The organism is Paenibacillus sp. MMO-58 (assembly GCF_037146255.1).
In the GTDB taxonomy this organism is placed as follows: Bacteria; Bacillota; Bacilli; order Paenibacillales; family Paenibacillaceae; genus Pristimantibacillus.
The window spans coordinates 57672-114107 of record NZ_JBBCVY010000013.1; the positions used below are offsets into that span (position 1 = coordinate 57672).

60 protein-coding genes, 1 tRNA gene and 1 pseudogene (2 of these 62 running past the window's edge) are annotated in these 56436 nt (G+C 49.7%); 8 read left to right on the forward strand and 54 right to left on the reverse strand.

The features are described 5' to 3' along the window. Positions 1-275 carry the end of a catalase gene (locus WFJ73_RS28010; RefSeq protein ID WP_336776223.1) on the forward strand. It extends 1732 nt beyond the left edge of the window, so only the last 275 of its 2007 coding nucleotides appear in the window; its start codon lies off the left edge, out of view; its stop codon occupies positions 273-275. A gap of 239 nt (positions 276-514) precedes the next feature. Here the strand turns inward: WFJ73_RS28010 and WFJ73_RS28015 are convergent, their stop codons facing one another. Then, positions 515-1909 (reverse strand): MATE family efflux transporter, encoded by a 1395-nt coding sequence (locus WFJ73_RS28015; RefSeq protein ID WP_336776224.1) that lies wholly within the window; start codon positions 1907-1909, stop codon positions 515-517. 191 nt (positions 1910-2100) lie between these two features. Here WFJ73_RS28015 and WFJ73_RS28020 point away from each other — a divergent pair, with 191 nt between their 5' ends. Next, the gene (locus WFJ73_RS28020; RefSeq protein WP_336776225.1) at positions 2101-2526 is read left to right on the forward strand and encodes an exosporium protein C; all 426 of its coding nucleotides are present in this window, start codon (positions 2101-2103) and stop codon (positions 2524-2526) included. A gap of 304 nt (positions 2527-2830) precedes the next feature. On the opposite strand, the gene WFJ73_RS28025 is transcribed toward WFJ73_RS28020, so the two are convergent. The 18 genes and pseudogenes from WFJ73_RS28025 to WFJ73_RS28105 all read right to left on the reverse strand — a co-directional run bounded on the left by WFJ73_RS28025 (position 2831) and on the right by WFJ73_RS28105 (position 18479). After that, a complete protein-coding gene (locus WFJ73_RS28025) occupies positions 2831-3607 on the reverse strand; it encodes an endonuclease/exonuclease/phosphatase family protein (RefSeq protein WP_336776226.1) in 777 nt (258 codons plus the stop codon). A 115-nt stretch (positions 3608-3722) separates the two neighbouring features. Then, the gene (locus tag WFJ73_RS28030) at positions 3723-5243 is read right to left on the reverse strand and encodes an ABC transporter substrate-binding protein (protein ID WP_336776227.1); all 1521 of its coding nucleotides are present in this window, start codon (positions 5241-5243) and stop codon (positions 3723-3725) included. Between the two features lie 7 nt (positions 5244-5250). Continuing rightward, a complete protein-coding gene (locus tag WFJ73_RS28035; protein ID WP_336776228.1) occupies positions 5251-6012 on the reverse strand; it encodes a response regulator transcription factor in 762 nt (253 codons plus the stop codon). Continuing rightward, positions 5987-7747 (reverse strand): sensor histidine kinase, encoded by a 1761-nt coding sequence (locus tag WFJ73_RS28040; RefSeq protein WP_336776229.1) that lies wholly within the window; start codon positions 7745-7747, stop codon positions 5987-5989. Before WFJ73_RS28040 ends, WFJ73_RS28035 begins: the two co-directional genes overlap by 26 nt. A gap of 149 nt (positions 7748-7896) precedes the next feature. Next, on the reverse strand, positions 7897-9420 hold the full coding sequence (locus tag WFJ73_RS28045) for an ABC transporter substrate-binding protein (protein WP_336776230.1): 1524 nt from the start codon (positions 9418-9420) through the stop codon (positions 7897-7899). Between the two features lie 89 nt (positions 9421-9509). Beyond that, positions 9510-10439 (reverse strand): carbohydrate ABC transporter permease, encoded by a 930-nt coding sequence (locus WFJ73_RS28050; protein WP_336776231.1) that lies wholly within the window; start codon positions 10437-10439, stop codon positions 9510-9512. A 14-nt stretch (positions 10440-10453) separates the two neighbouring features. Continuing rightward, a complete protein-coding gene (locus WFJ73_RS28055) occupies positions 10454-11398 on the reverse strand; it encodes an ABC transporter permease (protein ID WP_336776232.1) in 945 nt (314 codons plus the stop codon). 256 nt (positions 11399-11654) lie between these two features. Beyond that, positions 11655-11806, reverse strand: a pseudogene (locus tag WFJ73_RS33490) (hemin ABC transporter ATP-binding protein); the annotation flags it as partial. Next, complete coding sequence (locus WFJ73_RS28060; RefSeq protein ID WP_336776233.1) at positions 11757-12548, reverse strand: alpha/beta hydrolase; 792 nt, start codon at positions 12546-12548, stop codon at positions 11757-11759. The pseudogene WFJ73_RS33490 and the gene WFJ73_RS28060, both read right to left, overlap by 50 nt. A gap of 215 nt (positions 12549-12763) precedes the next feature. Continuing rightward, positions 12764-13093: a heme oxygenase gene (locus tag WFJ73_RS28065; protein ID WP_336776234.1), complete on the reverse strand. Its 330-nt coding sequence runs from the start codon at positions 13091-13093 to the stop codon at positions 12764-12766. Positions 13094-13125: 32 nt separating this feature from the next. Then, positions 13126-13575: a hypothetical protein gene (locus tag WFJ73_RS28070; RefSeq protein WP_336776235.1), complete on the reverse strand. Its 450-nt coding sequence runs from the start codon at positions 13573-13575 to the stop codon at positions 13126-13128. Next, positions 13568-14275: an ABC transporter ATP-binding protein gene (locus WFJ73_RS28075; protein ID WP_336776236.1), complete on the reverse strand. Its 708-nt coding sequence runs from the start codon at positions 14273-14275 to the stop codon at positions 13568-13570. Before WFJ73_RS28075 ends, WFJ73_RS28070 begins: the two co-directional genes overlap by 8 nt. Beyond that, on the reverse strand, positions 14275-15396 hold the full coding sequence (locus WFJ73_RS28080) for an ABC transporter permease (protein WP_336776237.1): 1122 nt from the start codon (positions 15394-15396) through the stop codon (positions 14275-14277). The genes WFJ73_RS28075 and WFJ73_RS28080 overlap by 1 nt, the downstream gene beginning before the upstream one ends. 127 nt (positions 15397-15523) lie before the next feature. Next, the gene (locus WFJ73_RS28085) at positions 15524-16090 is read right to left on the reverse strand and encodes a TetR/AcrR family transcriptional regulator (protein WP_336776238.1); all 567 of its coding nucleotides are present in this window, start codon (positions 16088-16090) and stop codon (positions 15524-15526) included. Positions 16091-16301: 211 nt separating this feature from the next. Next, positions 16302-16832, reverse strand: a complete 531-nt coding sequence (locus tag WFJ73_RS28090) for a GNAT family N-acetyltransferase (protein ID WP_336776239.1) — start codon at positions 16830-16832, stop codon at positions 16302-16304. A gap of 73 nt (positions 16833-16905) precedes the next feature. Continuing rightward, positions 16906-17385, reverse strand: a complete 480-nt coding sequence (gene rlmH, locus WFJ73_RS28095; RefSeq protein ID WP_336776240.1) for a 23S rRNA (pseudouridine(1915)-N(3))-methyltransferase RlmH — start codon at positions 17383-17385, stop codon at positions 16906-16908. A 134-nt stretch (positions 17386-17519) separates the two neighbouring features. Then, positions 17520-18221, reverse strand: coding sequence for an ankyrin repeat domain-containing protein (locus WFJ73_RS28100; protein WP_336776241.1), 702 nt, complete (start codon positions 18219-18221; stop codon positions 17520-17522). 87 nt (positions 18222-18308) lie between these two features. Further along, complete coding sequence (locus WFJ73_RS28105) at positions 18309-18479, reverse strand: CxxH/CxxC protein (protein ID WP_015847785.1); 171 nt, start codon at positions 18477-18479, stop codon at positions 18309-18311. A gap of 158 nt (positions 18480-18637) precedes the next feature. Between WFJ73_RS28105 and WFJ73_RS28110 the strand changes: the two genes are divergently transcribed. Continuing rightward, the gene (locus WFJ73_RS28110; protein ID WP_336776242.1) at positions 18638-18967 is read left to right on the forward strand and encodes a YnfA family protein; all 330 of its coding nucleotides are present in this window, start codon (positions 18638-18640) and stop codon (positions 18965-18967) included. Positions 18968-19018: 51 nt separating this feature from the next. Here the strand turns inward: WFJ73_RS28110 and WFJ73_RS28115 are convergent, their stop codons facing one another. Together WFJ73_RS28115 and WFJ73_RS28120 are read right to left on the reverse strand one after the other, a co-directional pair. Next, entirely contained in the window at positions 19019-19930 is a 912-nt protein-coding gene (locus tag WFJ73_RS28115) for a DUF4097 family beta strand repeat-containing protein (protein WP_336776243.1), read from the reverse strand. A gap of 175 nt (positions 19931-20105) precedes the next feature. Next, positions 20106-21464 (reverse strand): S1C family serine protease, encoded by a 1359-nt coding sequence (locus tag WFJ73_RS28120; protein ID WP_336776244.1) that lies wholly within the window; start codon positions 21462-21464, stop codon positions 20106-20108. Between the two features lie 154 nt (positions 21465-21618). Here WFJ73_RS28120 and WFJ73_RS28125 point away from each other — a divergent pair, with 154 nt between their 5' ends. Next, a complete protein-coding gene (locus WFJ73_RS28125) occupies positions 21619-21840 on the forward strand; it encodes a hypothetical protein (RefSeq protein ID WP_116394526.1) in 222 nt (73 codons plus the stop codon). Here WFJ73_RS28125 and WFJ73_RS28130 read toward each other — a convergent pair. The 14 genes from WFJ73_RS28130 to WFJ73_RS28195 form a co-directional block, all read right to left on the reverse strand. Continuing rightward, a complete protein-coding gene (locus WFJ73_RS28130) occupies positions 21809-22615 on the reverse strand; it encodes an MBL fold metallo-hydrolase (protein ID WP_336776245.1) in 807 nt (268 codons plus the stop codon). The two genes, WFJ73_RS28125 and WFJ73_RS28130, sit on opposite strands and share 32 nt — an antisense overlap. A gap of 82 nt (positions 22616-22697) precedes the next feature. Beyond that, positions 22698-23453, reverse strand: a complete 756-nt coding sequence (gene yycI / locus WFJ73_RS28135; protein WP_336776246.1) for a two-component system regulatory protein YycI — start codon at positions 23451-23453, stop codon at positions 22698-22700. Positions 23454-23484: 31 nt separating this feature from the next. Then, positions 23485-24975 (reverse strand): YycH family regulatory protein, encoded by a 1491-nt coding sequence (locus tag WFJ73_RS28140; RefSeq protein ID WP_336776247.1) that lies wholly within the window; start codon positions 24973-24975, stop codon positions 23485-23487. Beyond that, entirely contained in the window at positions 24972-26819 is a 1848-nt protein-coding gene (gene walK, locus WFJ73_RS28145) for a cell wall metabolism sensor histidine kinase WalK (RefSeq protein ID WP_336776248.1), read from the reverse strand. Before walK ends, WFJ73_RS28140 begins: the two co-directional genes overlap by 4 nt. Continuing rightward, complete coding sequence (gene yycF / locus WFJ73_RS28150) at positions 26816-27577, reverse strand: response regulator YycF (RefSeq protein WP_336776249.1); 762 nt, start codon at positions 27575-27577, stop codon at positions 26816-26818. The genes walK and yycF overlap by 4 nt, the downstream gene beginning before the upstream one ends. Before the next feature lie 212 nt (positions 27578-27789). Next, the gene (locus WFJ73_RS28155) at positions 27790-29190 is read right to left on the reverse strand and encodes a peptidoglycan DD-metalloendopeptidase family protein (protein WP_336776250.1); all 1401 of its coding nucleotides are present in this window, start codon (positions 29188-29190) and stop codon (positions 27790-27792) included. A gap of 296 nt (positions 29191-29486) precedes the next feature. Next, entirely contained in the window at positions 29487-30161 is a 675-nt protein-coding gene (locus WFJ73_RS28160; protein WP_336776251.1) for a hypothetical protein, read from the reverse strand. A gap of 136 nt (positions 30162-30297) precedes the next feature. After that, complete coding sequence (locus WFJ73_RS28165) at positions 30298-31584, reverse strand: adenylosuccinate synthase (RefSeq protein ID WP_336776252.1); 1287 nt, start codon at positions 31582-31584, stop codon at positions 30298-30300. Positions 31585-31782: 198 nt separating this feature from the next. Continuing rightward, complete coding sequence (gene dnaB / locus WFJ73_RS28170) at positions 31783-33156, reverse strand: replicative DNA helicase (protein WP_116394517.1); 1374 nt, start codon at positions 33154-33156, stop codon at positions 31783-31785. A gap of 189 nt (positions 33157-33345) precedes the next feature. After that, positions 33346-33792 carry a 50S ribosomal protein L9 gene (rplI, locus tag WFJ73_RS28175; protein ID WP_116394516.1) on the reverse strand — a complete coding sequence of 149 codons (447 nt, stop codon included), beginning with the start codon at positions 33790-33792 and terminating at the stop codon, positions 33346-33348. Further along, the gene (locus WFJ73_RS28180) at positions 33789-35750 is read right to left on the reverse strand and encodes a DHH family phosphoesterase (protein ID WP_336776253.1); all 1962 of its coding nucleotides are present in this window, start codon (positions 35748-35750) and stop codon (positions 33789-33791) included. The genes rplI and WFJ73_RS28180 overlap by 4 nt, the downstream gene beginning before the upstream one ends. 20 nt (positions 35751-35770) lie before the next feature. After that, positions 35771-36664 carry a DUF2232 domain-containing protein gene (locus WFJ73_RS28185; protein ID WP_336776254.1) on the reverse strand — a complete coding sequence of 298 codons (894 nt, stop codon included), beginning with the start codon at positions 36662-36664 and terminating at the stop codon, positions 35771-35773. A 146-nt stretch (positions 36665-36810) separates the two neighbouring features. Next, positions 36811-38664 (reverse strand): amidohydrolase family protein, encoded by a 1854-nt coding sequence (locus tag WFJ73_RS28190; protein WP_336776255.1) that lies wholly within the window; start codon positions 38662-38664, stop codon positions 36811-36813. Positions 38665-38791: 127 nt separating this feature from the next. Continuing rightward, positions 38792-39220: a CBS domain-containing protein gene (locus tag WFJ73_RS28195; RefSeq protein WP_116394512.1), complete on the reverse strand. Its 429-nt coding sequence runs from the start codon at positions 39218-39220 to the stop codon at positions 38792-38794. A 122-nt stretch (positions 39221-39342) separates the two neighbouring features. On the opposite strand from WFJ73_RS28195, the gene WFJ73_RS28200 reads away from it, so the two are divergent. Beyond that, positions 39343-39696 (forward strand): DUF4870 domain-containing protein, encoded by a 354-nt coding sequence (locus WFJ73_RS28200; protein ID WP_116394511.1) that lies wholly within the window; start codon positions 39343-39345, stop codon positions 39694-39696. Positions 39697-39776: 80 nt separating this feature from the next. Here WFJ73_RS28200 and WFJ73_RS28205 read toward each other — a convergent pair whose 3' ends face one another. Further along, complete coding sequence (locus tag WFJ73_RS28205; RefSeq protein ID WP_336776256.1) at positions 39777-40544, reverse strand: DUF1836 domain-containing protein; 768 nt, start codon at positions 40542-40544, stop codon at positions 39777-39779. 286 nt (positions 40545-40830) lie between these two features. Between WFJ73_RS28205 and WFJ73_RS28210 the strand changes: the two genes are divergently transcribed. Then, entirely contained in the window at positions 40831-42138 is a 1308-nt protein-coding gene (locus tag WFJ73_RS28210; RefSeq protein ID WP_336776257.1) for a hemolysin family protein, read from the forward strand. A gap of 53 nt (positions 42139-42191) precedes the next feature. Here the strand turns inward: WFJ73_RS28210 and WFJ73_RS28215 are convergent, their stop codons facing one another. The 6 genes from WFJ73_RS28215 to rpsF all read right to left on the reverse strand — a co-directional run bounded on the left by WFJ73_RS28215 (position 42192) and on the right by rpsF (position 46517). Next, complete coding sequence (locus WFJ73_RS28215; RefSeq protein ID WP_336776258.1) at positions 42192-43337, reverse strand: cation:proton antiporter; 1146 nt, start codon at positions 43335-43337, stop codon at positions 42192-42194. Between the two features lie 164 nt (positions 43338-43501). Beyond that, the gene (locus WFJ73_RS28220) at positions 43502-44680 is read right to left on the reverse strand and encodes an NAD(P)/FAD-dependent oxidoreductase (protein WP_336776259.1); all 1179 of its coding nucleotides are present in this window, start codon (positions 44678-44680) and stop codon (positions 43502-43504) included. 23 nt (positions 44681-44703) lie between these two features. Continuing rightward, positions 44704-45126, reverse strand: coding sequence for a DUF1641 domain-containing protein (locus tag WFJ73_RS28225; RefSeq protein WP_116394506.1), 423 nt, complete (start codon positions 45124-45126; stop codon positions 44704-44706). A gap of 236 nt (positions 45127-45362) precedes the next feature. Continuing rightward, complete coding sequence (gene rpsR, locus WFJ73_RS28230; protein WP_015847810.1) at positions 45363-45647, reverse strand: 30S ribosomal protein S18; 285 nt, start codon at positions 45645-45647, stop codon at positions 45363-45365. Positions 45648-45665: 18 nt separating this feature from the next. Beyond that, positions 45666-46196, reverse strand: a complete 531-nt coding sequence (gene ssb, locus WFJ73_RS28235; RefSeq protein ID WP_015847811.1) for a single-stranded DNA-binding protein — start codon at positions 46194-46196, stop codon at positions 45666-45668. Positions 46197-46232: 36 nt separating this feature from the next. Beyond that, complete coding sequence (gene rpsF / locus WFJ73_RS28240) at positions 46233-46517, reverse strand: 30S ribosomal protein S6 (protein ID WP_091189332.1); 285 nt, start codon at positions 46515-46517, stop codon at positions 46233-46235. A 184-nt stretch (positions 46518-46701) separates the two neighbouring features. Here rpsF and WFJ73_RS28245 point away from each other — a divergent pair, with 184 nt between their 5' ends. Then, positions 46702-46887, forward strand: coding sequence for a YjzC family protein (locus WFJ73_RS28245; protein WP_201003127.1), 186 nt, complete (start codon positions 46702-46704; stop codon positions 46885-46887). Between the two features lie 346 nt (positions 46888-47233). Here WFJ73_RS28245 and WFJ73_RS28250 read toward each other — a convergent pair whose 3' ends face one another. From WFJ73_RS28250 to WFJ73_RS28270, 5 genes are all read right to left on the reverse strand, one after another. Next, positions 47234-48547, reverse strand: coding sequence for an NAD(P)/FAD-dependent oxidoreductase (locus WFJ73_RS28250; RefSeq protein ID WP_336776260.1), 1314 nt, complete (start codon positions 48545-48547; stop codon positions 47234-47236). 100 nt (positions 48548-48647) lie between these two features. Then, positions 48648-48738: transfer RNA gene (locus WFJ73_RS28255), tRNA-Ser, on the reverse strand. 67 nt (positions 48739-48805) lie between these two features. After that, on the reverse strand, positions 48806-49024 hold the full coding sequence (locus tag WFJ73_RS28260; protein WP_116394502.1) for a DUF951 domain-containing protein: 219 nt from the start codon (positions 49022-49024) through the stop codon (positions 48806-48808). Next, positions 49014-49889 carry a mechanosensitive ion channel family protein gene (locus tag WFJ73_RS28265; protein WP_336776261.1) on the reverse strand — a complete coding sequence of 292 codons (876 nt, stop codon included), beginning with the start codon at positions 49887-49889 and terminating at the stop codon, positions 49014-49016. Before WFJ73_RS28265 ends, WFJ73_RS28260 begins: the two co-directional genes overlap by 11 nt. A 27-nt stretch (positions 49890-49916) precedes the next feature. After that, positions 49917-50156 carry a DUF3343 domain-containing protein gene (locus WFJ73_RS28270; RefSeq protein ID WP_116394501.1) on the reverse strand — a complete coding sequence of 80 codons (240 nt, stop codon included), beginning with the start codon at positions 50154-50156 and terminating at the stop codon, positions 49917-49919. 113 nt (positions 50157-50269) lie between these two features. On the opposite strand from WFJ73_RS28270, the gene yyaC reads away from it, so the two are divergent. Next, on the forward strand, positions 50270-50887 hold the full coding sequence (gene yyaC / locus WFJ73_RS28275; protein WP_336776262.1) for a spore protease YyaC: 618 nt from the start codon (positions 50270-50272) through the stop codon (positions 50885-50887). Here the strand turns inward: yyaC and WFJ73_RS28280 are convergent, their stop codons facing one another. The 7 genes from WFJ73_RS28280 to mnmG form a co-directional block, all read right to left on the reverse strand. Further along, a complete protein-coding gene (locus tag WFJ73_RS28280) occupies positions 50888-51370 on the reverse strand; it encodes a DUF4446 family protein (RefSeq protein ID WP_116394499.1) in 483 nt (160 codons plus the stop codon). A gap of 28 nt (positions 51371-51398) precedes the next feature. Beyond that, complete coding sequence (locus WFJ73_RS28285; protein WP_336776263.1) at positions 51399-52556, reverse strand: aminotransferase class V-fold PLP-dependent enzyme; 1158 nt, start codon at positions 52554-52556, stop codon at positions 51399-51401. Positions 52557-52693: 137 nt separating this feature from the next. Next, positions 52694-53551: a ParB/RepB/Spo0J family partition protein gene (locus WFJ73_RS28290; protein ID WP_015847821.1), complete on the reverse strand. Its 858-nt coding sequence runs from the start codon at positions 53549-53551 to the stop codon at positions 52694-52696. Then, complete coding sequence (locus WFJ73_RS28295) at positions 53532-54305, reverse strand: ParA family protein (protein WP_336776264.1); 774 nt, start codon at positions 54303-54305, stop codon at positions 53532-53534. The genes WFJ73_RS28290 and WFJ73_RS28295 overlap by 20 nt, the downstream gene beginning before the upstream one ends. 140 nt (positions 54306-54445) lie before the next feature. Further along, positions 54446-55264 (reverse strand): nucleoid occlusion protein, encoded by an 819-nt coding sequence (gene noc / locus WFJ73_RS28300; RefSeq protein ID WP_015847823.1) that lies wholly within the window; start codon positions 55262-55264, stop codon positions 54446-54448. Between the two features lie 318 nt (positions 55265-55582). Next, the gene (rsmG, locus tag WFJ73_RS28305) at positions 55583-56308 is read right to left on the reverse strand and encodes a 16S rRNA (guanine(527)-N(7))-methyltransferase RsmG (protein WP_336776276.1); all 726 of its coding nucleotides are present in this window, start codon (positions 56306-56308) and stop codon (positions 55583-55585) included. After that, positions 56308-56436, reverse strand: partial view of a tRNA uridine-5-carboxymethylaminomethyl(34) synthesis enzyme MnmG gene (mnmG, locus tag WFJ73_RS28310; protein WP_336776265.1) — the 3' portion only. Its footprint extends 1761 nt past the window's final position; only the last 129 of its 1890 coding nucleotides appear in the window; the start codon falls outside the window, past its right edge — the gene reads right to left on this strand; the stop codon is at positions 56308-56310. Before mnmG ends, rsmG begins: the two co-directional genes overlap by 1 nt.

The following is a 56436-nucleotide window of genomic DNA, read 5'->3' on the forward strand; positions in this document are numbered from 1 at the left end:
AAGTAACGGCTACATATGAGACGACGGACCCCACTCTCTTCGATGCCGTATTATTGGTAAGCAGCGAGTCTTCGATTCCGGCACCCGCCTTGGCATTCATCGAAACGGCATATAAGCACTATAAACCGTTGGCGCTGGCTCTCAGCGATCATAAAGCGTTAGCGTCGGCAAGGGTGAGATTAGACGAGGCCGGTGTGTACGATTTAACTCATTCCACGATTGAAGCTTTTATTAACGGAATCGCACAGGGCCGTTTCTGGAAAAGACAGCTCTAAGTCCAATCTAATAAGAAAATCGGTTTGTGGAATACTCTTTATGGATCATACAGGAGGTGAACGTAAAGTGAGCACAAAGGCAAAGCCCGATAATAACACCCCAAAGAGCAGCCCTTCACGGTCTAACGACCCGAACGATCAAGGAAAACCTAAGATGCAAAATAACTCGAAGTAAACGCATTACAAAACCCGGTCTAAAAGACCGGGTTTTACTGTATGACAATATGCAATTTTCCAGCTTAAATCTGTGCTTCCACGCCATGATCCGAAACGACGGACGACGGCTTTACCAATGCTTTCTTCTCCCATACTCTGCTTCTCCAGCGAAGCAGCATCATAACCCCGCGCAGCCATTCGTCCACCGTGAAGGCAATCCATATGCCAAGCAAGCCAATCCCGAAATGTACGCCGAGCAGATAAGCAAGCGGTACCGATACGCCCCACATGGAGATGACGCCCGCTAAAACGGGGAATCGCGCATCCCCGGCGGCACGCAGCGAATTGATGATGACCATATTAAAGGTGCGGCCGGGTTCAAGTATGATGGAAAGCAAAAAGATGCTCGCCCCGGCAGCAATGATTTCAGGGTCCTTTGTAAATAAACCAATCAACTCATGCCGGAATATCGCAGCCATGCCAACGACAGCAAAGGTCAACAAGAAGCTGACTCTTACGCTTTTCATCAGTCTGCGGTAGGCTTCCTTCATTTCTCCCGCACCGACCATTTGTCCGACGATGATCTCCGTACCCATCCCAATCGCCAGAGCCAGCGCCATAAAATAGTTCGATACGTTCATGACATACACATGCGTGTTTAACGCGGTGATGCCAATCATATTGACGAAGCCGATAATCATCAAGTATTGCGATTGATAAGAAAGATGCTCCCCCGCCGCGGGCAAGCCGATGCTCAGGATTTGTTTTGCGTAAGAAGCTTTCCAGCGCACGTAATCCTTCCGTTGAATCGGTACGGCAATTCTGCGGTACAACAGGATAAAAAGAACGACGATGCCAAGCAGACGGCTTACGACCGTTGAAATAGCCGCTCCCGTAACTCCCCATTCCGGGAAGCCCAGGTTGCCGAAGATAAGCAGATAATTCCCTCCCATATGGAGGAGGTTGACGCCTAGCGTTACAAACATAACGCTCTTCGTATTTCCTGTTGAACGAATAACCGACGAAACCGCGTAGGAAAGCGCCTCGACCCAGATAAATCCGCCGATAATCTTTAAATAGTGGTTCGCGATTCCGATTTGTTCGGGGTTTAAGTGTAACAGCCGCAGAAGCGACTCCCCAAAACATACAATAACGATGCTAACGAGGATTCCGAAGATCAGATTCATCGAGATCGCCATTGCCGAAATACGGCTCGCCTCTTTCGCCCGCCGGGCGCCGATGTACTGGGATACCGCAACGCTGGTGCCGATACCGACAAAACCGAACATCATAATGCAAAAATAAATGATTTCGTTGGCTAAGCCTACTGCGCCCGTTGCCTTGTCGGAAATGCGGCTTAACATAAACACGTCAACCGTGCCCAGCAGCATCCGAAGTACGGAGTCTACGAAGATAGGCCAGGTTACGGCATAAAGACTAAGCTTTTTCCAAGATGGAGTATGGTCTGATAAAGTCACGTTTACGAGCTCCCACTATGTTTATTCTCTGTCGCCTTCCCTAGTGTAGCGCTCGCAACTTCATACGTCTATGGGGGACAACGTGTTAAAATATCGGCGAAAACAACAATCTATTAATTTTTTATATTTTGCACAAACATTCTCTCTGAATCTTTCATAGATTGAAGCATTAAATAAGAGGAGTTGATATTATGGTACGAATTCTTGATAAAGCAGCCGTCCAGCCGCTTCGTCGCTTTAACCTCGCCAAGTCGTTTACTATTCTGAGTTCCCCGCAAAAATCTGGCATCGCAACGATTCCCATTCGGATTCCAAGAAATTCTCAACCGAACCGGGTAGATTTGGTAGCATCCGTTGGTGTTAGAGGTGTCACAGGCATTGGGCAAATTCTCTTTAGAGTCTTCCGCGGTAATAAAGAAATCTTCAACACGCTGCAGGGTATCGAATCTACGGGTTCAGAGCAAAATTATATCGTCACTTTCCAAGCTGAAGATAGAAATGTCAAAGCAGGTACTCATGCGTATACAGTCACAGCAGAAAACCGCACTGCAAATACAAGAGTAGATGTGGTAGGACCAATATCATTTAGTGGGCTAGCTGTTAAAACCAGAAACTAACATGCCTCTTAGCATCGGCGTCACACGCGAATAGGCCGGATGGGGAGCCCATGCCGGACCGATGCCCTAACCCGAAGACACTCGCAAGAACAGGCAGCGCGGCATCTTCACCCAGAACGAACCGTCCCTCACCCTGCCTCTCGGGGTAATCGGCGGAAAATGATAAAGGAGCTGACGCTGTCAGCTCCTTTGCTTCAATTTAGATCTTATGTGATTATTATCATTTCCTGACCTGTTTGCCCACTGGAATACTCTGAGCGAAACTTACTTGCATCGTAAAAGTATTCCGATCTGCAGATCTTTTCTAAAATCGGACTGCCGCCACAACCGGATAATGATCGGATGGATATCTTCCGTTTACTTGGGAGCGGTCGACCTCCACTGACAAGAATTCAATATCGGCGGTAGCAAAAATATAGTCGATCGGCTCTCCGGAGTCTCCTCCGTTAAAGCTATGGAATGTCAGGCCGGGATTTTCCGCAATTCGGGAGTACGCGTCCGTTAAACCGTTTTTTTTGCCGTCAATCTCAAGCTCGCCGCGCAAGAAACGAATTGGGAACTCACCCGGATACGAGTTGAAATCTCCTGTAAGCAAAGCCGGGAGTCCATTCAAAGCGCGTTGTTTAGCCATGTACGCCCCAATGACTTGAATCCCGCGGTCTTTCGCTTCTTGGCTATGATGATCCAGATGGGTGTTGTAAAGATAGAAGGATTTACCGGAGCTCCGATGAAGGAAACGCGCCCATGTACAAATTCTCGGAAAGGAGCTGTTCCAACTAACCGATGCCTCCGACTCGGGTGTCTCCGACAGCCAAAACTGCCCGTGCTCTTCAATGGCTAACTCTTCACGGTTATAAAAAATGGCATTGTGCTCATTCTCGTGCTCTCCGAACCGGCTTCGGCCGATCCAAGCGTATTCATTTAAATGAGTCTCCAAATCTTTGATCATCGAATGATAGCCTTCCTGAGTACCGATAAGCAAAGGGTGATGCTTCTGAATAACGGCAATTGCCCGGTCCATTCGCTCCGGCCAATAATCGGGGCCGTCTTGCATTTCCGGATAGCGTAAATTGAAAGTCATAACAGAGATTTCCAACATATCGATGCAGTCCTCTTTTCTATTATTTTCAATCGTACACGGAGCACAAGCACCTTTATTTTACATTGTTTCCGTTAATGCAGGAAGGGCATGCGGATCACGAATGGGCGGCACGCCAGGCGTCAAGCTGCTTTTGCACCTCGGACCTTACCTCGTCGATGCCCGCCTGCCGAAGCTCCTCGTTAAACTTCGGCAGCACCGAAGCGACATCCACGCTGCCCGTCATCAGGCTGGGAAAGTATTTCTCCCAGACCATCTGGATGTTCTGCATCTGGATGGGCATCCGTGACAAATCCGGAGTAAAGCCCAGCGTACTCGATACAACCGCTTCCTTGTTGCTGGCGCGGAATTGATTCCATTTGTCCAAGGGATCCGGATATTCTCCGCCCATGGTCTTCAAGATGAACCAATTGCCTTGGGTGTACTGCACGCCTCCATAGCTTGGCTGCGCGTCCGGGATTGGATTGCCGTTCTTGTCCTTGGGCGGAATGGGCACCACTTGGCCGTTGCGATCCAAGATGTAGTGTACGCCCTCGATTCCGAAATTGAACAGATTGCGCACCTCGGGGTCCGTGTTCAACAGATTGAGAAACTTTACGGCCTCGACGGGATGCTTCGTTTCCGCGCTGACCGCCATGATTCCCCCTCGAATGGATTCCGTCGTGATCAATGCCGGGGTTACAGGGTAAGCCACCAGCTTGTAACCGCGATCCTTGCTCCAGCTATTTTCCGCCAGCGGTCCTCCCCCCGCAGCTTTCCAGAAGACCAGCGCGCCCCGCTTCAGTCCTTCGGTTTCCCGCATGGCCGCATCCTCATTGATATAACCCTCCACATAGTAGCGCCGAAGCAGGTCCAGTACTTTCCGGGCTTCGTCGGTTTCGAAAATATTCACGACCGGAGAATCGGGATCCAGGACATTCCTCATGAGCGGAAGCGTCTTTTCCGATACGTATTCGTAGCCGTCCAAGGCGAAGAAGTTTTGAGATTCCTTATCGAGCTCCATCGGTATATAAGCCGGTTCCTTCTCCTTGATCATCCTTAACAGCGGTTCGAGGGAAGCCAGCGTTGTGTACTTCGAGATATCGATACGGTACTTCTTCACTAGCGCATCCGGGTACATCCACTGGTCGCGCACGGCTAATTCTTTATTGGTCGGCACGCCGTAGATACCGCCGTCATCCATCCGTACGCCTTGCCAGAAAATAGGGTCGATTGCATCATACATATCCTTTCCGACTTTCGACAGATAGTCGTTCAGCCTCAGCCAAGCGCCCCGCTGCGCGTAATTGGCGTACTCCGGCGCAAAAGCGATGTCAAAGGGTGTTCCTGCCGACACGAGGGTATTCAGACGCTCCTCGTACTCTTGCCAACCCACTTTGATATACGTAATGGTAACGCCGATTTTCTTGGCTAAGATCTCATTGATCTTGTCGTTGACCATCTTAAGGTCCTTGTCCGGATCGCCGATCGTGTAATAGATCAAATTGACCGTATTGCCCGCTACTTCGGCATTCTCTTCGTTGCCGGATGCAGAGAAGCAGCCGGATATAGGCAGCGTCAACATGATGACGAGCACGAAGGATGCAAGGAGACGACTCCATTTCCGTTGTTCCCGCATGGCATCGTTATTCCTTTCTCCGCAAATCCGAAGGCGATTTGCCGAAATAAGCATGGAAATGAGAATAGAAATAGTTCAGGTTGGGATATCCGACAGAAAGCGCGATGCTGATAATTTTCTCGTCCGTGCACTGTATGCGCTCCTTGGCGCGAAGCATTCGGTAAGCCATTAAATATTCCGAGAACTTCTTTTTCGTCTCTTTGAGGAAAAGCTGCCCGAGGTACGTTCCGTTCATGCGAAAACGTTCCGCAACCGACTTCAAGCTGAGGTTCTGGGCATACTCCGCCTTGACGATGAGCAGAATGCGATTAGTCAGCTTGGACAAGCTGTCATAACGTACGCCGAGTACCGGGTCTATATCCAGGTCGCTGCGATCCGTATCGGCCAGCTTACCGTTCAGATCTTCGACGATAATCTTCTCGACCAGCTGCTGCAGCTTCGAACGATCGACGGGTTTGAGCAGGTAGTCCTTGGCCCCGCAGCGAATCGCCTCCAGCGCATACTGGAACTCGCCATAGCCGCTCATAATGATATATTTGGAGGGAAGGCGCAGCTCGTTGAGCTTGTGGATGGCGTCATAACCGCGCTGCTTGCCGATGCATACATCGAAAATCGCCAAATCCGGCAAAATTTCCACGGCCTTCGAAATCGCGCCCTCATACGTTTCGCTCGTCTCGATGCGGCCAAAGCCGTATTTCTCCCAATCCAGCGTTCGCTTCATTCCTTCCAAAATCTGCGGCTCGTCATCCACGATCAGCAGCTTGTACATCGTTAGTCGCCTCCTTGGATAGGATTACGGTTATTTTAACGCCGGCTTCCTCGTTATTGTCGATCGTCATGGTGAAGCCTTTCCCATAGAAAAAGCGCAGCCGGGTATAAACGTTACGCAGACCAATGCTGTCCACCGAGGCGTCGTCGCCTCTGGAGAGCTTTTGCCTAATTTGGGCCAAGTGCTCCCCGGAAATCCGGTTCCCGTTGTCCACGATCTCCAGCACGAAGCGTGCCTCTTCTTCCCAGCCGTTTACAATAAGCAGGTTGAACTCGTTCTCAGGATGAAAGCCATGAATAAAAAAGTTTTCCGCCAACGGCTGCATCCAGAATTTTACCGTGGGCAAAGAAACTAATGCGGGCTCCACATTAAATTGATAATAGAATCGGTCCGGATACTTGAACTCCATAATTTTTAAGTATTTTTGAAGCAAGTTCAGCTCGCTGCCAAGCGAAATAATATTTTCGTTTTTTACGATATCGCGGTACAGGGCACCCAAGGTGGCAATGGCGTCGGATGTATGGTCGGCGCTGTTCACCAGGGCAGAAGAACGTATCACCTCAAGCGTATTGTACAAAAAGTGAGGATTAATCTGATGCTGAAGCGCTTTCATTTCAGTCTCCTGCTGCTTGAGTTTTAGCAGATAATTGGTACGGATATGCCGGTCGAGCTGACGGATCATATCGTCCAATTCCCGGGCGATCATGCCGTATTCGTTCCTTCGGTAGCGGGCCGGGTTAACCGGCGTAAAATCCGCCGTTTTCACGCGTCCGATGGACACGATAATCCGCCGCAGGAAGTTTGCGTCCTCGCGCAGATTGTACACGATGAGCAGCAGAACGCAGATCATCGCGGTGAGTACGATAAGAAACACGATAAGCAGTACGCTTGCCTTTTGACGAATCAGCGAGCCCAAATCCACGGCGCTGACGAACCGATAATCGAACTCGTTGGAATGGAACGACACAAAATAGGCACGGTCCAGGAATCCCGTCGATAAAAACCCATGCGTGCGGCCATCCGCCACGATCCGGTGGATCAGCTCCTCCGAGCTGCGGCCGTTACCGGCGATCAGGTACACGTCTCCGGAATCGCTGACTGCCGCGGCCTCATCCAAATGGTAATTTTGCACCGTTTTAAAAATCCGCTCACTGCTGACCAGAAATCGGAATTCACCCAACTGGCGGGAGATTTGGTTCGGATCCGACAGCTTTTTGTGATAGACGAATCCTTTTTGGATGGTCTCGCGGAACGTTTCATCGGAGCTCGGCAGACGGAATAGATAACTCGTATTGCCGTTATTGTCGAAGCTCACCACGTTGCCCTCTCGTTCCGTATGCAGGCTGATTTGCGTGATGTCTCCCTTTCCCCCGTTGCTTAAGAAAGACTTCATATCGTCGGGAAAGGAAACGAGCGGCCGGTTATATTGGCTGCCCTGCAGTCTGCTCGTCAAGTAGCCTTCCGCGTTATTTCCCAAAAAACTGCGAATGTCGGACACCAGCCCGCTGTTGGAGTACACTCGCTGCATAAACGCTTCGATGCGGTCGGCATCGTACTGGAGGCTGTTTTCCACCCGAGAGAACGCTCCGGTGGCCTCGTTCCTGGAATTCCCCACCCATTGGTCCAGCAGTACCGCGCAGGTGAGCACGCCGAGCGCCAGGCCGATGAACACCACAAATACCGCATATGCAATGAACTTGCCGCGATAGATCTTGATTTGCATAAATGAACGCATGCGGCGTCTCCTTTGCAATAGGCTTTTGCCCTACCCCACTGCTCAAACATATAACGTTGTTATCGATAAAAGCAATCCTAAATTTCGTGCCAGAAAACCCGAACGGCGATCTCCGTTCGGGTTTTCTGGATGTTGATGAGATAAAAGACTTATTTGAAATACGTATCGACTTGCTCTTGGGCGGCCTTCATAATCGTATCCATGCCAGCAGCCTTTAGTTCAGATACAATCTTCGGCACCATCTTCTCCGGATCGGAAGCGCCTGTCAGCAGCTCATACCGGTATTTGTCCCATACGGCTTTCGTATTGGCCACTTCGGTGCTCAGCTTGCTGATGTCCAGCGCAAACCCCAAGTTCGTGGAGGAAGTCGCTTGATCGTTCAGCTTGCGAACTTGCTCCCACTGATCTACCGGAGCGCCTTTCGTTACGGCCAGATCGAAGAACGTCCCTTGCGTATAAGCGGCAAGCGGCCATGTATCGGACTTGCGCTCAATCACTTTCTCGCCATCCACGTTGTCGTAATCGACGCCCAGCTCGCCGAAGGCCAACATATTGCGCAGCTTCGGATCCGTATTGACCAGCTGCAGATATTTCAAAGCTTCTTTTTTATATTTCGAGTTGGCCGAAATCGCGTTCAGGGAGCCTTGGATCGTACTTGTCGTATAAATCGGTCCAAAGATCTGGAACATGTCGTATTTCTCGACACCCTCCGTAATCTGCCAGCTCGCTTCCGCACCCGGGAATGCCTGCGCCGCGAAGAACGGACGGGCTTTGTCCGCTTCCGTTTTCGTCGGTGCGTCCGGATTGATGATGCCGTCTTGGTACCATTGGTGCAGCTGCTTGAGTCCCTCCATGATGTCCGGCTGCTCCAGCACGGAGACGACCTTGCGGGAAGCATCGTCGACCTTCACGCCAATCGGCGGCAGACCAAGCGTCATATCGTCATAGCCGTTGAAGAATCCGTTAAATCCATCGCCTTGGGTGAGCGACAGCGGATAGAAGCTTTTGCCCTCGCCTGCCTTCATATCGTGGAACGGTTTGTCGAGGTCTTTCAACGTCTTGATGCCAGCCGTGTCGATGCCGTATTTCTGCACGTACTTATCGTCGAACACCCAATATTGGGTTAAAGACGAGTCTTTATACGTCGGCACGGAGTAGATTTTTCCTCCGATCTTCGTTCCATCCCATACCTTCTGAGGAATCAGCTTGTAGAGATCGGGCGATTCGCTTTGCACCAGGTCGGTCAGGTCGGCGAACGCGCCCATCGTCACTTGCTGGCTATACTTGGAGTTATTCGTAAACATGATGTCGAATGGTTCGCCTGTATTCACGATGGTATTGATCTTCGTATCCCAGTCGCCCCAGCTTGCTACCTTAATGTCGATCTTCACGCCGATCTTCTCGGCCGTGTAATCGTTCATCGCGGCAATCGCTTTATCGAAGTTGGCTGGAGTCTGTCCGCCAATCGTCCACCATACCAGCGTAGGCACATCGCCTGAATCAGCGGGCTTGCTCGTTTCCGTCTGCGCGCTTGCCGTCGCGTTGGTGTTCGAAGGCTTACTGGTGCTTGAATCGGAATTGGAATTGGAGTTCGAGTTGCCGCAGCCTGCAAGAGCGGTTGTCAAAAGTGCCACGGCACTTATTGCAAGCCATTTTTTCTTCGTCCTTTTCATGTACATTTCCTCCCTTTGATATAGCCCTCTTCATTCCCACCGTTGCGCGGTGGATATCATAAACCGGACGAATCCGAGTTTATTTCGAGTTAACCTTTCACGGCGCCTACCGTCAGACCGGAAATAAAATATTTCTGGAAGAACGGGTAAGCAACGGCCACGGGAACCACGATGACAATGGCAACGGCCATGCGTGCGGATTCCTTGGGCATGGTTGCGACAAGCTCCGCATAACTGATGCCCATGCTGGAAGCATTTTTCGCCAGGGCGTCCACGTTGGTCATCAAGCTGTTCAAGAGCGCCTGCAGCGAGTACAAGTTCTGGTTATCGATGTACAGCATGGATTGGAACCAATCGTTCCAATAGGCGAAGCAGAGGAACAATCCAATGGTCGCCAGGACCGGCAGCGAGATTGGCAGCACGATCGAGAAGTAAATGCGCAATTGGCTCGAGCCGTCGATCTCGGCGGATTCAATTAGCGCGTCCGGAATCGTGCTTCGGAAGAAAGTCTTGCAAATGATGACGTTGAAGGAGGAGACGGCCAGCGGCAAAATGAGTGCCCACACCGTATCTTTGAGGCCCAGCATATTCGAATTGATATAATAGCTGGACACCAAGCCTCCGTTGAACACCATCGGAATGAATACGATCCAAGTCAAAAGCCCTTTCAGCTTGTAATTCGGCCGGGAAAGGACGTAGCCCATCGACGTTGTAAGCATCACGCCAATCACGGTACCGAGGGCGGTAACAAGCACGGAAATGCCGAGCGCCTTCGTGATCATCGTCCCTTGCTGCGCGATATAGCGATAAGCATCTCCGGAGAAAGCCGTCGGGAAAAGATGATAGCCGCTGCTGCGAATGGAATCCTCGCTGGTCAGCGATATGGACAACACCACAAGGACGGGTATAAGGCAAAGCAGCGCCAATACGATAAAAATCAGATGGAAAACCACGTTCGTGCCGGTTCGGATCCGGTTGAACTTGTCCAGACCCGTGTCGAATTTCGCTCTTGATGACATTCCCGCTTCCCCCTTTACATCATTGCGCTCTCTCGGTCTACGAGTCGAACAACCCAGTTGGCAATCAGAATGGTCACGCAGCCCATCACGGATTGCAAGAATGCAGAAGCCGATGCCATGCCGAGCGTTGCGGACTTGAGCTGCTTATACACAAGAACGTCAATCGTGGTCGCTACATTAAACAACGAGTTGGAATCTCGCGGCACTTGGAAGAACAAGCCGAAGTCGGTGTAGAAGATGCGGCCTACGGCCAAGATGAACATCATCACAATAACCAGCTTCATAAGCGGGAGCGTAAGGTAGCGCGCTTGCTGCCACTTGGATGCTCCGTCAATGACGGCAGCCTCGTAATACGTACTGTCGATCCCGGCAATAGTCGCCAAGTAGACCACCATACCGTAGCCAAGACCTTTCCATACGTTCATGAATACCAGGAAGTACGGCCAATACTTCGGCTCCATATACCAGTTCACCGGATCGTTGCCGAGGACGGACAGGAATTGATTGGCGATCCCTTTATCGAAGCTTAGAAACGCCCATACAATGGCGGAAACCACGACCCAAGAGAGGAAATACGGCAAGAACATCAACGTTTGATAGATTTTCCCGGCCTTGCCGCTATGCAGTTGACCGATCATCAGTGCCAACGTTACGGGTACCGCAATGCTCAGCACGATGAAAATCAGATTGTAGCCCAGCGTATTGCGAATCACGACCCAGGCGTCATTCGACTTGAACAGGAACTCGAAGTTTTTGAAGCCGGTCCAATCGCTATTGATGACGTTGCTCAAAAAACCGCCGTGGATCTTGAAATCTTTAAAGGCAATAATAAGGCCGAACATTGGCAAGAAACAAAACAAGATATACCAGATGGTTGTTGGTAAGGCCAGAAACGTCAGTTCCGTATCCTGTGTGCGCCAGCGTGTCCGCAAGCGTTTTCGCCCGCTCTTCATGTCCATGTTCGCCACTCCTTACGTTTGTTTGCATTCAGCATGTACACGCTTTAGCTCAAGCCCTTGGTAAGCGCATTCATTAAACCGTGCTGATCCATCTATTTGATGTCATTTTATAGAAAACCGCCTGCTTAGTTCCAGACTAAAAACATGAGACCTCAGTCAACAAACGTTAGATTTTATTTAAAATAAAACAAGGACACTCGTTAGAGTGCCCTTGGTAAAACCCGCTGTTATCAGCTTTATTGACCGATCACGTAGAGGCTGCTTTCCGACGCCATTTCTCTTCATTTGCAATTATACTGATCACCTCATGGGGACGCTTGGTATCCAGGCTAGTCGTGGGTCATCCGCCAAGATGACGTTAGGATTGTTCATGAAAGCCCACGCGATAGCGGTACGCTGCTTCTCGCCCTTTGTTTACTGTGGCCACTTCCCAATTAAGCAACAATTGAATCGTTTCGTCCAACTGCTCTTTAGCCGAAATGTTAGCTGCTTTATCGCCTTTTTGAAAACCGTAGCTCCCGAACTGAGAGTGATTTCCTCCCTGAATCGTATGATATTCCGTTGTATTGGGTAGATAGCTCTTTGCTTTAGAATAAGTATCAGGTTTGACTTCTCCGTCATTCGAACCAATGAGTGAGATAACAGGCAAATTCGCTGAAACCAAGCTTCCTTTAGAATCGGGATATGAAGCAAGAAAGAATACACCGGACAACTCTGATGCATGGGCTGCAGCGAAGCGAGAGGCCATAACTCCCCCAAGGGAATGACCACCAATAACGAACGTTTCATCGTTATGCTTCTTAGCTAGGATGGATGCTGCGCGATTACTTCCGAGAAATGCAAGGTTCAGAGGCATTTTAACAATGTATGTCCGATGACCAGCATGAGCGAAGGCATGTGCATATGTCGCGTAACTTTCAGGCTTTACTAATGCCCCAGGATAGTAAATCATACTTGGCTGCACAGGATTTTTCGGTTCAAATAGAATCCATTGATTTTCTTCACTAACGGTAACATCTTTATCGCTTTTCAGTGCTTCCAATGCTGCTTCTGAAGGCTTATAAGGCCGTATATACCAATAAATCAAAACGATTAGTAAGAATAAAACTACGATTAGCCATTTCCACCAATGACGACGAAAAGATTTCAAACTTTATCTCTCCTAACCAAATATTGCGTTGCCCAACATCTTGCGCATAATTCAATCCAATAAGGGTCTATCGACATTCTTCCCTTTATCGGCAAAAACTTTCCAAAAGACCTATCGCCCTAAACGATCAAGAGTAAGTTAAAAAGGCCATCCCTCTCAGGATGGCCTTCCTTACGAAAGCTTAGGTTGATCGATCATCAAACCGTGATTATTTGTTACTGCATTTCTTTCAACGATGCAACCTCATACGTAATCAGTTCGCTTCCGATAATCGGAGATTGCTTGGACGAAGTTTCCGCCCCAGACTCCGGACGTTTATGTGCGGCTCTAAAGCTATCGCTGGCTTTCCACGCCGTGAAATGCTCCATCGACTCCCAATACATATTTACACTTAGCTCATCGTAATCAGATAAGTTCTGGGTTAGTAGAACCTCTACTTTGACAAGCCCCTTCGTCGAATCTAAGGCGTCTGATGCTGTGAAGTTCGGCGCCATTGCAGTGCCCATTCCTTTTACCACTTTAATTCTGTTTGTTATGACAATCATCTTTTTAACATCTCCTTCTGTAATATATGCTTCTAGTTAAACTTAAACGCAGCCATGAATACGACGGAAAGAATAAATAGTAAGCTGACCAGAAGTCCCGATGAAAATTTCGATATACTGGATTCTGCATGCTTGTCATTGCCCTGATTTATCCGTTTTATCACTTTCTTGCCCCAGATGCCGGAAAGGATAATGGATACAAGTATAGTCATAGCACCTGCATCCTGCATGTATTCAAGCCAGAATGGTCTAGCCGAATCTTTCCCCAGTTTAACAATCATGACAATGCCGCTAACCAACACAAGAAACGAGCTTGGATACATGATCCGATTAAAAGTACGGATGGCCTTCTGAGCCAAGCTTTTTATATCGCGATTCGCTATCTGTTGTCTCATGGTCAACAGCATGATGGCAATAGTTAATACGGATCCAAGCCAGATCGAAATTGCTGTCAGATGAAGAAAAAGAAAGAACTCATACATGCGTTGCCTCTAATCTTATCGTCCCCGCTAGCAACAATCTGCCATCTTCCATCCGGTACACTTTATTGCAATATTCGAGCATCCGTTCGTCATGCGTCACCATAATGGCTGCTTTCCGACGCGACTTTACCTCGTTCGCAATCAGACTAACCACCTCATGGGCACGCTTGGTATCCAGACTAGCCGTAGGTTCATCCGCCAAGATGACGTTGGGATTGTTTATTAGAGCTCGCGCAATAGCCGTACGCTGCTTCTCGCCGCCTGACAGTTCCTCCGGGAAGCTCTTGAGCTTCGAGCCCAAACCCAATTCTTTAAGCAACTGAACGGCTGTTGCCCGATCCTCCGCTCTAACCCTTCCCGACATCTTCTTGACTAAGAGCAATTGGTCAAGCACGTTCAAATAGGGAACCAGATTGGACGACTGCATAATAAAACCGATTTCCCTTAATCTCACGTTTGAAAGTTGTTTATCCGAAAGCTTGGACAGAAGATGCCCATTCAAGCTTACTTCCCCCTCTGAGGCTTTCAGAAGTGCACCTGCGATTGATAGAAACGTGCTTTTGCCCGACCCGGAAGGTCCTACGACAGCAACAAGCTCCCCTGGCTCCACCGAAATAGATACTCCTTCAAGCGCGGATATCCGGTTGCTTCCCTCGGCATAATACTTCGTAACGTTGCTAATTTGCAGTCCTTCTTTCATTATTCTGCCCTCCCAAGCGCCTTAAGCGGATCAATTTGGGTTATTTTTCGCACCGAGACCAGTGAACTGAGCATTGCTATGACGAGAAGAATGACAGAGTACTCGATAACGAGGTTCGTCTCTAACTTGAAAGGCATTCCCTTCGGCATTATTGCAGCTGTTGCATATGTGAGCACAACCCCGATAACGATACTCGCCAACGTTAGAATAACAACCTGCGAGACAATGGCTTTGCTGAGAAAACCGTTTCTTGCGCCGATGGCTTTCATAATCCCGAATTGATTGGTCTTCTGCATGGTAATGACATAGAAGAAGACGCCAAGCACAAATGCGGATATGGCCAGCAAAAAGCCCAGCATCATCATAATGGAGCCGTTCTCTTCCTTATACCCCGGCATGCCGTGAATCGCCGCACCGCGCGTCACGGTATCGATATCGGAAAGCTTGCTGTTGATAATAGAAGGATCTATATCCTTGCCCTGCAGCATGATTGCGTTAACCGGGCCCGCTATCCCTTTATCCGACCCCGGCGCGGCGAACGTAATCTTCCGCCATTCGGGCATGGGAACAAACACGGCTGAGAGATGGTTATAGGTCTGGTTCTCAACAAATCCGATAATCGTCAATGCCTGCGTGGATCCATCTAGTTGAAAGGTATCCCCGAGCTTAAAACCTTCATCCTTCATCGTTTTGTTCACGATAACTCCTGTTGGATTCGCCTCAGACAGCCCTTCGCCTTCGATTACAGCCGGCTCTAGGAAGCTCCCGGGGAGAATTCCCAATATCGCGATATCGACTTTGTCTTCGTTCTTTTTGCTATTGTCTTTCAAAGCGGTAGCCATCGTGCTTCCCATTGGGGATGCGGCCGTTACATTAGGCAGCTTCTCCGCTTGCGCCGCCAATTCGTCAGATAACAGCGATTTGCCCATGCTTGACTGCGATCCTTGTTCAAAAACGACATAGTCTGCCTTCATGTTCTGAAATGCTGATGCCGCAAGCGTCGATAGCCCATTACCAAGTCCCGATAGGATGAACACTAACCAAGCAACCAAAACAAAGATAATGACGATCATCGAAAATTTCATCTTGCTATGCATTAATTCCTTTATAGCTAAAAACATGCTTTCCCGCTCCTCGCCTTTAATTTATGACACATGTGTCAATTTTGATGTAAGCCTTGCGTTGCTGCTGCCTTCATCTATTAAACATTATAAGCGACACATGTGTCAAATTAAATATAGGAGCATGCTACCTCTGTGCTCCTCCTATCCACATTTGAAACAATAGCTTGCTCCATTGGGGAGTAGGTACGTTTATCATATTAGGGGTGTTAATGAGGTTGAAAAATCCACCGATCAGTACAGGGAGTGGAATGTCTTCTCTGAGATTTTGCTCTTGCTGCGCTCTTTGGAAAATACGCATTAGCTGAACTTTTAGCGTTTCATGCGCCTTTTCGACAACATCTAGATCATGACTTGCCGCAATAGAATTTGATGTATTGATCTTGTGAGCATCGCCTAACAATTGATGAAGCTTGGACTCTTCTACATAAATGTCGAGCAGCTCCTGAAGAGCTGCCATGGAGTTCGTCTCATCGATAGCTGACGCCTTCTCGATGATGCTCATAATGACGCGCTTCATACAGGCTGCCACAATTTCTTCCTTGTTGGCATAATACTGATAAATGGTGCTCCTGGCACCGGGCAAATGCTGCGAAAGCAATTTAAGATGAAACCCGTCATACCCATGCTCAAGCACCAGCTTTTTTGTAAGATCCAGTAGTTCCGACTCCGTATAGGATTGCTTTCTGCCCACGGTTGATCTCCTTTCCGCATTTTCAAGGCAAAAATTCAATTAATTGCATTTTAATAGCCATAATAATTTTTCCCTACTTATGATATGGCTCCCCGTATCACTGTAACGGCGAAATCTAAGTATTTCGTTCAAATGTGATCAAAAACAAATTAATGGCTTATTTAAAGCAATCAATTTCACTTTGGTATCCGTTTGGGTTCCGGAGTAAACACTACATTTTCTTATAATCTTTTTTAATAATTGCCATGATAATTTCATCAGAATAAGTTCCGTCATAATATAAAGATTCACGTAAAACGCCTTCTTTTATAAAACCTACTTTTTCATATGCTCTTATTCCCCGAAGATTATGACTAAATACTTCTAATTCTAATCGATTTAATTTTAGTTCTTCAAAAACAAATCGTAATACAATTTTTATAGCTTCAGTTCCATAACCTTTTCCTGTTAATTTAATTGAATTCATTGTGATTCTAAATCCTGCTTTTTTATTTTCTTCATCAATATCAGAAATAGATAATTCACCAATCATTTGGTCACCATCTTTTAAACAAATAGCAAAATCGTAGCGAGAAGGGTCATTATTAATATTATTTATATGAGTTTGAATTTGTTCTAAAGTAAAGTTAGGTTTTGTACCTGTCATATAACGTATTTCTTCATCCATTGTATTAGCTAACATGATCGGTGCATCTAATTCTTCAAGTTTTCGCAAATAAATTCTTTCGCTTTCTAAATTCACATGAAAGCCTCCTCGGGTAGCAGCTATTTCAAGTTCCAATCCTCGCAAGAATTCACAGATAAAATATTCGCCGTCACTTATGGTACGGTTCCCCGCGGTTAATCTTCACCGCGCGGTAGATCTGCTCGATCAGCACCAGCCGCATCAGCTGGTGCGGCAGCGTCATGCGCCCGAAGCTGAGCTTCTGCTGGGCGCGCTGCAGCACCGCGGGAGCGAGCCCCGTGCTCCCGCCAATGACAAAAGCCACGTGGCTCCGCCCATACGTGGCCAGCTTATCGAGCTGGTCCGCGAGATCCTCGCTGGACCAGAGCTCGCCGCCAATCGCGAGCGCGACAACATGGGCGTCCGGCTTCAGCTGCGCCAGAAGCCGTTCCCCCTCCCGCTCGCGTACTTGCGCTTCCTCCGCCGGACTCATCGTCTCCGGCGCCTTCTCGTCGGGCACTTCCGTGAGCGTCAGCCTCACGTACGGCCCGAGCCGCTTGGCATATTCCGCGATGCCCTGCACCAAATATTTTTCCTTAAGCTTGCCAACCGAAGCAATCTGTATATGCATGAATGTTCATCCCTTATGTATATTGGTATACCTATTCCCTCTAGCATACCGTAAAAAAATGCTCAAATTCCCACGCTGCGATTCCAATGGTCTCCATTCAAGCCGCACTTACGTTCCACGTGGAACTCTTTGCACTACTTCGCTCCGGCATTAACCAGCAGCTGCTCGATTTCTTTAAACCCTCTCTTGCGGGCATGCTGCAGCGGCGTAACGTCGTCGTTATCGGATAGATTGACATCCGCCCCATGCTCGATCAGCAGCTTTACCGTTTCTACCTGCCGCTCATTACCGTTATTTAGAATAATAGCTTCGAGCAATGCCGTCCAACCCAGATTATTGACATGATTCACATTCGTATCCGTTCGCTCAAGCAACTCCCGAACAACCTCAACATAACCATGCTCCGAGGCCGGGATAATGGCAATGCCTCCGTAACGGTTCGTTATCTTCGTATCCGCTCCGGCATCAATCGTAAGCCGCAGAATGTCCAAATACCCTTCTGCCCCGGCATACAAGAATGGCGAGTTCAGCATGCCGTCCCGTAAATTCACATCCGCTCCCGCTTCAGTCAGCACCTCTGCCACCGCAAAATCCTTATTGTAGGTTGCAATCATGAGAGGAGTACGTCCCTTGGCATCCTGAACGTCCAGGTTTGCGCCGTTTTGAATCAGTTGGCGGACTTTATCCGCATGTCCATCCTTCGAGGCTTGAAGCAGCTGTTCATCCATCGTTCCCATTACGCTTACACTCTCCTCTTCTTGAATATGACGGCCGCCTCCGCCTCCGCTATCGCATCCTTGAAGCAACAGGAGGCATGCAAGCATCCATTTCTTCATAGGGCATCCCCCTGTACAGGCCAACCCTGCCTTATGAAAAAAGCGCCCCGCACCCATGCGGCAAGCGCCTCAAAGTCATTCCTCTTTCTACACCACCAAAAACTCGGCCGCTGCTTCCCCGCAAAGATCGCAGCTGCGGGGCGGATCCCAATCCGCAAATTCCGTTTCCTTCAAATCGACGATATCCGGCGCATCCTCGTACTCGTCCACAAATTTATCAATCGCCAGCTCTACATGCTGCTTGCACACACAATACATTCGAATTTCGCTTCCTCTTCAAAGTTGTTTATTATACAGCTAGCATAGCAAACATGCCTGCCGATGTGAAGTAATCCGGCCGATTCTCCCTTTCATTTCCTTCCGCCCACCATCCCGCTATAATGATTACAAGTCAATTTGAAGAAGGAGTCTATCCCGTGTTTATTGCTATTGTTCTGTTCGTGATTGCCGGACTGGCCGAGATTGGCGGCGGTTATTTGCTCTGGTTATGGCTGCGGGAAGCAAAGCCGCTCTGGTACGGCATCGTAGGCGGCATCATCCTGATTGCTTACGGCGTCATACCCACCCTACAAAATTTCCCCTCTTTTGGCCGCGTCTATGCTGCTTATGGAGGAGTCTTTATCATTCTGGCCGTTCTCTGGGGATGGCTCATCGATAAAAAGGCACCCGATCTCTACGACTGGATTGGAGCCGCTGTCTGCATCATCGGCGTTGCCATTATGCTCTATGCTCCGCGTGGCAGCTAACCGCAAAATACAAAGCCGCACGGGCATTCACGCAACCGTGCGGCTTTGTATTTATGGTTGGCTGATTCGAATACTGCCGCTGTCCGTACGAACCTTGATGACTTCTCCCGAAGTCCCTTGCTGATCCGGTTTATGAATGGAACCGGAATCCGAATCCAGATCAAACATGCCGCCGTACGAGGAAGGAATTTCGATTCTCACGCTGCCGGAGTCGCTCTTCACGTCCGCGCCGGTTGTATCGTCTTTCACCATGCGGATACTGCCGGAATCGGAACGTACGACAGCCTTGCCGTTCAGATGATCAATCGTAATGCTGCCGGAATCGGACGAAGCTTTTAGCTCTGCAGCAACCGTTCCCGCATGAATGCTTCCCGAATCCGACTTGATCGTTAAGCTGCTGCCTTTGAAGCTTTCCAGCTTAATACTGCCGGAATCGGCCTTCAGCGACAGCGTGCCGCCCTCGAAGCTGCCAAGCCGGATGCTTCCCGAATCCGTCTCCACCTGGCTGTCAGCCGCTTTTGCGCCATCAACCCTCACCGAACCGGAATCGCTTTTTACCTTTAAAGATTCAAGAGACGACATGGCTTCTTCGGTCAGCGACACGGTTACGACCTGCTTTTCGTTCCAGCCCGAGAAGTCAAAGAAGTTAAAATGCCATTTTTCTTTCATCCGAAGATCAAGCTTTCCGTTCTCGACTCTTGCGTTCTTAATCTGGTCGATAACCTCCGGCTTTGCTTTGCCTTCCACATGAATCGAGTTGCTTCCGTCCGTGCTTGGAACAAAATCGACTTCAAGTCCAAGGCTGTCGGATGTAAGGCTAAGCTCCTGCATTTTATCTTCCAGCTGTAAGGTATGGGCATATTCTTTGCTCTTCACTCCGCCGAATTGATATTGCAACAACGCCATTATTCCGATCGCCACAAGGACCACTCCTATCGTATTTCTAACCCATCGTCTATTCATGGTTGATTTCTCTCCCTCTCTGCTCTTGCTTCTTGATTATAGTTTACGCCAGCGGAGATTTGCCAGAAACCTTCCAGAGGATGGCTCACGGGTTAGACTTTAGTCGAGGTATCGCACACAAACGCACAAAAAAAGCCGCGCCGACAGTTTCCCGTCAGCACAGCTTCCTTACGCTTTATTCATCCTTCGTCTTCTCCGCCAGCTTGAACGATGCCGTCTTCAGCTTGCCGTCACGGTAAAAGGTCACTTTAATCTCATCGCCAATATGCTTCTTTTGGTATAAATATTGCCGAAGCTCCAAGGTGCTGCTTATACTCTTATCATCCAGCTTCACGATCACGTCATTCAGCTTCATGCCTGCGTCCTTCGCGGGACCTACGGCCTCCAGCACGATAACTCCATTAAATACTTCATCGGGAAGATTCAGCTCAGGCAGCTCGGATTCCTCGCTTCCCGAGGCTGCTCCGGCACCCTGATCGGTCTTGTCGTCGCTGCCAGCCGCCTGCTCCTCCTGCTGCTTCTGCGCGAAATACTGCTCCAGGTCCACCGTATAGACACCAAGATAAGGGCGAGATACATAACCCTTCTCCATCAGGCTGTCGATAATCGGCATAGCGTTATCGATCGGAATCGCAAAGCCTAATCCCTCAACGCCTACCTCGGCAATCTTCATGCTGTTAATGCCAACAACCTTGCCGTCCATATCAATCAGTGGACCGCCGCTGTTGCCTTCGTTAATCGAGACGTTTACCTGAATGACTTCCTGCTGCCAGTCATACACGCCATCCTCGTTCAAGGATACCGGGACGACCCGGTGCGTCTTGCTCACAATCCCCATCGACAGCGAATCGCCAAGTCCAAGCGGATTTCCAATGGCAAGAACGAATTCGGCTGGCTGCAGCTTTGACGATTTGCCGATCTCCGCTACCGTCTTAATGTCCTGGCCGTCCATCTCCAGCACCGCCAGATCCGTAATCTGGTCGCTGCCAACGATCTTTGCTTCACGCTTCTCGCCGTTCACGAGCATAACCTTCACCGACTCGGCGCCTGCAATGACATGATGATTCGTAATAATGTAGGCCTTGCCGTCCTTCAGCTTGAAGATAACGCCGGAGCCAACGCCTACCTCCTGCTTCGAACCCTGAATCTGTCCTTCTTCTCCGCTGCCTGCTTGTCCCTGGGTGCCGTCACCGGGAATAAGCCCATAAGGAACCGTCTGCTCATTAATAACGCTGACCACCGCCGGTCGAACTTTGGCCGAAGCCTGAATGGTTCTTTGCTCCAGCGAGGTGCTTCCGGATGCCGATACGCTTGCCGCATGCGAGCCCGGACCGATGCCCCCGCCGCCAAAGACAAGCACAAACAACAATACCGCTGCCACCGCGCTGGTGAAAGAAGCAACAAATGCGATTCGGACATTCGACCAGTTACGCATTCCCTTTTTATTGGAGAAGGCAAATTCATCCTTCGAAGAAGTGGAACGAGCACGTCTTGATACTTTGGTCGAATAGAAATCGTCATCAAATATTCCCATCGTTACCGCTCCTTTCGATGCTTATGCTTGCCTTTGAAAATCGAACGTAAACTATTTTTACAATCTAAGAATGTTTTCGGAAGATTAGACTACAATAATAATAGATTCACTTGCGCACTCCTCCATCATAACGAAAAAGGAGCGAACCGTATCTATGAAAACAAAACCATTCTCCCCATGGGAGCAAGTAGAGATTGCAGCTAAATTGGCCGATCTGAAGGATGACCATTACCGCACCGTCCTTACCCTCAGCGCTATGCTTGAGCTGCTTGTGGACAAGGGTCTGATCACCCGCGAAGAGCTGACCGCTAAAGCGGACAGTCTGGATAACCAGCTTGAGTCTTTTATTTCCGCCTCACTTCATCCCATGCCGTAGGCCGGTCATGATAAGTCGGACGCAGCGGATTCTCGTTCTGCTTGAAGAAGATTCCGTTATCCTCCATAACGTTCCGAACGGTCAGCATAGCCAGATCCATCAGGTTATGGTCCAGACTGAGATGGGCCAGATACACCCGCTTCGTCCGGTCCGTCAGCAGCTCGCATAATGCCTCTCCGGCGGCAACATTCGATAAGTGCCCGACATCGCTAAGGATGCGGCGTTTAATGTTCCACGGATAACGGCCCATGCGAAGCATCTCCGTATCGTGATTGGATTCAAGCACCAACACGTCCGAATCGATAATTGCCTGTTTCACTTTGTCGCTCATATAACCAAGGTCGGTCGCAAGGCTCAGCTTTTCCCCGTTATCGACAAACGTATAGCCGACCGGCTCCGCCGCGTCATGCGAGATCGGGTAGGAGCAGACCTCCATCGTGCCGAACCTCAGCGATTCGCCCGTCTCCATAATGACCCGCTTCTCCGGATCTATAGTGCCAACGTGACGCTCCATCCCGCCCCAGGTTCCTTCATTCGCAAAGATCGGCAGTTCGTATTTGCGGGCGAATGCGCCCAGTCCTTTAATATGGTCGGAATGCTCATGCGTAACGAACAACGCGGACAGCTGATGGCCGGAAACGCCTTGCTCGCGCATAAGCTCCTCTATTTTTTTCATGCTGAGGCCGGCATCCACCAGCACCATTTTATCCCCGTTGCTTACTATCGTCGCATTGCCCGTAGATCCGCTTCCCAGTACTGTAAACGTAAGTCCCATCGCTTTACTTCTATCCTTTCCCCTGCTCCCATGAACACTAAAACCAATTCTATCCGTCCGCCGCAACGCATCGCTTCCCAAACTACCTGACGCGGTCCAGCGGTACCTCTTCCTTCACCTGCGCAACTTCCCCGTTAATCGCATGAATGTAATACTCGTTTCCATCCTCCAGCAGCACCCGGTAATAAGGCGCCGCTACCTGCGTCTCCGTATCAAACATCTGGCCATGATAGCCAAGCTGGATGTCGGTAATGACCGCTCCGTCCGGCAGGTTCCGTTCTATAAACGGCGCCATGGCTTTCGAAGCCGGCAATACGGTCTGTTCCTTGGCTTCGCCCGGGCCCGTTAGATCTACCCGTACCTGGCGGAAGCCGGTTATTTTCTGATTGCTGTAATAGAGCTCCAACTTTACGTCAAACATGGGGCGGTTATCCGCCATTCGGTACAGCACGTAGACGCCGTCTCTTGTCATCGCCGGATCGAACTTATACTTGTCCAAGTCGACAATCTGGCTGCCCAGCGTCTTGACGAGGTCCTTCTCGGAGAAAATAATCCGGCTGTCGACCGGCGTCGCAAGCTTTGTCTCCGGCAGCCCCTCAAGGTTGCCGCTGCGCAGCATATACGTTAAATCCCGCAGCTTCGGGGTTTCGACCGGCAGATTGGCGGTCAGCTCAATCCCCTTCTGCTTCATGAAGGCGTAGGTCTCGCTCGGAAGCTCTGCTGTATTCTTGTTGGCGTTCAGCTGCTCGCCGATGTTCGACCATACCTGATAGCCGAGCAAAACATTAAGCAGCAGAAACGAAATAATAAGCACGCTTTTGGCCCTGCCCCAATCCACCTGATCTTTCGCCTCCGTTCGTTACGGCTTATCACTTGCTTTCTTTATCCGGCGCGATTGAATTTTGCAGCGGATCGGAGCCCCCGAACAGATCATTGCCGTCCTTGGATGCGGTCTCCTGTCCCGAGGCTTCCTTTCCGCCTTTATCCGTGCCGGTTCCTTCGCCCGAATCATGGGCGGAGCTCGAACTATCCTTGATCTCCTGCGGAACAAAGCCCGTCGGATACGCCTCGGTGAGTGCCTCCTGCGTACCGTCTTCGAGCTGAACCGCCCATATCGGAATAAACTTTAATTCATTATTTTCAAGCGGTTCCGCTTTAAGAGCCGGGAACAGCCGGACAACCTCCGAACGGCGGTCATAATGATCCAGCGCGCTGCGCAGCTGGGCGCCGCCCGGCAGCCATCTGGCTTCCCTCGTCTTCGACCGGCTGGCAAGCGTAATGAGAGATCGGCTGTACTCCGTTACGATTCCCTGCTGCAGCGTAAGCCGCATGCTTCCGTATTCGAAATCTTTGCTCTCAATCACCGGATAGTTATCGACATATTGCTGGAACTCCGCGTATTTACCCGTTTTGCCTTCAAGATTTATTCCCGGATTAACGAAACGGTGTACGCCGTCCCATCCTCCGTGATCGTTAATAAATTCAATTGAAGCAAAAACGTTCTCGCTTAGCGGGTTCTCCTCGCTCTGCGAGGCGGCAGGGTTCGTATAAATCATCCACTTGCCCTTCTGCTCGATCTGAAGCCCTCTCTTGCCGTCCGTGAAAATCTGCGAGCCGCTTCGGTCGTAGAGTGCCTTCGTCGTGGCCGTGTCGAAGAACAGGTTCTGCTGCATGAGCTCCGAAGAGTAAGTCTCGTAAGGATAGACCATCTCTACCGATTGAATCGGCTGCTTCGGTAGATAGATGCCATCGGTGGTCATCTGATACTTCGGCTGATATTCGCCGAAGCCGACGTAATCCTGAACGTCGCGGACGGTAAGGTCAGCCTGGGTAGACTCGTACACCTTTTGCCCATCGGCGCTGAAGAAGAATGTCCGGACTTCCTCGGAGTCGGTCGCCTTAAAGATCCAGATCCGGTCGATTGTCTCGCCCAAGAACAGCAAATCCCCCTGCACCTTAAGCAGCTTCTTCAAAAGCTCTACCGGGATGCCGTTCTGGAAGCGCAGCTCAACGCCGATATCGTTCTTCCTTACTTCATCCCAATTAAGCACGTTGGCCGGATTGCGCTGGAAACCCTTGAACTCGCGGCCCTGAATCCGGTCCTTCAGAATCATATTGTAGAACGTAGTCCCCGGGTACAGCACGGTATGCTCATTGCCGCCGAAGTGGAGGACGATCTCCTCCGGAAAGATGACGCTTTCCACATTCGCTTTCTTGCCAAGGGGATCGGCATTAAATAAATCCTGCCCCGTCTTCACCGTTGCGCCAAGACCCGGCATACTGTACGCGAGGAAGTACGATTGAATCAAGCTGAGCGCGACAAGCATAACGAGCAGGAGCGTCTTCGCTTTCTCCATCATGCCGTCTCACCTTCCTCTTGCAGCGCCGGCAGCGTAAACGTGACCGTCGTGCCGTCGTTCAGCTCAGACTTCAGTGAGATTGTGCCGCCATGCGCTTTAACGATTTCCCGGGCAATCGATAAACCAAGTCCCGTGCCGCCCATGTTGCGCGAGCGAGCCTTGTCGACCCGGTAAAAACGGTCGAAAATACGGGATAAGTCCTTCTTCGGAATACCGATACCCGTATCCTTTACGCTAATCGCAATCGTAGCGGCATCCTGCTTATGGGCGCTTAACTCGATTGCTCCGCCCTCAAGCGTGTATTTGATGGCGTTCGATATTAAATTATCGAGAACCTGGTCAATCTGGTCGCGGTCAAGCCATGCCGACTTGAGATCGCGGTCCACGATAATCGTTGCCAGGATCGACTTCTGGCGAAGCTGGAAGGAGAAGCGATCGGTCACTTCGTCCAGCATTTCATGGATGTTAGTCTTCCGCCGCCGCAGCGGCGCCTGATTGGAGTCAAGACGCGACAAATGCAGAAGGTCCGTAACCAGGCGAATCATCCGCTCCGTCTCGTTACGGATAACGCCAACGAACCGTTCGGACAGCTCGCGTTCATCCAGCGCCCCGTCATTCAGCGCTTCCGCATAGCTCTTGATCGTGGTGAGCGGCGTGCGCAGCTCATGCGAGACGTTCGCGACGAATTGGCGGCGCGACTGCTCGAGCTTTTCCTGCTCCGTCACATCCTGCAGTACGGCAATCGTACCCGTAATCCCTTTGTCGCGGCGGTGAATCGGCGTAAAGGTGACGCGTAGAACCCCCTCTTCGTCATCCATTTCGGCTTCTTCTTCGCCGCGCGGCAATATGACCGTCTGTTCCCGGCCGTTCTGCAGCTCGCGGTATTTCTGTACCGGCATGCCAAGCAGCTCAGGCAGACTGCAGCCCTCGCAGGTGCGCACGTCAAGCATCTCCTGCGAGCGGCGGTTCCAGACAATCACTTTGCCGTTCTCGTCCGCCGCGATTACGCCGTCACTCATATTCGACAGAATGGAGGCGAGCTTCTCGTTCTCCTCTTCGTTAACCGAGAGTGCCTCCTTCAGCCGGATGGTCATATCGTTAAAGGCCAAGCTTAGCCGCCCTATCTCATCGTCCCCAAGCACCGGCACCTGCAGATCAAACTTTCCGTCCGCCACGGCTGCCGCCTGACGCGTCAGTCCCTGAATCGGGCTCGTAATCGTATGGGCAAGCAGGATGCCTAGAATTCCGGTTAGACCAAGCGCGATAAGCGTGCCAGAGAAAAAGATCTGGTTAACCCGGTTCACCGTATCGTACAAGCTGTCCATGGACGCCAGCATATAGACCGCGCCAACAACCTTATCGTTATCGTTATACGTGACTGGTAGGGCAATAATTTTTTTTCGGATGCCGTTCTCGTCGATAATCTCTTCTTCGTTATCGGAGATGCCGGTTAACGCGCGGCTTACCGCTAGAGACGTATTTTTCTTCCCGATGTACGATTCCGGCACCTGCAGGGAGGTCGCAACAACCCGCCCGCTGCCGTCGAGCACTTGCACCTCTGTCCCGCTTATGCTGAACAAATTGCGGACCACAAGGCTTAAATCCTCCGTGCTGCTCGTATCTGTCTCGCTATCGCTGTTCGGCTTTTCGGAAAGCTCCTTTGCCGCCAGCTTCGAGAGAATATCCGCCTGCTCCTTCAGATTCGTCGTGAAGTTGTCGGTCAACGACGCCTTCACCGTACTGATGAAGTACACGCCAATGAGCTGCATCGCAACTAGAATGAGCAGGAGATAAATAATGACAAGCTTAACCTGAATGGTGCGAAAAAACCTCCGCCCGCTCATGCGTAGCCGAGCCCTCCCGACTTCGGATTGCGCATCATATAACCAAGGCCGCGGCGGGTCATAATATATTCCGGACGGCTTGGATCATCTTCAATCTTCTCGCGAAGACGGCGGATCGTGACATCCACGGTACGCACATCGCCGAAATACTCAAAGCCCCAGACCGCCTGCAGCAAATGCTCGCGCGTCATTACTTTGCCGCTGTTGCGCGCCATGTAATAGACAAGCTCATATTCGCGGTGGGTCAAGTCAAGCGGCTCGCCGTCTTTATAGACGACATACATATCGGTATCAATGAACAAGTTGAACAGTTTAAGACCCTGCTTCTCGTCCGCGGCACCTTGACCGTTGTCGCCGGCGTTGTCAGGCGAAGAAGCCGCTGCTTCCGAGGTTTTCTGCTGACGGCGCAAATGGGCTTTGACCCTGGCCAGCAGCTCTCGCGTGCTGAACGGCTTCGTTACGTAATCATCGGCGCCAAGCTCAAGGCCCAGCACCTTATCTATTTCGGTATCCTTTGCTGTCAGCATGATAATTGGCATATGCAGACGCGTGCGCACTTCGCGGCAGACGTCCATGCCATCCTTCACCGGCAGCATCAAATCAAGTAAAATCAGGTCCGGCTGCTCTTCGAATGCGAGGCGAACCGCCTCGCCGCCGTCAAACGCGCAAATGACCTGATGCCCTTCTTTCTCCAAGTTGAACTTCAATATATCTGCAATGGGCTGTTCGTCGTCGACCACTAAAATTTTCCCGTGCATCGTTACACCCGCCTGTCGCTCGTCCTATTTTTACTCTTCTATTTTAACATAGTGCGTCGTCAAGTTCCCAATTAAAGTTCGTTCAGCCCTTTTCCAATAAAACTCATAATTAGTGTTGCGAGACGTGTTTCGTTCTTATAATTTCGGGGTAAATAATGTAAAAATAAAGAAGACTGCCCTCATGAGGACAGCCTTCTTGGATAAAAAATATATTATAAGTACTTCAACGGGTTTTGCAGGACGCCGTTTTTCGTAATTTCGAAATGCAGATGCACGCCGGTCGATTCGCCGGTGCTGCCCATAATGCCGATACTGTCGCCTTTTTCGACAATCTGGCCTTTCTTCACGCCGATGGACTTCAGATGTCCGTACAACGTTTTGTAGCCATTCTTATGATTAATGATAATGCAATTGCCATAGCCCGTCTTCTGGCCAACAAACTCAACAACACCGTTATCCGGAGCCATGATGGTTTTGCCGCCCGTCATGTCAATGCCTTTATGCATCCGTCCCCAGCGCTGACCATACTTGCTCGACAGCGACCAGCCGGATACAGGAGATGCAAAATGGCCTGTACCTTCGCCAAGAATAACCTTTGTTCCCCGAATGATAACCTCGGCTACCGGCTTCACGACAACCTGACTATCTACGAGCTCTTCCGTAACAACCTTACCGTTCTGCTTCACAATCCGGTATGTAAGAGTCTTCTTGCCGCTCTTGCCTTCTGTCAGCACCTTCGATTCGCCAAGCTTCATGGTATCGCTCTTGCGGATCTCTAATGGAGCATCGTAAGTAATCGTTTCGGACTGGCGTTCTTCCGTCTTTACCGTCAGCTCCGGCTGAAGCACGGTTAAATCCAGGACATCGCCTTCTTTGATCATATCTTGCTCGATCCAGCCGTTGTTATCGTAAATGACTTGTTCGGAGATATTGAACTTACTCGCAATACATCCGATACAGTCGCCTTTCTGTACCGTATACTTCGTTGGTTTGACGCTGCCCTTCACAAGCTTCAGGTACAGCTCGTTAGCGTCCATGATCTTGTTCGGATCAACTTTTACTTCGTCTGTCTTAACCTCTTCAACGAATTTGACGCCCGTAAGCTTGTTGCCGCTGGACGATTCCGTCTTTTTCTTCTCAGCCTCTGCCTTGGAGTAAGACAAAGTCTTCACTTCGTTCTGCTTCTTCGCTGCCGCAAGCTGCGGAGCGTATTTGCTTTGTACCCGGTTCAAAATGGCATCGGCCGTTTCCTGATCCTTCACCACACCGGCTACCTTGCCGTCGATAACGAGTTCTACGCCTTCAGCATGCGAGGTCAGCAGACCTTTCAGCTTGCTTAACGTTTCTTCGGTCTCAGGGTCCGCTTTAAAGCCGCTTTCCCCGCTGTACGTAATCTCTCCGGTGTCGAGCACCATGCTGAGCTCCGGATTCGCTTTCTTTACTTCTTCGGTCTGCTGCTGAATCAACTGCTCAACCTCTGCGGGATCGCTGATGGAACCCACGATATTGCCGTCTTTATATACGTTGTAATAATCGACTGTATTCGCTTGTACGTATCCGGTACCACCGATACCGGCTGCTGCTAGGACTACCAGCACTCCTGCTGTAAGCATGACAGGTTTTCTCTTCCACATTGGAGTATGTGGTCTCTCTCCTGCCGAAGGAGGCTGCTTCTTGCCTTTCGAGTCTTGCGGATCACTAGGCCGAAAGTATTGGTTTACAAGATTCCAAGTCTTCCGGAAACGATCCTTGGGGCTGAAAACGGTCATGATGGTCTCCTTTTCGCACTTTTCCTGCAATAAAATACGGAATCCGACATAAAAAAAGACGAATGTCCTGTCGGATCACTCGCCTAATACTTTAACATATGGTTAATAAACGCGGCAACCATTCTTGTCAAGAGTCGAAATTAATATTTTTTCAGAATTGCCATCATTTGTTCATATTGGTCGCGGTCCAGATACTGTGCCATCAGCTGTTGAATCTGCGTAAGCTCCTCGTCCGTAAGCCCGTTTTCCATGTATCCGGAGATCGTCTGCATGGCCTCCTGCGGCAGCTTGCTCATGAGCAGACCAAACAATTGGTCCTTATCGGCTTCGCTCATCTGACCCTTCATATTGTTCATGTCCTCGGTCGTAATCGCCGTTTCCGTTCCGTCAATCGACGGTGCTTCATCATCGTCAGTCTGGCTGCTGCCCTCCGTCTGACCCGTGCTTGTACCCGCTTCCTCCGATTGGCCGGTTGTGCCGCTCTCCGCCTTCGAGCCTCCGCCAACGCCGATATCCGTAAGCGGCGCAGTGGATGGCTGGTCGGCAAATGCGTCTACCGCAACCTTATCTCCGTCTGTCCCATCCGTGCCCGTCTTCTCGGTATCCTCCGTCTGGACCGGCTCCTCGGCGCCCCACAGCTTGCCCCATACCCCGGACAAAGCCATCGGTTGTACCTCCAGCGGCAGATTATACTGCTTCAGCAGCGTCTGTACATAACTATTAACGATATAGCCGGTTGTCCATATGGAGAGAAAGCTGACAATGAGACCCGCCGCTACGATTTTCGCGATCCATACGGCTGCTTTTAACCACATTTACGCTCATCCCTTTCCTTCTGCTATCTATCATTATGGTCAAAGAATAGGGAGAGCAAACTATGAAAACGACAAAAAAGGATAGTCCCGGCCATTCCGCCTTGGACTATCCTTATCTTTAAATTCTTGTCGCGTTCTATTCGTAGATTGGACGAACGATGTTCGTTTGTTCACGGTTGCGTCCAACCGAGAAGATGGCAATCGGAATACCTGTCAGCTCGGATACGCGGTTCAGGTAGTTCAGCGTGTTAACCGGAAGATCTTCCAGTGTTTTCGCACCCGTAATATCTTCGCTCCAGCCCGGCATCTCTTCGTATACCGCTTCGCATTCCGCCAGCATCTTGAGGCTTGCCGGGTAGTGCTCGATGACTTCACCGCGATATTTATAAGCCGTACAGATCTTCACGGTTTCAAGGCCGCTCAGTACGTCCAGCGAGTTAAGGGACAAACCTGTAATACCGCTGACGCGGCGTGCATGGCGGACAACAACGCTGTCGAACCAGCCAACGCGGCGCGGACGGCCGGTAACGGTGCCGTACTCATGGCCTTTGTCGCGGATCAGATCGCCGATTTCGTTAATTTGCTCCGTTGGGAACGGGCCATCGCCAACACGCGTTGTGTAAGCTTTCGCTACGCCGATAACCTGCTGGATCTTCGATGGACCTACGCCGGAACCGATACATACGCCGCCAGCCGAAGGATTGGAAGAAGTTACGAATGGATAAGTACCTTGGTCAATATCAAGCATAACGCCTTGCGCGCCCTCGAACAGCACTTTGCGATTCTCGTCAATCGCATCGTTCAGAACAACCGAAGTATCCGTTACGTAAGGACGAAGCGTCTCAGCGTAGCCTAAGTATTCCGCAATGATTGTTTCGGCATCAAGCGGCTCTCCGCCGTATACTTGCTGGATCACTTGGTTCTTCTCCGCTACGAGGCGGCGTGTTTTTTCCGTGAACTCTTCTGCATCCAAAAGGTCCGCGATACGGATCCCGTTACGCGCAGCTTTGTCCATGTAGCATGGGCCGATGCCTTTGCGTGTTGTACCGATTTTGTTATCGCCCTTGCGGTCCTCTTCGAGGCCGTCCAGCACGAGATGGTAAGGCATAATGACATGGGCGCGGTCACTGATTTTCAGATTGTCGCTCGAGAAGCCATTGTCATGAATATAGTTAATTTCGTCGATCAGCGCTTGCGGGTTGATAACCATCCCGTTGCCGATGACGCAAATTTTATTTTGATTGAAAATACCCGATGGAATCATCGTCAATTTATACTTTTTGTTGTCAATGAGAATAGTGTGTCCGGCATTGTTACCACCTTGATAGCGAGCGACGACGTCGGCTCCGTCCGCCAAGTAATCGGTAATTTTGCCTTTCCCTTCGTCTCCCCACTGCGTACCGACAACAACAACCGTAGACATAAACATACCCCCGTCCGGTGATTTTGCACACCGAAAATTACCGTCTTAGCATTAACCGGATCGGCGCTTCTTACTCAAAAATGGTCCGACCGCGTAAAAGACAGCAATAACAGTGTAGCAGTCCCGTATAGAGAAGTCAAACAAAAAACGAACAATTGCACAGTCGCCCATACAATTGTTCGGATATTATACATAACCTTATGATGCCTGCGACGGGTCCTCGTGGGTCCTGTCTAAGCTTACGAATTTATTGAATTGCTTAAGAAAGACCAGTTCGACCGTACCGACCGGGCCGTTACGCTGTTTGGCAAGAATGATCTCGATGATATTCTTCTTCTCGGATTCCTTGTCGTAGTAATCGTCACGGTACAGGAACCCTACGATATCGGCATCCTGCTCGATCGAGCCCGATTCCCGAAGGTCGGACATCATCGGACGCTTGTCCTGACGCTGCTCGACACCACGGCTGAGCTGCGACAGGGCGATAACCGGCACTTCCAGCTCACGGGCGATCTGTTTCAGAGTACGCGAAATCTCGGATACTTCCTGCTGACGGTTCTCGCCCGCTTTGCCGCGGCCTTGAATGAGCTGCAAGTAATCAATAAGAATCATGCCAAGACCTTTTTCCTTCTTCAGGCGACGGCATTTCGCGCGGATATCGGCAACCGTAATGCCTGGCGTATCATCTATAAATACATTCGCTTCCGACAAGGCGCCAATCGCCATCGTCAGCTTCTCCCAATCGTCGCCCTCGAGCTGGCCGGTACGCATCCGGGTCGCGTCTACGTTCGACTCGGCGCAGACCATACGCTGAACGAGCTGCGCCGCGGACATCTCGAGCGAGAAGATGGCGACGGTCTCGCGGGCACGGACGCCGACGTTCTGGGCAATGTTCAGCGCGAAAGCCGTTTTACCTACGGAAGGACGGGCCGCGATAATGATCAAGTCACTGCGCTGGAAGCCGGCCGTCATTTTATCCAAGTCGACGAACCCGGAAGGAATACCGGTTGTTCCTGCACCCTTCTGATTGTAGAGCGTCTCGACCTTCTCGAATACTTCCATCAGAACGTCGCGGATGGAGATAAAACCGCTGCTTGAACGGCGGTTCGAGATCTCCAGAATTTTACGCTCCGCATCGCTCAGAAGAATACCGACTTCATCCGTGCTTGCGTAACCGTCCGACACGATATTGGTAGCTGTCCGGATCAACCGGCGAAGCATCGATTTCTCTTCCACGATCTGCGCGTAGTAATCGACGTTTGCCGCCGTTGGCACGGCGCTCGCCAGCTTGGCCAGATACGAGACGCCGCCAATCTCTTCGATCAGCTGTCTGTCCTGCAAATAAGCGGTCAACGTGATCAGATCGACCGGCTGCCCGCTCTCCCCAAGCTCAACCATCGCTTCGTAAATATGTTGATGGGGAACGCTATAAAAGTCTTCGCTGCGAAGCCGCTCCATCGCGGTGATCAGCGCCTCCGACTGAAGCAGGATCGCGCCGATTACGGCTTGCTCCGCCTCCAGGTTTTGCGGCGGCACCCGATCAAACATCAGCTCCGTACTACTCATGCTCATGCTTTAGGCTCCCTTCCAATGAATGCTGAATTGCTTCCGATTCCGTTCATGCTACAACGAACAGTGTAGCAGTTGCAGGCCGCCGAAAGCTATGGAAAGTTCCAGCATCGGCCTGTCCGATTGGACAACAATGGCGATGCTCTCACATCGCCATTGTTGTCTTGCTTCTATTACGCTTAATAAGGGCTCTTATTCTTCGGTAACTTGAACGTTAAGCTTCGATTTAACGTCCACATGCAGCTTCACCGGTACTTGGGTAACGCCGAGAGTGCGAATCGCATCTTCCAGCTCGATTTTGCGTTTGTCGATTTTAACGCCTGCCTGAGCAGCTAGTGCCTCGGCAATTTGCTTGCTTGTAATGGCACCGAACAACCGGCCGCCTTCGCCCGCTTTGGCCTTGATAACAACCTTCAGCTCTTCCAGCTTCTTGCCGAGCTCAACCGCATCCGCTTTTTCCTTCGCTTTGCGTTTCTCTTCCGAAGCATTCTGCACTTCCAGCGTCTTCAGGTTGCCGTCGGACGCCAGCTTCGCCAGTCCTTGCGGCAGCAGGAAGTTGCGTACGTAGCCTTCCGACAGCTCCTTCACATCGCCCTTTTTACCTTGACCTTTAACGTCTTTCAAGAAAATTACTTTCATTCGAATAACCCCTCTTCCGCTTCAATTTGTGCGAGTACGGTCTTGAGCTTGGCCGCCACTTCCTGCACGGTGCCCTCTAGTTGAGCCGCCGCGTTCGTCAAGTGGCCTCCGCCGCCCATTCGTTCCATCACGACTTGTACATTCATATGCCCAAGCGAGCGGGCGCTTATGCCGATAAGTCCATCCGGCCTTTCCCCAATAACAAACGAGGCATATATATCCGTCATGTTAAGCAGCGTATCCGCCGATTGCGCGATTAGCAGCTGAGCCACCTTTCGGCCCGGCTCCGTCACCGCTATCGCCACATGATCATAGTACACCTCGGCATGCTTGATGATCTCGGCCTTGCGTACATACTCCTCAAGATCCTCCTTCAGCATCCGTTGAATCATCGTCGAGTCCGCACCGTTGCGGCGGAGGAACGATGCCGCGTCAAACGTGCGGGCGCCCGTCCGGAGCGAGAAGTTCTTCGTATCGACCGTAATGCCTGCCAGAAGCGCCGTTGCTTCGCGTACATCCAGCAGCACCCGGTCGTGAATATACTGCAGGAGCTCGGTGACAAGCTCGCAGGTTGAGGAGGCGTAAGGCTCCATATAGACCAGAATCGCGTTCGAGATAAATTCCTCGCCGCGGCGGTGGTGGTCAACCACTACAATTTTATTCGTCTGCGCCAGGATGCGCGGCTCTTTCACCATCGATGCTTTATGCGTATCAACCACAACGGCCAGCGTCCGGCTGTCCGTTATGCCAAGCGCCTGCTCCGGCGTAATGAACCGCTTTGTGAACTTCTCGTCCTCGCGCAGCATTTCCATCATCTTCTGAATGGCCGGGTTAATGCCCTCGAGCACGATATAAGCTTCCTTGCCGAACATCAGAGCCGCTTTCATAATACCGATAGCCGCGCCTATCGCATCCATATCCGGCATTTTATGACCCATGATGACGACGTTGCCGCTCTCCTTGATTAAATCGCGAAGCGCGTGCGCAACGACACGGGCGCGGACCCGCGTACGCTTCTCCACCGCATTGGTCTTGCCGCCGTAGAACGACTGGCGCCCGCCAACCTTCACCGACGCCTGGTCGCCGCCGCGTCCAAGGGCAATATCCAGACTGGACTGCGCCCATTGGCCAAGCTCGACTATGCTTTCCGCTCCGGCCGCGAAGCCGATACTGAGCGTAATCGGGATTTTCTGATCGGCGGTCATCTCCCGCACTTCATCCAGAATGACAAACCGCGACTGCTCCAGCTGTCTCAGCGTCTTCTGATCGGTAATCAGAAGGAACCTGTCCGAGGTTACCCGCTTCAGGTACAGCTGATACCGCTGCGCCCACTCGGTAATTTCGGTCGTCACCTTCGACTGGAGCGAGCTCCGCTGATGGTCGTCCATCCCTTGCGTAACTTCCTCCAGGCTGTCGATCATAACGACGCCCATTGCGAGCTTCTCTTCATCGTATCGTTTGCTGAGCTGCCAGAGGAGCGTAATTTCCTGTACGTACAAAATCCGCTCCTTCTGCTTGAAGATCAGCTGGTAGACATGCCCGTCAACCGTCGCTTCAACGGTTCCTTCCTTGTCTTTAACCTGCTGCAGAGCCGGGAACAACTCGGTGAGCGGCATCCCGATCACCGATTCCTCGCCCGCAATTTGCGAAATATATGGATTATGCCATTCTACCGTACGGTCTTCGTTATACAAAATAACGCCAAACGGAAGCTCGCCGATGACGTCATTGCCGACCTTTTTCACCCGGTAGGATAACGTCCCGAGATACGACTTCAAATCCTTGCGGAAAGCCCGCTCCGCAAGAACAGTATAGACAGCTGCGGCTATAGTGAGAAGAAGCGCGATAAGCCCAAGCACCCACCAAAACCAGGTGAGCACGACGGTCATAAGAACCATTAATGCGATAGACCAGACCTGATGCATGCCATGCCATCGCGTGACAAGAAACTTCGGCATTTCCTATTCGCTCCTATTGCTTATGATGATTTCGAAAACGACTTACGGATCGGAAAAGCGGCATCAAGTACGCCAATCAAGCTTAGCGGCGGGAAGATAAGAAGCGGAATTGCGATAATAACCGGGACCGCCTTATTCCATCTCCGCTGATGCGCGATGTAGAAGAAGAATCCGATCGCTTGAATCGTGAACGCATACCGCATTAGCGGCACCACATTCATAAGCGCTACGGAATAGAAGGAACTGCTGCTGCTGTCGGCAAACATCTGCAGGATATACACGACCAGGTAGTAAAAGACCATAATGCGCGGAAGCATCCAGTCTTTTGCCTTAGGCATGGTAGGAATATCCTCGATTGTAGATGCCAGCGCCTTGCGTGCAAAATACTGCGTTATGACCGCATACACGAAGGAAATCAGAATGATCGCCTGCGGAATCGATTGGATCATAATCTTGATGATGGATTCCGTATAGTCGCCGTTCCACTCTTTCGGAAGCACATGCTCCGAGTCGAGGTCAGCCACTAAGCTGCGGACAAACTCGCCGATTTGATCAATAAACGATTGTTTCAGAACCCCTTCGAAAATAAGCAGCTCCGCCAGCAGACAGAACAGAATCGTTAGCGTCGTCCGCCTTAATATATACGGTGCTGACGCCTTCTTCCGGTACATCTGCCCCATCACCATAGCGGGGATCAGGAAGAATAACGCGATAATAAGAACCGACGGCCCAAGGATAACGGCCGCGATGATCCATACCGGTACAAGATGCAGTAAAAAGGACCGGGTCGACAGCGTCGTATACAAAATGACGTAAGGCACCATTAGCAGCATAATGGTCAGCATATTAAACACAGGTACTGCCAATGACAAAATAAGAAGCAGAGACGCACCGCTCCATAGAACTGCTTTCATACCGGGCTTACCTTTCAAGCCGTTCACCTCTTGCGTACATAATCAGTAAACAAACATTCAAACTCCATTATATCATAAAAGCAAAATAGATCACGCACATCCTTTAGCGCTTGCCGCCCGTCTATCGCGATTAGGCGCCGGCGGGCTCAGCTTGCCTTCCATGACGCATCGCCCGCCGCGGTTAATTCAAGCCCCAGCTTGCCCAGCAAGGATAATGGCATAAACATCCGGGTTCCGATCGAGATCAAGGTCGCTTTTACGTCTCCCGCCTCCAACCGGTATCCCCGCTCCAGCATTAACATTCCATCCGAGGGAGCAAGCTCGGCGCCGCTAATCACGGGAGACGCCTGACTATTGCTACGCTTGGCAATAACCCTGTGGGCTGCTTTATCCCATGCCAGTCTGTAGCCCTGCTGCTCAAGCGAACGGACATCCACGTACGGCTCGCCTTTATAATCGACCACCGCATATTGACGTGCCCCCCAGCTAAGCAGCCCCGCCCCGCTCTTCACCCTGACGAACTCGCTGCGTACAGGCTGGCCCATTTGGATATCCTTATTCAGCTTGCCGTTATCGAGAGCCAGATGACCTCCGACAAGCACGTAACGGATTCCATCGGACAGCTGCTCCGGATGCTCAACCGTTGAGCGGTCTTTAATCGTCTTGTAATCGAAGATGACGATATCCGCATCCATTCCTTTGGCGATCCTGCCTTTATTGCGAAGTGCCGGGGCTTGCTTTTCCAACCTCTGAGCCGGCATAAGACTCATCTTCGAGAGTGCATCCATTAAGGTAATGGTATGTTTCTCCCGGACATACCTTCCGATCGTTCTCGCGAATGTTCCGGAAGCACGCGGATGATTATTGTGGCCGGGCTCCAAGATCGCATCGCTGCCGATCATCACGTAAGGCGCCTTCAGCGCCTTTACGACATCCTGCTCGGGGATGGCGTAAGCTACCGCAAGCTTGCCTTCCGCGCGATACCGGCCAAACGTCTCTTCGGTCAAGCGATGATTGGTGCCCGCAATCTGCAAGTCGCGGAACGTAATCCGGAATCTCGATTGCCAGCCCTCATCGAACCTTGTCGAGTTCAGGAAGGTCCCCCAATAATCATAAGGATATACGCAGGCGGTAATATCGAGCCCTTGTTTGCGGACAGCCTCCAGAAGGGAGAGCGACCTCTTCATCGAGAAAGTGCCCCCTGTGCTGTTGATATGATCAATATGGACGGCTGCCCCTGTTCGCCGGGCATAACCGATCAACTCGTTAAGTGCATCCATATTGGTGCCCGGCTCCTCCATATCGGAATAACGGGCATGGAAGTAGACAGGTACGTTGTAATCGTAGGCAAGCTGCATCATTGGCATAATCTCGGCTGCCGTTATGCCCGGCACATATTCAAGGCTGAAGGAAATGCCGAGTGCTCCGTTATTGAGTGCCTGCTCCGCCTGCTTGACCATCTCCGCGATCTGTTCCGGCCGGGCGCTGCCATAACGGCTGAGTTCGTAACGGTTGCGGGCTTCCGTGTAGAAGAACGAAGCTCCGAAATTAACCGGCGTCATGCTTTTTGCATAATAGTTATACCATTCTTTGGGCGTGGAGGTTCCACCGTGCATGGCAATGTTGGTCGTGACCCCGTCGGCGATCTTATTCCAGACCCCCAGCGGGTTCGGATTGTAGGAGAGGTTGTCGATAAATCCCGGCGCCACAATGAGGCCGGCTGCATTTATAACATGCTTACCCTTTAAAGGCTTAGATGTAACAATCGCAATACGGCTGCCTTTTATGCCGACATTCCAGCCCTTTTTATCCAGCCCGGTTTCCGGATTCATAACTCTGCCGCCGGCAATAACCGTATCGTAGACCGTCTCCGATGCCGCCGCTTCGGATGCCATGCCGCATTTCCCCCCCCCTGTTACCCCGATAACCAACGCGAATAATAAAACAAAAAGACGGTACCGTTTGCGGCCCCCGTCTTTTTGGTGCTCATTCCTATTCATGAAGCCCCTCCTGAAGTCATGCTCGCTTGGCCTATTTTCTCCTACTCTATCTGAAAATATAGCTGCGCATGCCATGCTTTTTGGAGATGCTGAATGCTCTTCGTTCATAATGGCCAATTGAAACTGGTCAAGCCTCCATTGCAACCGATGGCGAACCCGGAATAAAGGACTGGCAGTAATCGATGATTTCGCTTCTTCGGACGATGCCGATGAAATGGCCGCGGTCGTCCACTACGGGAACAAAATTCTGAACCTTCGCAAGGGCAATCAAATCCTTCATATCCGCATCAATCCGAACCGAGCGGTTCATCATCCGGAGCGGCACATCCTGCAGCTTCACCTTATTAGCGTTCTCAAAGCTTATGCCCGGCGTGTTCTTCATGTACCAGAGCAGATCGCCTTCCGTTACCGTACCCGCATAACCGCCCTCTTCATTAATAATCGGGACCGCAGAGTAGCGGTGATGCTCCATCTTCTCGAGGGTTTGCCTGAGCGTTGCATCTTGCGTTACCGTAATAACTTCCTGCTTGGGCAGCAGGAAAAACGCAATATTCATCCGTCATTCAACTCCAATCTTTCCTAGTGGCTTCACTATAACATACGTAATGACATATAACTTTTCGGACATGAATACAATCTTCTCGAGAGAGTCGATTATAGAAAGGATGAGATCCGTTCATGTCCAGCGCTTCCTTCGAGCCTGATCGTTCCTCAACAGGTATAGACCCCAAAGTGGCAGGACTGCTTGCTTATTTCCTGGGCTTTATTACCGGTATTATATTCCTGGTCGTGGAGAAACAGAGCCGGTTCGTAAAATTTCATGCCCTTCAGTCTATCGCGATTTCCGTTGTATTCATTGTACTCAATATCGTGCTTGGTTTCATTCCCGTTATCGGCTGGCTTCTTGGTCTGGTTCTGACACCTCTTGGCTTTATTCTATGGATAGCCCTGATGCTGCTTGCCCTGCAGGGCAAGCGCTTCAAGCTGCCGTATATCGGCGACTGGGCGGAACAGCAATCACATAAATTCTGATTAGCCGAGGCAGTACGGGAGCGTAAAGCTTTCGTTGCTGCCTTTTTAAATCGCCTTGAATGCCTATGTGTACGAACCGTTTAAGAATTCAGGAACAAGGTGGCATGACAGTACCTTTTGGCCAGGGAGTGAAAGTAAGAAGTACGGATCGAAATGACGGCGATGAACAAAATATGGCGCAATGCCTCCGTCTGCTCCTCGTTTAGCCGCGGCAATATTTGCAGGAAGGGCTCGGAAGCGCTGTGAAGCATCTGCTCCATAATAGCCTCCCTGTCTTTCGCATCCGTATAAGGACGAGCCATATCGAACAGCCGGTAGCCGCTCGCCGCAAGCTCCTCATACATGGAAGTATACGCCGCATACAGCTCAAGCGGACCAATGAGGTCGTCTGTTTCGTCTTCCGGTTTATTGAACAGCCGGTCGAACAGCTTCCTTATAGAACCAAAATCAAGACTGGATTTCAGATCTTCGATAATAAACAAGAGTGCTGTCTGATTCAGAGAATATTTTTTGCCAATTTTCGGACAGTCGAAATAAGCCTTGAAATCTCTCTTTACCCAGTTTTGCATCGATGTAATCGACATTTGCGAAAAATCTATTAATCCGCCTAACGCGGATATCTCCTGCAAAGAGAATCCTTTTACCTCGCGTCCTTTAATCAACTTCACCAGGACAGGCGGAAGCGCCGTCGACAGAAATGCCGGCAGGGACGATCCGGATTCATAAGCATCACGGTGCGATTGTTTCCAAGCCTGCTGCAAAACCTGAAGCGGCCCACAGCAATTTTGTCCTTGCATCGCAAGCAGCAAATCCGCCATCTCTTTGCGGGTAAGCGTAAAAGCCTCCATATCGCTTACCTCCTTATGACTTAAAGGGATTGGCTTGATGATTACAAGCTCATCTGAACTTATCATACGCCCCTGTACAGAGCCTTGTAAAGACGAGGTATTTGCCAAAATTGTAATGATAGCTCCGAATTTTTCGTCATAATGGTTGGTATTGCGCCCGTAAAGTAAAATAGCAGGTTTGCATCTGTTAGCTGAAGTTCGTTATAGTAGATCATAGGAACTTATAATATTTCATAAAGGATTGTGAAGAACCCAAATGGACAGTAGTATAGGATTTAATTTGTTTATGATTGCTGTATTAATTGTATTGACCGCCTTCTTCGTTGCTACGGAGTTCGCAATTATCCGCCTTCGCGCGAGCCGAGTGGATCAGCTGGTGCTCGAAGGCAAGAAAAACGCGCTTGCCGTACAACGCGTGACAAGCAACCTTGATGCTTATCTTTCGGCTTGTCAGCTCGGTATTACGATTACCGCCCTCGGACTTGGTTGGTTAGGTGAACCGACCGTTGAACGAATTATCCATCCGTTATTCGAGAAATTGGGCGTAAACAGCGATTTGAATCATATTATTTCCTTTGTTATAGCATTCGTTGCCGTTACATTCCTGCATGTGGTCATGGGTGAACTTGCACCGAAGACATGGGCCATCCAAAAAGCTGAGTTTATCAGCTTTGCCGTAGCCAAACCGATTATCTACTTCCACAAAATCATGTACCCGTTCATCTGGGTGCTGAATGGTTCCGCAACAAGCCTGATCCGCATGTTTGGACTGAAGGCTGTGAAAGAGCATGAAGAAGCGCATAGCGAAGAAGAAATTCAGATCATTCTGAACGACAGCTTCCAAAGCGGTAAAATCAATAACACCGAATACGGTTACGTGAGCCGGATCTTCGCCTTTGACGAAATGCTCGCCAAAGAAATCATGGTTCCGCGTACCGATATGATTTGCTTATATACGAATAACTCGATGATGGAGAATATGGACATCATCCGCAAAGAGCAGTACACGCGCTTCCCGGTAGCAACGGGCAGCAAAGACAACATCGTTGGCATGATCAACACGAAGCAGCTGTTCCTTGAATTCCAGGAAAACAAAGAATTCAACTTTCAGAAGCTGGTTCATCCGGTCTTGGCCGTGTCCGAGGTTTTGCCGGTTAAGACGCTCCTGAAGCGCATGCAGCAGGAACGCGTTCATATCGCGGTTCTGATGGACGAATACGGCGGCACTTCCGGCATGATTACCATCGAAGATATCCTGGAAGAAATCGTCGGCGAGATTCGAGATGAATTCGATACGGATGAACGGAAAGAAATCGAGAAGCTTGCGGATAACTGCTACCTGCTTGATGGCAAAGTCTCGCTTGACCATGTATCCGAAATAACTGGCGTTGCAATCGATCAGGAAGATGTCGACACGGTCGGCGGCTGGCTGTTCTCGGAATTTACCGATCCGAAGCCGGGCAAGGAAATGCACTACGAGAATCTCCGTTTTATCATCCGTGAGGTTGGCAAGCACCGTATTAAGAAAGTCGAGCTTATTATCGAAGAAGAAGCTGACGAGAGCACTCATGAAGCCGAAGTGGAAACGGCGTAAATTATACGATGAACAAAGGGCAGCCTTCGCGGGCTGCCCTTTCCTGTCCTCTGTTATGCCGTCTGCCTTTCTTTAAAAACCTGCTTGAGGAGAGGCGGCGTAATAAGCGTCGTCAGAATAACAACCAGAATAACCGACGTAAAATATTTCTCCGGCAATAATCCCGATTCCAGCCCCGCTGCCGCTATAATTAACGCCACCTCGCCACGCGATACCATTCCCGCTCCAATTGCAATGGAAGACCGGTTATTAAATCCCGTAAGCCGAGCGCCTAGACCGCCTCCAAGCAGCTTTGTAACCGCCGCAACAATCGTTACAAGCACGATGAAGAGCAGCTGCTCTCCTACGCCGTCAAAGGTTATATGCAGTCCGATGCTTACGAAGAAGACCGGCACGAATAACGTATAGGCAATCGGCTCTACCTTGGACTCCACCTGATGCTTGAATGGCGTTTGCGATACGGCAATACCGGCGGCAAATGCCCCTATAATGCCTGCAATACCCATCTCTTCCGCGAAGTAGGAGAAGGCAAAGCAGATGATCAATGCGGCGCTCATGGCCGTCTCCGTTACCTTCAGCGGTGCAAGCCATTTTAGGAAACGCGGCACAAGCAGCCAGCCCATTAGCCCGATAACGACAAAAAATAATAATTTCTTGCCGATCAAAAGCCCAAGCGATACATCATTGGCCGGTATTAGGAAGCCCATTATTACCGCCAACAGAATGACAACAAGCACATCATCCACCACTGCAGCCCCCAGAATGGTCGTCCCTTCCCTCGACTGCAGCTTATCCATCTCCTTCAACGTCTGCACCGATATGCTTACCGAGGTCGCGCATAAGAGCAGTCCCAGAAACAGCGCCTCGTTATTCGATAGTCCAAACGCTGCCGCAATCCCGTAGCCTCCAACAAAGGGCAATATGATGCCTCCAACCGCTACGGCAAAGGATGGCTTCCAATTCCTCCGCAGCTGATCAAGATCCGTTTCGAGTCCCGCTATAAACATAAGCAGCAGCACGCCGATTTCCGAGAAATGTCCGATAAAATCATCGGGTTTCACCCAGCCAAGCACAGCCGGTCCTATGATGATGCCGGCAATGAGCTTTCCAAGCACGGCCGGCTGTCCCAGTTTCACCGATAACGCGCCAGCCAGCTTGGTTGATACAATAATGATAGCCAAATATAGAATAAACTCCATTTCCGCTCCTTCCTCCTTCTTTTCAGCATAACAAAAGGAGCCTGCTCCTATGCAGACTCCTTGAAATAGACAGAAGGAGCCCGCTGTGGCAGGCTCCTCCAAGGTCATGCTTATTTTATTATTCATACGGGCGAACCGAGAAACGGTTTCGCTGTTTAGTAAGACTATTTCAAGAACGAGAACAATCCGTTTACGTGAGTCAGGTAACGAACGTTACTTGCCTCTTTCATAAGTGTAGCCGCTGTACCTCTCAGCTTCAGCTGGCTTGCACCGATCGTACCGATCGCATCTTTGCGGCCAAGGCTCGCAAGTACGCCGGAGTTAACGAATTGGAACGATTTCATCGGGAGACCTTTCGCTTGCGCGAACAGGTTGTAACCGATGCATTCGCCCATTTGCCATGCGATTTGCGCGCTTGGCGGGTACGGACGGCCTTCTGGACCCATTACGAACGCGTTGTCGCCAGCCAGGAAGATATCCGAGTGGGAAGTCGATTGCAGGAATTCCGTTACCGAAGCGCGGCCACGGTTTACTTCGATGCCACAGTTAGCTACTACAGGGTTGCCTGTAACGCCGCCTGTCCACACGAAAGTATTCGTTTCGATGGAGCTGCCGTCTTTCAGCATAACTTTGTTGCCTTGAACTTCAGTAACCGCTACACCCATAATCAGGTTAACGCCACGGTTAGTCAGGCTGGATTTCGCGCGCTCAAGAAGGTCAGCCGGGAAGCCCATCAGAATAGTTGGACCAGCTTCGATGTTGTACAAGGAGATTTCGCTCTTGTCAACGCCGTACTGTTCACACCATTTAGGAAGCATATCAACGATCTCGCCGATCAGCTCGATACCTGTCAGGCCGCCGCCGCCAACAACAATTGTTGCGTCTGCTTTATTTTTCGATTGCGCGTAAGCCGCAATGCGGTTTTGGATATGCGCGCTAACGGCTTTCGCTTCTTCAACCGATTTCAGCGTCAGGCTGTTTTCTTCCAGACCAGGAATGCCGAAGAATGCTGTTTCGCCGCCGAGAGCGACAACCAGCTGATCATATCTAACTGTGCCGTTGCCAGCCAGCTTCACTTGTTTTTTCTCAGGATCAATGTTATCAACTGTATCGATAACCAGGTTGATCGATTTGCCTTTCAGCAGTTTATCCAAAGGAAGAGCTACGTTTCCTTCGTTTACGCCGCTAACAGCCAGACGGTGAAGCTCGGTAATGATTTGGTGGTAAGGAGTTTTGTTGATCAGTGTAATTTCAGCTTCTTCAGCCGAAACATATTTGCGAGCTGTCAGTGCGCTAAGAAGACCGCCATAACCGCCGCCAAGAATTAAAATTTGCTTAGCCATGTTTACCCTCCGCTCTTGTATGATTAACCGTTTTTACGCTCAGCCAATACGTTCAGGAACGATTGGGCAAAACGAAGCGTTGCTTGTACTTGCGGATCTTTCAGCATCTTCAGAATGCCAAAGAGACCAATTGTAGAGTTATCGGCTTGAGCGCGGTCGCCAGCTTCAACTGCTGCGTTTGCGATGCCTTTAGTCGTGTCTACGATTGGTTTAACGAATTCGCCAAAGCCGTGAACCATATCGTTCACAAGAACTTTGTCGTTAGCTACAGTAGTAGCCACATCATAAGCTTTAGTGAGCAGAGTCACCAGTTCAGCCAGTTTAGGCAGGTTTTCCACCAATTGAGTCAGCGATTGCTGAATTTCCGGCTTCAGCAGTTGCTCAAGCACGTCCAGTTCACGTACGGAACCGGATTCTTCAGGTAATTTCGTTACGGTTTCAGACATACGAATGCATCCCTCTTTCCATCTGTAATCGATCAAATGATTTACTTGCATAAGCCGTTATTCCACATCTGTCATTAAAGTGAAATTATTCACAATGAAGACCCAACATCATCGCCGACTAGTATGCACGAACTATATCTTATTGTATTCCTCTTCCGCCAAATGATCAATTCCTATTTTATAAAATAAAAGAAAAAAAGCCCATTGGTTTCCCAATAGGCTTTCTTCCAAAAGAACTACTCAGTTGTGTACGGCAGCAAAGCCACAGTACGAGCACGCTTGATAGCAACAGTCAGCAGACGTTGGTATTTTGCGCTAGTTCCAGTTACGCGACGTGGCAAGATTTTGCCGCGCTCGCTGATGAACTTTTTGAGCAGATCAGTATCTTTATAGTCAATGTGAGTGATTTTGTTCACAGTGAAGAAACATACTTTACGGCGTTTGTTGCGTCCGCCTTTGCGGCCGCCGAATTTGCGTTCTGGACGCTCTCCGTCTCCGCCTTCTCTTTGCTTGAAGCTCATTCGAACCCATCCTTTCGATTAAAATGGCAAGTCATCTTCTGATATATCGATCGGTCGACCGTCATCCGAGAACGGATCACGGCTGTTGTTGTTGCGTGGAGTACTAGGCTTTCCGCCGCCGCCGTTACCGCCACCATAAGGAGCGTTACCGCCACCGCCGCCAAAAGATCCTCCGCCGCTGTTGTTGCCTCCGGCATAACCGCCACTCTCTTGCGGAGCTCCGCCTTCACGGTTAGATTCCAAGAAGCGAACGTTATCGGCAATAACTTCCGTCACATAGACGCGTTTACCTTCGTTGTTCTCGTAGTTACGCACCTGAATGCGTCCTTCTACCGCGGTTAAGCGACCTTTACGCAAGTAATTAGCGCATGTCTCAGCCAACTGCCGCCAAGTTACGACCGGAATAAAATCCGCTTCGCGCTCGCCCTGACCACTCGTAAACGGCCGGTCTACTGCTATCGTAAATTGCGTAACTGCTACACCCGCAGGTGTATAACGCAATTCGGGGTCTCTTGTTAATCTGCCAATTAGTATTACACGATTCAACATCGCCTCTGGACCTCCCAATCGAACATCTAGCGTGGATTAAGCAACGTCTCTGACGATCAAGAAACGGATAACTTCATCCGTAATTTTCATGATGCGGTCAAGCTCATTAACAACTTCGTTGTTCGCGTTGAAATGAACCAGAACGTAGTAACCATCACGAATCTTATTGATCTCATACGCAAGACGGCGTTTACCGATCACATCTTGCTTCGTGACTTCCCCGCCATTGTTAATGATGCCACTGAATTTGTCGACGATGGCTTGAACGTTTTCTTGCTCAACGTCCGGACGAATGATGTACATCACTTCATATTTGCGCATTGTGTTTCACCTCCTTTTGGACTAAGCGGCCCCCGAAAGGGCAAGGAGCGAGATTATTACTCGCATCTACACAGTATAGCAAATCGCCTACTCATTGACAAGTCATCGCCGTTCCCGATTTCTGCCTTTCATGTCCGTACCTTCTCCGGTGAATACTACAAACCGGACAAGGAGGTGAACAAGTATGGGCGAATGGACATTGTTTTCCCCGGGCGACAGCGCGCCTAACGATGGCGTCTATATTGAAACTGGCGATAATTCTTTCCATATGGGTATCACCAATCCGCAAAAGGTACGCCTTAAACGCGGAGATAAATTTCCGGAGACCTCTAATCATGAGCGTAGATGGAAAAGAATGGGCCACAATTAATTTTCAATCAGCCTTGAATAAGTTCTTTACTGTACGGACATTATAATTATCGACGGTGAAGAGAGGTGTGGTTCCATTGGACCTGAATAGGGGCAAGGACTACTAGAGAATTTGACTACTCATCACTTGAGAAGCGAGGCGTTGTGCTAAATACACGTTGCTGTAACACACGAGCAATCGCGATCGGAAAAGCGATACCTAATGGAATTGTGTACCGATCTGTGAAGATTGCACCTGGTTTTCCGTTGTATGAAGGCGATAATTCATCGAAACTTACAACACCGTCGGAAAAGGGACTCGCGAGAGTCCCTTTTTTCCGTTTCGGCAAGTACGAGTATAAGCTCCATCAAGAGCTCTGGCCGGCAAGCACCCGGCCGACATAAACCCCGCTTGCCGCTGCCTGGGATAAAGAATGCGTTGTCCCTGAACAGTCTCCTATAACGTAAAAGCCTTCAATATTCGTCTCGAACTTCTCGTTTGTCTCAATTGCCGGTGAATACAGCTTCCCGTCAATGGCGTACAAAATGGTATCTTCATCAATGGGTACCCCCAACAGCTTCTCCAAAGCGCTCAGAAACGCCAGAGTGGCCTCTATATACCGCTCCGGCACCTCATCCCTCAGCTCCGTAAATTCTGCCTCCAGCGTCGGCATAATGCCTCTGATGGCAGCATCTTTACTGGAGAGGTGCTTATCCCTTCCACGGAGAGAATCAAGCCTTTGAGCAGCAATCCGATTCCGCCCCCGGTTAATCCCGCCAACGATATTTTTTAAATAAGCATCTGCTTCATCAAGCGTAGCAAATCGGTTCGGCACAAATAGGGTATAGTTCAGATTGGAGCTGCCCTCGTCCTTCTCGCGGTAGTTTTGTCCGTCCGGCATCGCGAGTCCTTCCTGTAGCTTGAGCACGACCCTGCCCTGCGGATTCATGCAATACGTCGTGGCCGTGTAGTCTTCTCCCTCAAAGCTAAGCTTGGTCTCGAAAGAACGCTGCAGAATCGACGCCAGCTGGTCGCCCTTCATCTCGATTCGAAGACCCAGATCAACCCTTGCTTCTCCTCTGCCAATTCCAAGGCTTTCGCATTGATTGGTAAACCATTCGTTCCCGCTCCTGCCGGTTGCCACAATAACTTGTCTGGAATCAATAACTGTTTCATCAGCCAGTTCTATAATAAAGCGCCCGTTATTGGGTTGGATTCGAACGGGTTCTGCCTCAAATCTCATTGTGATTCGGGAATTCAAGTAATCGTACATGCGCTCTAGAACGGCCTTAGACAATTTTGTTCCCAGATGCCGGGTTTTCGTCGTCAGCACGCCAAAGCCCGCTTCCTGTGCCCGCTCAGTCAGTTCAGGGTCATAGGTGCTGTACAGCTCCGCTGCACCTCCCCCGTACTCGCATAGGATCGTATCCACGGCATCCATTAGCTGCAACGCTGCTTCATAGCCGGTCTTTCGCTCCAGCTCTCCGCCGAAATCATTCGTATAATTATATTTCCCTTCAGACAAGCCAAGTCCGCCAAAACCGATATAACTATCGGCTCGTTCCCCAAGCTTCTTGCCCTTGTCCAGCATTAATACCTGCAGCCCGCTTGCGGCTAATTCGTGGGCGGCGAATATGCCACTGACACCTGCTCCGATAATCGTAATATCATACCTACTCATTCCACTCTCACCTGTTTCTTCTGAAGATAAAAAAAGCTCCTACGTGATCTCGTAGGAGCTTTCTTCTTTATGTAACCGCCTAAGCGTTATGGACGAAATATGGCGGAGAGGGTGGGATTCGAACCCACGCACGCTTTGACACGCCTAGCTGATTTCGAGTCAGCCCCCTTGGGCCTCTTGGGTACCTCTCCGTTTGTGTCAAGCAAAAACTATATTATCACAGGCCTTGTCCCAATGCAACTGTTTTTTCAAAAAATATTAAGCCTGTTCGTTTTGCCCGGAATCCGCTGCGGAACGCAGTACTTTCTTCATATTTTTCTCGAACTTTGCTCTCGGTATAAGAACGCTATGCTTGCAGCCTACGCATTTGATACGGATATCCATCCCCATGCGGATAATTTCCATTTCATTGGATCCGCAGGGATGCTGCTTCTTCATTTGAACGATATCGCCCAGCTCGAATTGTTTACGCTCCATTCGGATCGCCGCCCCTTTCATTGCGATGATACGTTACCATTCGCGGATACGGAATGTCAATTCCGTGGCCGTCCAGTACTTTCTTGATATAAGCGTTTAATGCCCTTGCTACAATAGCTTGCGTATTAGGAAGACATTCTGCCGTTACGCGTACCTTGACCTCGGTTGAAAGCATGGTCTGAATACCCAGCACTTCCGGAGGTTTAACGAGATTGTCATTTTCAAACCGCTCGAGTTCTCTACGGATAATCACTATCGCTTTCTCCGCGTCCTCCTCATAACCGATCGATACATCAATAAACGCAATTGAATTATGCATCGAGAAATTCGTAACCTCATTGATCATGCCGTTCGGAATAATGTGAACTTCTCCCGTCCAGCTAAGGATCCGAGTTGCCCGAAGTCCAATAACCTCAACCGTTCCTTTGAAGTTGCCCGTCTGAATGACATCGCCAACCGCGAACTGATCTTCAAATATAATAAAGAAACCCGTAATAATATCTTTTACTAGACTTTGGGCACCAAATCCGATAGCCAGTCCAATGACACCGGCCCCTGCGAGCAGAGGCGCAAGCTGTACGCCGAACTCGTCAAGCACAAGCATGCCAATAATGAAATATCCCGCATATGAAATAATGTTTTTGACCAGCTTGCCTACAGTCGTCATTCTTCTGGTTTGAAGGACTATTCGACTCTCCGAGCGGTTTAATACAACCCGGTCAATCGTTTTATTGGCAATCCAGATAATAACCTGTCCAATGATGATAATTAGCGCAATGCGCAAGACCGATTGTCCAAAACCTTCCCATGTTGTCTCGCTTGTTATCCATGCCGCAACATCTTTATAGTAGGCTTGAATATCCATTTTACCGCACCACCATCCTTGCCAATCCTACAGGTCAACTTGTTCATACCCATCCTGAATAGGTTTGAAAACTCCTCTAATTTCTACATTCTCCGTTTCGATCACATGCTTGACTGTTTCCAGTTCCTCTCCCGGAAAATGAATCGATAACGCGCAGCCGGCCGTAATCTCTTTCGGAGTTGGACATATATCGATTTCGACCTCCGCATATTCCAGCAGCATCTCCGCGCGCAGCGCTTGCTGTGTCGAATCAAAGGCGATTAACATCGCGACTTCTCCTCTCCCTCACCTCATAGAACGAAACTATTGGCTTCGCGACGTATAAAATGGTTGTCCCTTCCATATACTAGTATCATATTGGCATTTATGGAGGGGATTCTATGAAACTATCTTTTATGAAGGATATACCGTTAAAGGTTCCTTACACGGAAGCGAATGCTGTTGGGCAAATCGTTAACCGGCTTTCTCTTATGATCGACGAGATGTCCGCCGGGCGGCCTATCGTAATCGTGTGCGTTGGAACAGACCGTTCTACCGGCGATTCCCTTGGCCCATTGATTGGCACGACCCTTTCCAAGTATCAGAGCCCTTACTTCTCCCTTTACGGCACTTTAGAAGACCCTGTACATGCCATGAACCTCGAAGAGACGCTCCATCAGATCAATCGCACTTATCAAAAACCGTTTGTTATCGGCATTGATGCCTGCCTCGGGCAAGTATCCAGTATCGGCTCGATTCAAGTAGGCACAGGCCCTGTAAGACCTGGCGCCGGTGTGAACAAGGAGCTTCCTCCCGTCGGCGATATCCATATTACAGGCATCGTTAATGTCGGTGGATTTATGGAGTATTTTGTCCTGCAGAACACTCGTTTACATCTGGTCATGAAAATGGCCGACATCATCGCTTCCAGCGTATTCTCCTCCATCATGAACAGCATCCATGTCTCTGCTCGTTCCAGAGAACAGGCAGCTGCCTTGGAACATCCGGGAACCAATTAATTACTTTGCTTCTGCTATTGCCTTGCGCTCTTCTGGAGTAAGGGTATAGTTCGATTCGCCTTTGCTTACCGGCTTGGCATACACATAAGTATTCTCCCGGCTGTGCAGCCCTGAAATCACTACTCCATCCTGCGCCGCATTCACCACTGCAATCGAGAAGCTGAGATCACTACCCTGATCGGCGAATGCATTGTAACGCAGTACTCCAACGCGGCCTTTTTCCTGCTGCTGCACTTCCTTCATCTGTTCCATTTGTTTCAGAAGCTTTTCGCTTTGCAGCTCTTGCGCCGTAATGGACTGCTTCAGATCGATAATGACTTCTTCCAGATTCGTAATGCCCGTGTTGCCCATCACTTCCACATACTGCTTTCTAAGCTTTTTTAGCCTTCTGCCAACAATCGAAATTCTAATCAATAACACGATGACCAACAATGCCAGTACAACCGTAACCCCATTCATCGGGTTATTCGTCCACTCATCCATTTCGAACTTCCGCCCCCAGAAAATTATGCTAAGAATATTGCTTCCGTATTTCTTTCACTGCTGCAACAAGGGCATCCGCTTCTTGCTCTGTTGTAAAACAACCTACGCTTGCTCGTACTGCGCCTGTTCCTGTCGTACCTGCACAGGCATGGGCCAGCGGTGTGCAATGAAAGCCTGCTCTAACCGCAATTTGATAATGCTGATCAAGTATAAAGGACATTTCAGACGGATCGATTCCGTCCGCTACGAATGCGACGATCCCCGTTCTTTGCTCACCAAGCTTTGGCCCAAGAACCTTAATCCCATCTACCGCTAAAAGTCCTTCCATCATCCGTTGGGTTAAAGCCCATTCCTTAGTATGGATGTTATGAACCGTCTCATGCAGAACATATTCAACACCCGCCTTGAGACCTGCGAGGCCGGGTGTATTTTGCGTCCCCGCCTCATACCGGTCAGGACGCACGCTAGGCTGCTCAGGAGCCTCAGACTGGCTTCCTGTTCCGCCATGCAACTGAGGAACGAGATCGACGCTAGGATGGATGTACAAGCCTCCTGTGCCCTGTGGGCCAAGCAGCCCTTTATGACCAGGGAAGGCCATCATATCGATTCCCATCGTTTCTACATCAATCTCAAGGATACCGGCGCTTTGTGCCGCATCAACAAGGAGTTTTATGCCCTTCTTTCTGGCCAGCTCGCCAATTTGAGCAATTGGTGCAATGGTTCCCAGCAGATTAGAGCTATGGTTAACTATAATTAATGAAGTTTGCGCAGTTATGGCCGAAGCAATCCGTTCCACCTGAATCCTGCCAGCTTCATCTGCCTCTACATAGGTAACATGAATACCTAGAGCCTGCTTTAAAAACTCCAGCGGTCTTCTTACCGAATTATGTTCAACCGAAGTAGCAATCACATGGTCCCCGCTTTTCACCCAGCCCTTAATCGCCATATTTAATGCGGCTGTCGTGTTAGCGGCGAATGCTATATCATTCGGATTTTTGATCCGAAACAGCTTTGCTACTTGCTTCCTCGCATCAAATAGGACCCGACTTGCTTTTACAGCCATCCGATGACTGCCTCGACCCGGATTTGCCGCTTCATGCAGCATGGCATGTTGCATCGCCTCCAGTACAGCCGGCGGCTTTGGCCACGAAGTTGCAGCATGGTCCAAATAGATAATCCCTTCCACCTTGTCCCATCCTCCTCTCTCTTTTTTCCTCTCAAAATTCTCTCTTAAATACCATAACAGAACATAAGAATAGCATACCTTAGTTTAATCTTTCAGTACAAAGATTACAACTTAGGTATGCTAGAAATCCGCCTAAATCACGCCATATTTTGAAGCAGCTCGAGCAGTCTCTCGAGATCCTGCTTATTGTAGTATTGCAGCTCGATTTTCCCTTTATCCTTTTGCTGCTTAATCTTAACTGTTGTTTTGAAACGGTCTCTCAGCGACTCTTCCAAGCTCTCGATATACGGATCCCGTTTCTTCGACTTCGCTTTCGCTTTTGCCGCTTCTGCCGTCTCCTTTACTTCCAGCTTCTGAATCGCTTCCTCCAGATCACGCACGCTCCAGCCCAGGCTGACAGTCCGGTTAGCCATGTCCTTCTGAACCGCTGCATCCTTGATCCCTACCAATGCTCTAGCATGACCCATCGAAATTGTTCCACGTGAAACATTGTCTTTGATCTCAGCAGGCAGTGCAAGCAGACGAAGGAAGTTCGCGATATGGGAACGAGACTTCCCCACTTTCATCGACAACTCTTCCTGGGTCAGCTTGAACTTATCCATTAACCCTTGATAAGCCATGGCTGTTTCAATCGCATTCAGATCTTCACGCTGAAGATTTTCTATTAAGGCAATTTCCATAACCTGTTGATCGGAAAATGCCCGCACTACTGCAGGGACAGTCGCATTACCGCATAGCTGGGAAGCACGGAACCGTCTCTCCCCCGCTATGATTTCGTAACCCTTCAATACCGTCCGTACAATGATCGGTTGAATAACACCATGCTGCTTGATCGACTCTGCCAATTCCTTAATGGACTCATCATCAAACGTTTTGCGTGGTTGGTATGGGTTCGGACGCAGTTGCGTCAATTGAATTTCAATGACTTTATCGTCTTCGCTTACCGAAAGCGATGGAATAAGCGCATCAAGTCCTCTACCTAGCCGCTTGCTCATACATAATCACTTCCTTAGCAAGTTCAAGATATACTTCAGCACCTTTGGATCTTGGGTCATACGTAATAATAGCTTCACCGTGAGATGGCGCTTCACTCAAACGAACATTACGCGGAATGATGGTTTGATACACCTTTTGCTGGAAATACTTTTTCACTTCTTCGATAACCTGAATACCCAAGTTAGTCCGAGCGTCCAGCATAGTCAGCAATACACCCTCGATTTGAAGTGCCGTATTCAGGTGCTTCTGAACAAGTCTTACTGTATTTAAAAGCTGGCTTAATCCTTCCAGCGCGTAATATTCGCATTGAATTGGAATGATAACCGAATCAGCCGCTGTTAGAGAGTTAATTGTCAGCAGGCCAAGCGACGGCGGGCAATCGATCAGAATATAATCGAATTGATCCTTAACAAGAGACAACGCTTTTTTCAGACGAAGCTCACGCGAAATCGTTGGTACCATTTCAATCTCGGCACCGGCGAGCTGAATCGTCGCTGGAATGATTTTCAGACCATCAATCTTAGTTTCAAACATGGCATCCTTCGGATGCACATCATTAATTAGCACATCATAAATACAGTTATTTACATCTGCTTTGTTAATGCCAATTCCGCTTGTCGTGTTACCTTGTGGGTCAATATCAATGAGCAGCACTCGTCTACCGAGAGTTGCCAGGCAAGCCCCTAAGTTAACAGACGTTGTCGTTTTACCAACACCGCCCTTTTGATTGGCAATTGCAATGATTTTAGACAAACTTGTTCACCTCTGTGTCCAAACTTTTAAATCCCTGATGATCAAACGGTGAAACGTATCGGTATAAACGGTTTCGCCGTCCTCAAAGAGGACGGCCCGGATTAGTACTATTACGTTCATCACAGATGACTTACGCAAAGCTAATTTTTCGGTATATGAATAGTAATTTCATAAAAATCACCAAGGTCTTTTTCATCCGCTTTAATTTCCATCCCCGTGCTGGACACCATCTGTACAGCTTGACGAATGGTATTAAAAGCAAGACGCGTGTTCTTCGGCATCGCAAAACGCTTCGTTTGCTTTGCCTTCGGCTCTTCCTTCAGAGAGGCAATACGATTCTCCGTCTGTTTGACGTTTAGTTCCTTCGTAATGATCTCCTCAAGCACCTGGTTCTGAAGCTCTTCCGTATCAAGAGAAAGTAATGCTCTCGCATGTCTCTCTGATATTTTACGACTAGCAAGCGCCTCTTTGACAGTGTCATTTAATCCCAGCAACCGCAGCTTGTTTGCAATTGTAGATTGGCTCTTGCCTAAACGCTGAGCTAGGCTCTCCTGTGTCAGTTCATGTAGCTCGATCAGCTTTTGGTAGGCCACCGCTTCCTCAATCGCCGTCAAATTCTCACGTTGCAGATTTTCGATTAATGCGATAGATGCCGTCTGTGAATCGTTAAATTCGCGGATAATAGCCGGAATTGTATCATATCCAAGCTTTGTTACCGCACGCCAACGACGTTCGCCTGCAATAATCTCATATCTGCCATTCCGTGCGCGAACAACAATGGGTTGAATAACGCCATGCGTTTTGATCGTTTGGCACAACTCATCGATACGTTCATCATCGAAGATTGTCCGAGGCTGGAATGGACTCGTATCAATATCTTGAATAGGAATCTGCCGAACCTCTTCTTGGCCGCTCCGCTGATCACTTAGACCAAACAAACGAGAAAATGATTCTTTCATATTATCTACTCTACCACCCGACCAAGAAACCATTACCGTTATGTTGGTTGGTTTCCAAGATGTGCTGCTATGCATTAACGGTATATTCCCGTTACTACCATTTTATCTATATTCCCTCTTACAAACAACCTCGTTTAAGAGACTAGCGGTTGTGCTAGAAACCCTATGTAAACCGCTGTCGAAATGGGATTTTTTCTCTACTCTTTTATTTCGACTTCACTTCGGTTTTTTCCTGCTTGATCTTCGTAATATTTCGGATAGACACAAATAAAACCTCCGTATGTTTCACGTGGAACATACGGAGGTTTCGAGTTATGGTTACACAAGAGGCTGTTTAAGCGGAGTGCCTGCCTTACGCGGATATTTTTTTGGCGTAGCGTCCGTTTTATCGATAAGCACAATGTAGCGCTCTGACTGTTCGAAAGGCAATTTGAAGGCATGCTCTGCACGGACCTTCGCTTTTAGCTCACGCAGACTTACAGCAGCCTCCTTCACCTCTTCCACACTTTGCGAACCTTTCATTGCAGCAAAGGTTCCTTTCTTACGCGTGAATGGCAAGCAAAATTCATTCAATACATTCAGACGCGCAACCGCTCTTGCCGTTACAAGATCGAAGGAATCTCTATACTCTGGCATTCTCGCAATATCCTCGGCACGGCCGTGAACACAATTTACATTTTCGAGCCCAAGCTCTTGAATCAAATGATCCAGGAATTGAATCCGCTTGTTTAGTGAATCTACAATGACAACTTTCAAATGCGGGAAGCAAATCTTGAGTGGGATACTTGGGAAGCCCGCTCCGGATCCGATATCGGCAATGCTGCCTACCTCTTTCATATCAACAAAGAATGACAACGAGATCGAATCGTAAAAATGTTTCTCGAATACGGCATCCCGTTCGGTGATGCCGGTTAAATTCATTTTCTCATTCCACTCCACCAGCAAGCGGTGATAGGAATCAAATTGTTCGAGCTGTTTCGGGGATAACGTGATACCGTTCTCCCCCAGTAGCTTTTCAAACCATACATGCGTCGTCTCTGTCATCATTGCCCTCTCGCTGCCGTCACCCGGTTATAGTGTTCCAAATAAACAAGCAAAATGGAAATGTCTGCGGGGGTAACGCCTGCAATCCTCGACGCCTGGCCAATCGACAACGGGCGGATATCCGCCAG

What these genes read in the sequence shown, in the direction of transcription:
- WFJ73_RS28020 (WP_336776225.1), top strand. Translation starts at nt 2,101, where the DNA reads ATGGTACGAATTCTTGATAAAGCAGCCGTCCAGCCGCTTCGTCGCTTT.
- WFJ73_RS28025 (WP_336776226.1), bottom strand. Translation starts at nt 3,607, where the DNA reads ATGACTTTCAATTTACGCTATCCGGAAATGCAAGACGGCCCCGATTAT.
- WFJ73_RS28030 (WP_336776227.1), bottom strand. Translation starts at nt 5,243, where the DNA reads ATGCGGGAACAACGGAAATGGAGTCGTCTCCTTGCATCCTTCGTGCTC.
- WFJ73_RS28035 (WP_336776228.1), bottom strand. Translation starts at nt 6,012, where the DNA reads ATGTACAAGCTGCTGATCGTGGATGACGAGCCGCAGATTTTGGAAGGA.
- WFJ73_RS28040 (WP_336776229.1), bottom strand. Translation starts at nt 7,747, where the DNA reads ATGCGTTCATTTATGCAAATCAAGATCTATCGCGGCAAGTTCATTGCA.
- WFJ73_RS28045 (WP_336776230.1), bottom strand. Translation starts at nt 9,420, where the DNA reads ATGAAAAGGACGAAGAAAAAATGGCTTGCAATAAGTGCCGTGGCACTT.
- WFJ73_RS28050 (WP_336776231.1), bottom strand. Translation starts at nt 10,439, where the DNA reads ATGTCATCAAGAGCGAAATTCGACACGGGTCTGGACAAGTTCAACCGG.
- WFJ73_RS28055 (WP_336776232.1), bottom strand. Translation starts at nt 11,398, where the DNA reads ATGGACATGAAGAGCGGGCGAAAACGCTTGCGGACACGCTGGCGCACA.
- WFJ73_RS28065 (WP_336776234.1), bottom strand. Translation starts at nt 13,093, where the DNA reads ATGATTGTCATAACAAACAGAATTAAAGTGGTAAAAGGAATGGGCACT.
- WFJ73_RS28070 (WP_336776235.1), bottom strand. Translation starts at nt 13,575, where the DNA reads ATGTATGAGTTCTTTCTTTTTCTTCATCTGACAGCAATTTCGATCTGG.
- WFJ73_RS28075 (WP_336776236.1), bottom strand. Translation starts at nt 14,275, where the DNA reads ATGAAAGAAGGACTGCAAATTAGCAACGTTACGAAGTATTATGCCGAG.
- WFJ73_RS28080 (WP_336776237.1), bottom strand. Translation starts at nt 15,396, where the DNA reads ATGTTTTTAGCTATAAAGGAATTAATGCATAGCAAGATGAAATTTTCG.
- rlmH (WP_336776240.1), bottom strand. Translation starts at nt 17,385, where the DNA reads ATGCATATACAGATTGCTTCGGTTGGCAAGCTTAAGGAAAAATATTTG.
- WFJ73_RS28100 (WP_336776241.1), bottom strand. Translation starts at nt 18,221, where the DNA reads ATGAAGAAATGGATGCTTGCATGCCTCCTGTTGCTTCAAGGATGCGAT.
- WFJ73_RS28105 (WP_015847785.1), bottom strand. Translation starts at nt 18,479, where the DNA reads ATGTATTGTGTGTGCAAGCAGCATGTAGAGCTGGCGATTGATAAATTT.
- WFJ73_RS28115 (WP_336776243.1), bottom strand. Translation starts at nt 19,930, where the DNA reads ATGAATAGACGATGGGTTAGAAATACGATAGGAGTGGTCCTTGTGGCG.
- WFJ73_RS28120 (WP_336776244.1), bottom strand. Translation starts at nt 21,464, where the DNA reads ATGGGAATATTTGATGACGATTTCTATTCGACCAAAGTATCAAGACGT.
- WFJ73_RS28125 (WP_116394526.1), top strand. Translation starts at nt 21,619, where the DNA reads ATGAAAACAAAACCATTCTCCCCATGGGAGCAAGTAGAGATTGCAGCT.
- WFJ73_RS28130 (WP_336776245.1), bottom strand. Translation starts at nt 22,615, where the DNA reads ATGGGACTTACGTTTACAGTACTGGGAAGCGGATCTACGGGCAATGCG.
- WFJ73_RS28140 (WP_336776247.1), bottom strand. Translation starts at nt 24,975, where the DNA reads ATGATGGAGAAAGCGAAGACGCTCCTGCTCGTTATGCTTGTCGCGCTC.
- walK (WP_336776248.1), bottom strand. Translation starts at nt 26,819, where the DNA reads ATGAGCGGGCGGAGGTTTTTTCGCACCATTCAGGTTAAGCTTGTCATT.
- yycF (WP_336776249.1), bottom strand. Translation starts at nt 27,577, where the DNA reads ATGCACGGGAAAATTTTAGTGGTCGACGACGAACAGCCCATTGCAGAT.
- WFJ73_RS28155 (WP_336776250.1), bottom strand. Translation starts at nt 29,190, where the DNA reads ATGCTTACAGCAGGAGTGCTGGTAGTCCTAGCAGCAGCCGGTATCGGT.
- WFJ73_RS28160 (WP_336776251.1), bottom strand. Translation starts at nt 30,161, where the DNA reads ATGTGGTTAAAAGCAGCCGTATGGATCGCGAAAATCGTAGCGGCGGGT.
- WFJ73_RS28165 (WP_336776252.1), bottom strand. Translation starts at nt 31,584, where the DNA reads ATGTCTACGGTTGTTGTTGTCGGTACGCAGTGGGGAGACGAAGGGAAA.
- dnaB (WP_116394517.1), bottom strand. Translation starts at nt 33,156, where the DNA reads ATGAGCATGAGTAGTACGGAGCTGATGTTTGATCGGGTGCCGCCGCAA.
- rplI (WP_116394516.1), bottom strand. Translation starts at nt 33,792, where the DNA reads ATGAAAGTAATTTTCTTGAAAGACGTTAAAGGTCAAGGTAAAAAGGGC.
- WFJ73_RS28180 (WP_336776253.1), bottom strand. Translation starts at nt 35,750, where the DNA reads ATGCCGAAGTTTCTTGTCACGCGATGGCATGGCATGCATCAGGTCTGG.
- WFJ73_RS28185 (WP_336776254.1), bottom strand. Translation starts at nt 36,664, where the DNA reads ATGAAAGCAGTTCTATGGAGCGGTGCGTCTCTGCTTCTTATTTTGTCA.
- WFJ73_RS28190 (WP_336776255.1), bottom strand. Translation starts at nt 38,664, where the DNA reads ATGAATAGGAATGAGCACCAAAAAGACGGGGGCCGCAAACGGTACCGT.
- WFJ73_RS28195 (WP_116394512.1), bottom strand. Translation starts at nt 39,220, where the DNA reads ATGAATATTGCGTTTTTCCTGCTGCCCAAGCAGGAAGTTATTACGGTA.
- WFJ73_RS28200 (WP_116394511.1), top strand. Translation starts at nt 39,343, where the DNA reads ATGTCCAGCGCTTCCTTCGAGCCTGATCGTTCCTCAACAGGTATAGAC.
- WFJ73_RS28205 (WP_336776256.1), bottom strand. Translation starts at nt 40,544, where the DNA reads ATGGAGGCTTTTACGCTTACCCGCAAAGAGATGGCGGATTTGCTGCTT.
- WFJ73_RS28210 (WP_336776257.1), top strand. Translation starts at nt 40,831, where the DNA reads ATGATTGCTGTATTAATTGTATTGACCGCCTTCTTCGTTGCTACGGAG.
- WFJ73_RS28215 (WP_336776258.1), bottom strand. Translation starts at nt 43,337, where the DNA reads ATGGAGTTTATTCTATATTTGGCTATCATTATTGTATCAACCAAGCTG.
- WFJ73_RS28220 (WP_336776259.1), bottom strand. Translation starts at nt 44,680, where the DNA reads ATGGCTAAGCAAATTTTAATTCTTGGCGGCGGTTATGGCGGTCTTCTT.
- WFJ73_RS28225 (WP_116394506.1), bottom strand. Translation starts at nt 45,126, where the DNA reads ATGTCTGAAACCGTAACGAAATTACCTGAAGAATCCGGTTCCGTACGT.
- rpsR (WP_015847810.1), bottom strand. Translation starts at nt 45,647, where the DNA reads ATGAGCTTCAAGCAAAGAGAAGGCGGAGACGGAGAGCGTCCAGAACGC.
- ssb (WP_015847811.1), bottom strand. Translation starts at nt 46,196, where the DNA reads ATGTTGAATCGTGTAATACTAATTGGCAGATTAACAAGAGACCCCGAA.
- rpsF (WP_091189332.1), bottom strand. Translation starts at nt 46,517, where the DNA reads ATGCGCAAATATGAAGTGATGTACATCATTCGTCCGGACGTTGAGCAA.
- WFJ73_RS28245 (WP_201003127.1), top strand. Translation starts at nt 46,702, where the DNA reads ATGGGCGAATGGACATTGTTTTCCCCGGGCGACAGCGCGCCTAACGAT.
- WFJ73_RS28250 (WP_336776260.1), bottom strand. Translation starts at nt 48,547, where the DNA reads ATGAGTAGGTATGATATTACGATTATCGGAGCAGGTGTCAGTGGCATA.
- WFJ73_RS28260 (WP_116394502.1), bottom strand. Translation starts at nt 49,024, where the DNA reads ATGGAGCGTAAACAATTCGAGCTGGGCGATATCGTTCAAATGAAGAAG.
- WFJ73_RS28265 (WP_336776261.1), bottom strand. Translation starts at nt 49,889, where the DNA reads ATGGATATTCAAGCCTACTATAAAGATGTTGCGGCATGGATAACAAGC.
- WFJ73_RS28270 (WP_116394501.1), bottom strand. Translation starts at nt 50,156, where the DNA reads ATGTTAATCGCCTTTGATTCGACACAGCAAGCGCTGCGCGCGGAGATG.
- yyaC (WP_336776262.1), top strand. Translation starts at nt 50,270, where the DNA reads ATGAAACTATCTTTTATGAAGGATATACCGTTAAAGGTTCCTTACACG.
- WFJ73_RS28280 (WP_116394499.1), bottom strand. Translation starts at nt 51,370, where the DNA reads ATGGATGAGTGGACGAATAACCCGATGAATGGGGTTACGGTTGTACTG.
- WFJ73_RS28290 (WP_015847821.1), bottom strand. Translation starts at nt 53,551, where the DNA reads ATGAGCAAGCGGCTAGGTAGAGGACTTGATGCGCTTATTCCATCGCTT.
- noc (WP_015847823.1), bottom strand. Translation starts at nt 55,264, where the DNA reads ATGAAAGAATCATTTTCTCGTTTGTTTGGTCTAAGTGATCAGCGGAGC.
- rsmG (WP_336776276.1), bottom strand. Translation starts at nt 56,308, where the DNA reads ATGACAGAGACGACGCATGTATGGTTTGAAAAGCTACTGGGGGAGAAC.